38 protein-coding genes and 1 pseudogene are annotated in these 44252 nt (G+C 72.8%); 26 read left to right on the forward strand and 13 right to left on the reverse strand.

What is annotated here, in order from left to right; translation table 11 throughout:
* Nucleotides 1–261: 261 nt before the first annotated feature.
* Nucleotides 262–1299: an NlpC/P60 family protein gene (locus ACNAW0_RS21925; protein ID WP_416289827.1), complete on the reverse strand. Its 1038-nt coding sequence runs from the start codon at nucleotides 1297–1299 to the stop codon at nucleotides 262–264.
* 398 nt (nucleotides 1300–1697) lie between these two features.
* Nucleotides 1698–4079 (reverse strand): M28 family peptidase, encoded by a 2382-nt coding sequence (locus tag ACNAW0_RS21930; RefSeq protein ID WP_416289828.1) that lies wholly within the window; start codon nucleotides 4077–4079, stop codon nucleotides 1698–1700.
* Nucleotides 4080–4298: 219 nt separating this feature from the next.
* Here ACNAW0_RS21930 and ACNAW0_RS21935 point away from each other — a divergent pair, with 219 nt between their 5' ends.
* The 7 genes from ACNAW0_RS21935 to ACNAW0_RS21965 all read left to right on the forward strand — a co-directional run bounded on the left by ACNAW0_RS21935 (nucleotide 4299) and on the right by ACNAW0_RS21965 (nucleotide 13012).
* Nucleotides 4299–5489, forward strand: coding sequence for a PP2C family protein-serine/threonine phosphatase (locus ACNAW0_RS21935; protein WP_416289861.1), 1191 nt, complete (start codon nucleotides 4299–4301; stop codon nucleotides 5487–5489).
* Between the two features lie 26 nt (nucleotides 5490–5515).
* Nucleotides 5516–7255, forward strand: a complete 1740-nt coding sequence (locus tag ACNAW0_RS21940) for a sensor histidine kinase (RefSeq protein ID WP_416289829.1) — start codon at nucleotides 5516–5518, stop codon at nucleotides 7253–7255.
* Nucleotides 7252–7704, forward strand: a complete 453-nt coding sequence (locus ACNAW0_RS21945; RefSeq protein ID WP_416289830.1) for a response regulator — start codon at nucleotides 7252–7254, stop codon at nucleotides 7702–7704. Before ACNAW0_RS21940 ends, ACNAW0_RS21945 begins: the two co-directional genes overlap by 4 nt.
* Nucleotides 7697–8503, forward strand: coding sequence for an inositol monophosphatase family protein (locus ACNAW0_RS21950; protein WP_416289831.1), 807 nt, complete (start codon nucleotides 7697–7699; stop codon nucleotides 8501–8503). The genes ACNAW0_RS21945 and ACNAW0_RS21950 overlap by 8 nt, the downstream gene beginning before the upstream one ends.
* Before the next feature lie 204 nt (nucleotides 8504–8707).
* Nucleotides 8708–9733: a coiled-coil domain-containing protein gene (locus tag ACNAW0_RS21955; RefSeq protein ID WP_416289832.1), complete on the forward strand. Its 1026-nt coding sequence runs from the start codon at nucleotides 8708–8710 to the stop codon at nucleotides 9731–9733.
* A gap of 35 nt (nucleotides 9734–9768) precedes the next feature.
* Entirely contained in the window at nucleotides 9769–11319 is a 1551-nt protein-coding gene (locus ACNAW0_RS21960) for a fused MFS/spermidine synthase (RefSeq protein WP_416289833.1), read from the forward strand.
* A gap of 70 nt (nucleotides 11320–11389) precedes the next feature.
* Nucleotides 11390–13012, forward strand: coding sequence for a serine/threonine-protein kinase (locus ACNAW0_RS21965; RefSeq protein WP_416289834.1), 1623 nt, complete (start codon nucleotides 11390–11392; stop codon nucleotides 13010–13012).
* Between the two features lie 3 nt (nucleotides 13013–13015).
* Here ACNAW0_RS21965 and ACNAW0_RS21970 read toward each other — a convergent pair whose 3' ends face one another.
* The 3 genes from ACNAW0_RS21970 to ACNAW0_RS21980 all read right to left on the reverse strand — a co-directional run bounded on the left by ACNAW0_RS21970 (nucleotide 13016) and on the right by ACNAW0_RS21980 (nucleotide 16519).
* Nucleotides 13016–13699, reverse strand: a complete 684-nt coding sequence (locus ACNAW0_RS21970; RefSeq protein WP_416289835.1) for a potassium channel family protein — start codon at nucleotides 13697–13699, stop codon at nucleotides 13016–13018.
* Complete coding sequence (locus ACNAW0_RS21975) at nucleotides 13696–15045, reverse strand: RNA-guided endonuclease InsQ/TnpB family protein (protein WP_416289836.1); 1350 nt, start codon at nucleotides 15043–15045, stop codon at nucleotides 13696–13698. The genes ACNAW0_RS21970 and ACNAW0_RS21975 overlap by 4 nt, the downstream gene beginning before the upstream one ends.
* A gap of 139 nt (nucleotides 15046–15184) precedes the next feature.
* Nucleotides 15185–16519, reverse strand: a complete 1335-nt coding sequence (locus ACNAW0_RS21980) for a TrkH family potassium uptake protein (RefSeq protein ID WP_416289837.1) — start codon at nucleotides 16517–16519, stop codon at nucleotides 15185–15187.
* Between the two features lie 218 nt (nucleotides 16520–16737).
* Here ACNAW0_RS21980 and ACNAW0_RS21985 point away from each other — a divergent pair, with 218 nt between their 5' ends.
* On the forward strand, nucleotides 16738–17727 hold the full coding sequence (locus ACNAW0_RS21985; protein ID WP_416289838.1) for a DUF6528 family protein: 990 nt from the start codon (nucleotides 16738–16740) through the stop codon (nucleotides 17725–17727).
* A gap of 149 nt (nucleotides 17728–17876) precedes the next feature.
* Here the strand turns inward: ACNAW0_RS21985 and ACNAW0_RS21990 are convergent, their stop codons facing one another.
* On the reverse strand, nucleotides 17877–18143 hold the full coding sequence (locus ACNAW0_RS21990) for a GntR family transcriptional regulator (RefSeq protein ID WP_416289839.1): 267 nt from the start codon (nucleotides 18141–18143) through the stop codon (nucleotides 17877–17879).
* Between the two features lie 254 nt (nucleotides 18144–18397).
* Here ACNAW0_RS21990 and ACNAW0_RS21995 point away from each other — a divergent pair, with 254 nt between their 5' ends.
* The 7 genes from ACNAW0_RS21995 (at nucleotide 18398) to ACNAW0_RS22025 (ending at nucleotide 23722) form a co-directional block, all read left to right on the forward strand.
* A complete protein-coding gene (locus ACNAW0_RS21995) occupies nucleotides 18398–18556 on the forward strand; it encodes a hypothetical protein (protein ID WP_416289840.1) in 159 nt (52 codons plus the stop codon).
* Nucleotides 18553–18801: a hypothetical protein gene (locus tag ACNAW0_RS22000; protein ID WP_416289841.1), complete on the forward strand. Its 249-nt coding sequence runs from the start codon at nucleotides 18553–18555 to the stop codon at nucleotides 18799–18801. Before ACNAW0_RS21995 ends, ACNAW0_RS22000 begins: the two co-directional genes overlap by 4 nt.
* Nucleotides 18802–19015: 214 nt before the next feature.
* Nucleotides 19016–20212 (forward strand): substrate-binding domain-containing protein, encoded by a 1197-nt coding sequence (locus tag ACNAW0_RS22005; protein ID WP_416289842.1) that lies wholly within the window; start codon nucleotides 19016–19018, stop codon nucleotides 20210–20212.
* A gap of 3 nt (nucleotides 20213–20215) precedes the next feature.
* Nucleotides 20216–20959 carry an ABC transporter ATP-binding protein gene (locus tag ACNAW0_RS22010; protein ID WP_416289843.1) on the forward strand — a complete coding sequence of 248 codons (744 nt, stop codon included), beginning with the start codon at nucleotides 20216–20218 and terminating at the stop codon, nucleotides 20957–20959.
* Nucleotides 20959–21687, forward strand: a complete 729-nt coding sequence (locus ACNAW0_RS22015; protein ID WP_416289844.1) for an ABC transporter ATP-binding protein — start codon at nucleotides 20959–20961, stop codon at nucleotides 21685–21687. Before ACNAW0_RS22010 ends, ACNAW0_RS22015 begins: the two co-directional genes overlap by 1 nt.
* Nucleotides 21684–22592 (forward strand): branched-chain amino acid ABC transporter permease, encoded by a 909-nt coding sequence (locus ACNAW0_RS22020; RefSeq protein WP_416289845.1) that lies wholly within the window; start codon nucleotides 21684–21686, stop codon nucleotides 22590–22592. The genes ACNAW0_RS22015 and ACNAW0_RS22020 overlap by 4 nt, the downstream gene beginning before the upstream one ends.
* Nucleotides 22589–23722 (forward strand): branched-chain amino acid ABC transporter permease, encoded by a 1134-nt coding sequence (locus tag ACNAW0_RS22025; RefSeq protein ID WP_416289846.1) that lies wholly within the window; start codon nucleotides 22589–22591, stop codon nucleotides 23720–23722. The genes ACNAW0_RS22020 and ACNAW0_RS22025 overlap by 4 nt, the downstream gene beginning before the upstream one ends.
* A gap of 92 nt (nucleotides 23723–23814) precedes the next feature.
* Here the strand turns inward: ACNAW0_RS22025 and ACNAW0_RS22030 are convergent, their stop codons facing one another.
* Nucleotides 23815–24651 carry a hypothetical protein gene (locus ACNAW0_RS22030; RefSeq protein WP_416289847.1) on the reverse strand — a complete coding sequence of 279 codons (837 nt, stop codon included), beginning with the start codon at nucleotides 24649–24651 and terminating at the stop codon, nucleotides 23815–23817.
* Between the two features lie 139 nt (nucleotides 24652–24790).
* On the opposite strand from ACNAW0_RS22030, the gene ACNAW0_RS22035 reads away from it, so the two are divergent.
* The 5 genes from ACNAW0_RS22035 to ACNAW0_RS22055 all read left to right on the forward strand — a co-directional run bounded on the left by ACNAW0_RS22035 (nucleotide 24791) and on the right by ACNAW0_RS22055 (nucleotide 29311).
* A complete protein-coding gene (locus ACNAW0_RS22035; RefSeq protein ID WP_416289848.1) occupies nucleotides 24791–25060 on the forward strand; it encodes an AfsR/SARP family transcriptional regulator in 270 nt (89 codons plus the stop codon).
* A gap of 135 nt (nucleotides 25061–25195) precedes the next feature.
* Complete coding sequence (locus ACNAW0_RS22040; protein WP_416289849.1) at nucleotides 25196–25936, forward strand: ComEA family DNA-binding protein; 741 nt, start codon at nucleotides 25196–25198, stop codon at nucleotides 25934–25936.
* Nucleotides 25872–27992, forward strand: coding sequence for a RecQ family ATP-dependent DNA helicase (locus tag ACNAW0_RS22045; protein WP_416289850.1), 2121 nt, complete (start codon nucleotides 25872–25874; stop codon nucleotides 27990–27992). Before ACNAW0_RS22040 ends, ACNAW0_RS22045 begins: the two co-directional genes overlap by 65 nt.
* Before the next feature lie 109 nt (nucleotides 27993–28101).
* Nucleotides 28102–28332: a heavy-metal-associated domain-containing protein gene (locus ACNAW0_RS22050; RefSeq protein WP_416289851.1), complete on the forward strand. Its 231-nt coding sequence runs from the start codon at nucleotides 28102–28104 to the stop codon at nucleotides 28330–28332.
* Nucleotides 28325–29311 carry a hypothetical protein gene (locus ACNAW0_RS22055; protein ID WP_416289852.1) on the forward strand — a complete coding sequence of 329 codons (987 nt, stop codon included), beginning with the start codon at nucleotides 28325–28327 and terminating at the stop codon, nucleotides 29309–29311. Before ACNAW0_RS22050 ends, ACNAW0_RS22055 begins: the two co-directional genes overlap by 8 nt.
* Nucleotides 29312–29316: 5 nt before the next feature.
* Here the strand turns inward: ACNAW0_RS22055 and ACNAW0_RS22060 are convergent, their stop codons facing one another.
* The 5 genes from ACNAW0_RS22060 to ACNAW0_RS22080 all read right to left on the reverse strand — a co-directional run bounded on the left by ACNAW0_RS22060 (nucleotide 29317) and on the right by ACNAW0_RS22080 (nucleotide 34488).
* Complete coding sequence (locus ACNAW0_RS22060) at nucleotides 29317–29706, reverse strand: helix-turn-helix domain-containing protein (protein WP_416289853.1); 390 nt, start codon at nucleotides 29704–29706, stop codon at nucleotides 29317–29319.
* A 128-nt stretch (nucleotides 29707–29834) separates the two neighbouring features.
* Nucleotides 29835–30989 (reverse strand): class I SAM-dependent methyltransferase, encoded by a 1155-nt coding sequence (locus tag ACNAW0_RS22065; RefSeq protein WP_416289854.1) that lies wholly within the window; start codon nucleotides 30987–30989, stop codon nucleotides 29835–29837.
* A 172-nt stretch (nucleotides 30990–31161) separates the two neighbouring features.
* Entirely contained in the window at nucleotides 31162–32820 is a 1659-nt protein-coding gene (locus ACNAW0_RS22070; RefSeq protein ID WP_416289855.1) for a DEAD/DEAH box helicase, read from the reverse strand.
* Between the two features lie 736 nt (nucleotides 32821–33556).
* Nucleotides 33557–33784 (reverse strand): DUF3107 domain-containing protein, encoded by a 228-nt coding sequence (locus ACNAW0_RS22075; protein WP_089005166.1) that lies wholly within the window; start codon nucleotides 33782–33784, stop codon nucleotides 33557–33559.
* A gap of 65 nt (nucleotides 33785–33849) precedes the next feature.
* The gene (locus ACNAW0_RS22080) at nucleotides 33850–34488 is read right to left on the reverse strand and encodes a TetR/AcrR family transcriptional regulator (RefSeq protein WP_416289856.1); all 639 of its coding nucleotides are present in this window, start codon (nucleotides 34486–34488) and stop codon (nucleotides 33850–33852) included.
* An 853-nt stretch (nucleotides 34489–35341) separates the two neighbouring features.
* Here ACNAW0_RS22080 and ACNAW0_RS22085 point away from each other — a divergent pair.
* From ACNAW0_RS22085 to ACNAW0_RS22110, 6 genes and pseudogenes are all read left to right on the forward strand, one after another.
* Nucleotides 35342–37417 carry a hypothetical protein gene (locus ACNAW0_RS22085; RefSeq protein ID WP_416289862.1) on the forward strand — a complete coding sequence of 692 codons (2076 nt, stop codon included), beginning with the start codon at nucleotides 35342–35344 and terminating at the stop codon, nucleotides 37415–37417.
* Nucleotides 37418–37467: 50 nt separating this feature from the next.
* Nucleotides 37468–38490, forward strand: coding sequence for an alpha/beta fold hydrolase (locus ACNAW0_RS22090; RefSeq protein ID WP_416289857.1), 1023 nt, complete (start codon nucleotides 37468–37470; stop codon nucleotides 38488–38490).
* A gap of 5 nt (nucleotides 38491–38495) precedes the next feature.
* Nucleotides 38496–39437, forward strand: a complete 942-nt coding sequence (locus ACNAW0_RS22095; RefSeq protein ID WP_416289858.1) for a DUF3152 domain-containing protein — start codon at nucleotides 38496–38498, stop codon at nucleotides 39435–39437.
* A 242-nt stretch (nucleotides 39438–39679) separates the two neighbouring features.
* Nucleotides 39680–40429 (forward strand): DUF3152 domain-containing protein, encoded by a 750-nt coding sequence (locus ACNAW0_RS22100; RefSeq protein WP_416289863.1) that lies wholly within the window; start codon nucleotides 39680–39682, stop codon nucleotides 40427–40429.
* 82 nt (nucleotides 40430–40511) lie between these two features.
* Nucleotides 40512–41729, forward strand: coding sequence for an adenylyltransferase/sulfurtransferase MoeZ (gene moeZ / locus ACNAW0_RS22105; RefSeq protein ID WP_416289859.1), 1218 nt, complete (start codon nucleotides 40512–40514; stop codon nucleotides 41727–41729).
* Between the two features lie 69 nt (nucleotides 41730–41798).
* Nucleotides 41799–42668, forward strand: a pseudogene (locus ACNAW0_RS22110) (hypothetical protein); the annotation flags it as partial.
* A gap of 289 nt (nucleotides 42669–42957) precedes the next feature.
* On the opposite strand, the gene ACNAW0_RS22115 reads toward ACNAW0_RS22110, so the two are convergent.
* A complete protein-coding gene (locus tag ACNAW0_RS22115) occupies nucleotides 42958–44199 on the reverse strand; it encodes a glutamate-5-semialdehyde dehydrogenase (protein WP_416289860.1) in 1242 nt (413 codons plus the stop codon).
* Nucleotides 44200–44252 lie beyond the last annotated feature (53 nt).

Here is a 44252-nt window from a genome sequence, read left to right on the forward strand (position 1 = left end):
GACGGTCAGGCGGGCAAGCGTCCGGAGGGACACGCGCCAACGGACCGGAAGCTGCCCCGCGCAGCACACCGGCACCAGAACGTGACCACGATCAGCACACCCACCACCGGCCACCAGCCACGAGGAGCAGCACTGGGCGCAGGATTCCATCTCCACGCCCACGCCTCCCCACCACGGTGGGAAACGATCCCGGAAACTGATTCCGACCCAGGATCGCTAAGCTAATCAGAGACGCTTTCCCGGCAAGGCTCCCACCCCGCCTCAGCCGGGGCGGCGAGCGCCGGCGTAGGCCATGTTCGACAGCCTCTCCATCCGAACCACGTCACCGGTGTGCGGGGCGTGGACGACCAGTCCGTTGCCTACGTACATGCCCATGTGATGCAGGTCGGAGTAGAAGAAGACGAGGTCGCCCGTACGGAGGTTGGCCTTGCTCACCGGCGCGCCCTCGTTCCACTGGGCGCCCGTGTAGTGGGTCAGGCTCACTCCCCCTGCCTTCCAGGCGTACTGGGTCAGCCCGGAGCAGTCGAAGGAGCCCGGGCCGTTGGCAGCCCACACGTACGGCTTGCCGATCTGAAGGCAGGCGACCTTCGCCGCGATGCCGGCACGGCCGCTGATCGCGACGGCCGGGCACTGGCCTCCGATGAACAGCGAGCTGGTCGACTTGATCGGCGCCGTGCTGGACGCGGTGGCGGCGGCGCGGGCGTCGGCCGCGGCCTTGGCAGCGGCGGCCTTGGCGGCCGCTGCCTTGGCGGCGGCGTCCGCCTCGGCTGCGGCGAGCTGCTGCTGCATCGCCTGTAGCCGCTTGATTTCCGCGTCGATCGTCTTCTTCTTGGCGGCGAGGTCGGCCTGCTGGCGCTCCTGTCGCGCGATCAGCGTGTCGATCGCCTGCTTCTCGGCGTTGTACGTCGCCTGCTGGCTGGACAGGGAGGTGATCTGTCGCTGTTCCGAGTTTGCCAGGCGGTCCAACATCGTCAGGTTGTCCGCCAACGCCGTCGGCGAGCCTTGTGACAGCAGTGCGTTGGCCGTGGAGACCGAGCCACCCTTGTAGTAGCGGATGGCGATCTCCTGGACGCGGCCCCTGGTGAGGTCCACCGTCTTACCAAGCGGCTCGATCTTCCCGGTCAGTTCGGCGGATTTCTTCTTGTTCACCGCCAGTTCGGCGCGGACCTTGTTGAACTGCTCGATCACCGGTTCGAGCTTCTCCCAGGCCGTGTCGATCTGCTTCTGCACCTCGGCGGCCGACGGGGGGGTGGCGTGCGCGTTGGCCGCCGGCAGGATGGCGATGACGGCCGCGGTCACGGCGGCGAGGATCCGGGTGAGCACACGTGATCGGGCCGACCGTGCAGGCAGGGGTACCACCGGGTTGGGCTCCTTCCACTCGGGCCGAGGCGGCCTTGGTGTAGCCACCTTGGCCGCTTGCCGGGTTCGCTGGCGGTTGGGCGTGGCAGGCGCCCTACCGCTGTTGCACCCAAATGGAGCAGTGGTGCCCGGCTCGCCTGGCGGACGCTTGATTACGCCCGGCGATTCGGCGGTTACCGTCCCGGGCCTCAAGGGTGGGACCGGGACGGACGCTGACCGACCCTAGGGAAGGCGACCTGAACAAATCAAGGCAGCGCTAGCGCCCAATTCGCCTTGCTGTCAGCCGGGCACAGTCTGTATCGGCGTGGCGCTGACCTCGTATTTCCTACAAAGGGGGGTCACAGCGGGTATGTCTGGGCCACCGCGAGCATCTCGGAGCTGTGCGAGCCGACGATGCCCACGTCGGGCGGGCGGGGGCGGAAGCCGGGGATGCCGGCCAGGCCGTCGCTGGCGTCCATCGCCCGCAGCCGCAGCTCGTTGCCGCTGGCGTCGAAGGTCAGGTCGAACTCGACCCCCTCTGACGGCGGCGCATGGAAGATGAACCCCGATGCCCGCACGCCGTCGAGGTCGACCGGTTGCCCGGCGACGGTCGCCGCAAGCAGCCCCGCACTGCCCAGCGCGTCGCCGTTGAGGTGCAGCGAGAGCAGGCGGACCGGCCGTTGCGGCACCACCCGTACCCGGATCCGCCGGTTCCCGTTGGCCGTCTCGGTGTCGGAGAGCACCTCGACCTTCGGGGCAGGCAGGTTCGCCCGCGGGGCGGGGCCGGCACGCAGCTCACCGTCGCCAAGGCCGGGGAACTTGTTCGACACGTCGACCGTGCCGCTCACGTAGCCGTCGGTCCAGGGCTGCGGGTCGTCCTCGCGGCTGAGCCACTGCGCCTTCCCGGTGTCCGCGTCCAAGGCGTACATCAGGTGGGTGGGCACGGGGTGGGCGGCGTCGAAGCGGTCCACGGCCAGGCCGACCCCGGCGAGCACCACGGCGGCGAGCCCGGCTGCGGCGGTCGGCAGCGTGCCCAGCCGGCGGGCCCGCAGCGCCGCCAGGCCGCGCTGGCCGCCGGCCTGCGGGTGCAGCAGGTCGACCACCGGCAGCGCGGCCAGCCCGAGCAGCACCGCGAATAGCGCGGCCACCCCGCCCATCGCCATGCCGAGCGCCGGGAAGAGCAGCACCACGGTGGGCAGCAGGACCACCACGGCCACCGCGCCGGCCAGGGCCACCGCGACCACCGGCCACGGGCCGTCCAGCCGGGTGGCCAGCGCCGCCAGCCCGGCGAGCGCGCCGGCCAGGGCGGGCAGGCTGGTCAGGTATGCCCCACCGGGCATGTCAGCGACGAGCAGCACCCCGAACAGGGCCAGCCAGGCCAGCCCGCCGAAGGCGAGGGCGGCCGGGCCGACCCGGCGGCGGGTCAGCGCGTACCAGGTGAAGAGGACCGCGGCGGCGAGCGCCACCACGGCGAGCCGGTACCAGACCGGCCGGTACGGGTCGAGCAGCTCGGCGTACCCGGGGCGGACCGCGGTGATCGCGGTCCAGAGCAGCCACGCGCCCAGCGGGGCAACCACGATCGGCACCAGGGCCAGCCCGACGCCGGCGGTGAGCCGGCCGGCGGTGGCCCGGCCGCGCCGGACCAGCAGCCAGCCGAGCAGGCCGACCGTGACCAGGGCGGCCAGCGCCAGCGGCAGGGTGAGCCAGCCGGGGTAGCGGACCAGGCCGCCCGGCACCGGGAAGTAGGTGGCGTCGTGGCTGGAACCGAGCTTCGTCAGGTCGGTCCGGCCGAACTCGCGGGCCAGGCCGAGCGCGTTGTCGCCGTGCATCTGCAGGCTGCCCCGGTCCATCGCCGCCGGGACGTCCAGTGGCGTGTGGTAGACCGCGCCCCCGTCGATGTACGCCGAGTTCAGGCCGACGAAGTCGTGGCCCAGGAAGGCGGTGAAGTCGGTGTCGTTCGGCAGGGCCCGGTAGATCTCCACGGCGAACGACGTGCCGACCGGGTGCGGGGCGGCCCGGCCGAAGACGTCCACCAGCTTCGCGTTGTTCCGGGACGTCTCGAACATGATCACCGGGCCGGTGCTGCCCCGCGCCTCCAGGTTGAGCACCACCCCGCCGTCCCGGGCCAGCGGGTGGCTCGCGGCGAACCCGGAGGCGCCGCACAGGCACGCCTCCTCGGCGTCGGTGAGCACGAAGACGACGTCGTTGCGCGGGCGCGGACCGGCGGTGAGCGCCCGGGCCACCTCCAGAATGCTGGCGGTACCGGCGGCGTCGTCGTTGCCGCCCGGCCCGGACTGCACCGAGTCGTAGTGGGCCACCAGGAAGACCCGCCCGGCCGAATCGGTGCCGGGCAGCCGGGCCACCACGTTGCGTACGCGGGCCAGGGTCGCCCCGCCGGCGGCCCCGCTGAGCTGCCCGGCCTCCGGGGCGACGGTGTCCTGCACCTCGGTCTCCAGGCCGAGCCCGCGCAGCACACCCACGACGTGCTCCCGGACCTGGTCGTTGGACACACTGCCGGCCACGTGCGGCCGGGCCGCGATGACCTTGACATTTTGGTACGCCCGCTCGGCGCTGAACTGCTCCCTCGGTGCGTCGGCGGGGCGCGGCGCCGGGGTGGCCAGGTCGACCAGGACGCCCGCGCCGACCGCGAGCAGCGCGGCGAGCGCGCCGACGGCGGCGGGCAGCCGGCGGCGCGGCCGGGCCAGCGCGCGGTCGGCGGGGCGGGCCGGGGGTACGCCCACTCGGAGCTCCTCGGGGTGGTCGGGGTGGCACCATCCTGCACCTGAACAGGCCCGTGCGCCGCCCCTGAGCATGTTGTGTGCGACTGTTGTCTGATACAGGATCGGCAGGACGCTCGAAAGGAATCCGACATCACCAGCGAACTCCCGCGTCTCGCGGCGGTGGCCCGGCCGCACCGGGGGCCCGACGTGGCCGGTCGGCCCGTTGTGCCCCGGGCCGCCGTGCCGGGTGGCATCGCGCACGCCACCAACCTGCCGCCCGGCGAGCGGCTGCGGGTGCTGCTGGTTGAGGACGACGAGGGCGACGCCTTCCTGGTCGGCGAGCTGCTCGCCGAGACCAATGCGATGATCGAGCTACTGGTCGCCACCAGTCTCAGCGAGGCCCGGCAGCGGGTGGCGGGGGTCGACTGCGTCCTGCTCGACCTGGGCTTGCCCGACGCACAGGGCCTGGACGGGCTGCGCCGGGCGCTGGAGATGGCCAGCGGGGCCGCGGTCTGCGTACTCACCGGCCGCACCGACGAGCACCTGGGCGTCGTCGCGGTCGCCGAGGGCGCCCAGGACTACCTGGTCAAGGGCCAGGTCGATGGGGTCCTGCTGGCCCGCGCCCTGCGCTATGCGGTGGAACGCAAGCGGGCCGACGAGAACACCCGCCGGCTGCGCGAGGTGGAGCTGCGCCAGGCCGAGTCCGCCCGCCTGGAGCGGGGCCTGCTGCCGCAGCCGCTGATGACCAGCGACCAGGTGTCGGTGCACACCTTCTACCGTCCCGGCCGGCACGCCGCCCTGATCGGCGGCGACTTCTACGACGTGGTGCAGACCCGGCCGGACCGGATCGACCTGATCGTCGGTGACGTCTGCGGCCACGGCGTGGACGAGGCCGCCCTCGGCGTCGAACTGCGAGTCGCCTGGCGGGCGCTGATCCTGGCCGGGGTGCCGGACGACGAGGTGCTGCCCGCCCTGGAACAGGTGCTGATGAGCGAGCGCCGGCTTCAGGAGATCTTCGCCACGGTGGCGACCATCCGCCTCGACCTGGCGGCCGGCCGGGCCACCGTGCGACTCGCCGGTCATCCGCCGCCGCTGCTGCTCAGTGGCGGTCAGGTCGCCCCGGTGCCCGCCAAGGGTGGCCGGCTGCTCGGCGTACGACCGCGCCGGCCGGCGGCCTTCGAACTGGAGTTCGACACCGACGACTGGTCCCTGCTGATGTACACCGACGGCCTGATCGAGGGCCGGGTGGGCACCGGTGACGACCGGCTCGACGTGCCCGGGCTCACCGGCCTGCTCGCCGACCCGGCCAGCCAGGCGGTGCCGCTGGCCGAACTGCCGGCCTGGCTGGTTGGCCGGGCCGAGCAGATGAACGGTGGCCCGCTCGCCGACGACGTGGCGACGCTGCTGATCAGCCGGGGTGGTGGCCGGTGAAAGCGGATCGGCCAGGGCGGTGGCCGGTGAACGCGGGTTGGCCGGGCTGGACCCTGCGGCACCGGGTGGCCGCGCTGCTCACCGTGGTCCTGGTGCTGCTGCTCGGGCTGGCGACGGCCGAGGCGCTGGTTGCCGAGAAGAACCGACAGAACGTCGAGGCGGTCCTGGTCAAGAGCGGTCCGCTGCGCGTGCAGGGCCAGGAGTTGCTGAGCGCCCTGCTCGACCAGGAGACCAGCGTCCGCGGGTACGCGGTGAACGGCGACCGCAAGGACCTCGCCCCGTACAAGACGGGCCTGGAGCGGGAGCGGGACACCGTCGCCTCGATGCGCGACCTGGCCGGCGACTACCCGGACATGCTGCGCGCGCTGATGGTCGTCGAGGAGCGTGCGGCGCAGTGGCGGGCGAAGGTCGCCCTGCCGGTGATCAGCACGACCGAACGCAGCGGCCCGGAGGCCGGGCAGGCGCTGATCACCGACCAGACCCGGCAGCAGTTCGACGACGTCCGGGACTCGATCGACACGCTTCAGAACGAGATCCTCATCGTCGGGCAGCAGGCCGCCGGTCGGGTCAAAGAGACCAGCAACGTGTTGGTGGTGCTGCTGATCGCCGCCGCCACGGTCGTGGCGGTGGCCGGCGCGGTCATGCTGCTCTCCCTGGACCGGATGCTGTTCCGGCCGGTGGCCGCCCTCGTCGGCCAGGTGCGCGAGGTCGCCGCCGGCGACTACCTGCATCACATCGAGGGCTCCGGGCCGCCCGAGCTTCGCCGGCTCGCCGACGACATCGACGGCATGCGGCAGAAGATCGCCGAGGACCTGGAGGAGGTACGCCAGGCCCGGGAGCGTATCGAGTGGGTCAACAACCAGCTGCAGAAGCAGGCCGAGGAGCTGACCCGCTCCAACCGTGACCTGGAGCAGTTCGCCTACGTCGCCTCCCACGACCTGCAGGAGCCGCTGCGCAAGGTGGCCAGCTTCTGCCAGCTCCTCCAGCGGCGGTACGCGGGCCAGCTCGACCAGCGTGCCGACCAGTACATCGCGTTCGCCGTCGACGGCGCGCAGCGGATGCAGCGGTTGATCAACGACCTGCTGGCGTTCTCCCGGATCGGCCGCCTCACCACCGGCTTCACCGAGTTCGGCCTGGACAAGGTGATGGGTGACGTGGCCGCGCAGACCGAGGCCGCCCGCCAGTACGCCGACGCCGAGCTGACCTGGGACCAGCTGCCGGTGATCCGCGGTGAGGAGGCGCTGCTGACCAACCTGCTGGCCAACCTGGTCAACAACTCGATCAAGTTCCGCCGGCCGGACGTGCCGTCCAGGGTGCACGTGTCGGCCCGGCTGGTCGACGACGAGTGGGAGATCACCTGCCGGGACAACGGCATCGGGATCGAGCCGGAGTTCGCCGACAAGATCTTCGTCATCTTCCAGCGGCTGCACTCCAGGGACGCGTACCCGGGCACGGGCATCGGGCTGGCCATCGTCAAGAAGATCGTGGAGTATCACGGCGGCCGGGTCTGGGTGGACACCGGCACCGAGGAGGGCACCGCGATCCGGTTCACCCTGCCCGCGCTGTCGGAGGACGTCGCGGCGTCGCGGGCCGTGGACGATGGCGAGCCGGCGGCCGGTGAGGAGTCGACCGGGGACGCGGCGGCGACCGGGGACGGTGCGGCGGCGCCCGTCGGTCGGCAGCCGGACGGCGCGGTGCGGGAGGAGATGCCCGAGGGGACCACCCGAGGCGGTACAACGGGTGGCATGAAGGAGACTGTGGGATGACCGTGCCGGCGGACGGTAAGAGCCCGATCGAGGTCCTGCTGGTCGAGGACGACCCGGGCGACGTGCTGATGACCCAGGAGGCGTTCGAGGAGCACAAGCTCCGCAACCGCCTCACGGTGGTCTCGGACGGTGCCGAGGCGCTCGCCTACCTGCGCCGCGAGGGCCAGTACGCGGACGCGGTCACCCCCGACCTGATCCTGCTCGACCTCAACCTGCCCCGCCGGGACGGCCGGGAGGTGCTGGCGGAGATCAAGAAGGACGAGGAGCTCTGCCTGATCCCGGTCGTGGTGCTCACCACCTCGCAGGCCGACGAGGACATCCTGCGCAGCTACCAGTTGCACGCCAACGCGTACGTGACCAAGCCGGTGGACTTCGAACGCTTCATCTCCGTGGTCCGTCAGATCGACGAGTTCTTCGTCAGCGTGGTCAAGCTGCCGCCACGTGGCTGATCCGCTGCTGGATGACGTCGGCGCGCTGCTGCGGGAGGTTGCGGCGGACGTCGTGGTGCCGATGTTCCGCCGGCTCGACGACGCCGACATCTCCGAGAAGGCCCCGGGCGAGGTGGTCACCGTCGCCGACCGGCGGGCGGAGGAACTGATCTCCGCCGGGCTGCGCCGGCTGCGCCCCGGCTCCGTGGTGGTCGGCGAGGAGGCGGTCGCCGAGGATCCGGATCTGCTGCGGCATCTGCGCGGCACCGGCGATGTGTGGCTGGTCGACCCGGTCGACGGCACCGCCAACTTCGCCGCCGGCCGGCGGCCGTTCGCCCTGATGACGGCGCTGCTGACCGACGGTGAGCCGGTGGCCTCCTGGGTGTACGACCCACTGGACGCGACCATGGCGGCGTGCCGCGCCGGCGCCGGCACCCGGCTGGACGAAACCACGGTACGCACCACCGGGCCGGTGCCGGAGGTGGGCGCGCTGCGGGGCGTCGTGAACTCCCGGTTCCTGCCGCCGGAGATCCGGCGGACCGTGGAGGCGGGCGGCCGGCGGATCGGTGAGCTGCTGCCCGGCCAGCACTGCGCCGGCCGGGAGTACCTGGACATGCTGACCGGCGCGCAGCAGTTCGTTCTCTTCTGGCACACCCTGCCCTGGGACCACGCGCCCGGGACCCTGCTCGTACGGGAGGCGGGCGGGGTGGCCCGCCGCTTCGACGGGACCGACTACCATCCGGCCGACGACCGGGGCCTGCTGGTCGCGTCCAGCCCGGAGATCTGGGACGAGGTCCGGGCGGCGCTGCTGGAGGGTTGAGCCGGCCCTCCGGCTCGCGTTCCGCGACGGGCCTGGCACGCTGCGTCGAAGATCGGTGCCGGCCGAGTTCGGGGGCCTGGCGTGGCGCGCGTGGTCCGGTATCGTGACCGGCGGTCTTCGCCAGCAGGCCGCCGTCCGGGGCCGGCGGAGCCGCCGCCGCGTAGGGGTCAACCGGGGGCCGGCGGTCGACGGAAGGACGCTCTCGTGCCCAGGACCAGGCTCATCCGCCGGCCGCTGCTCGCCCTGCTCGCCGCGGCGGCCCTGCTGCTCGGCGCCGGCCTCGCCCCCTCCAGGCCCGCCCTCGCCGCACCCCCGAACGCTCCGAACGAGGGTGGCAGCAAGCAACTGCGGGAGGCCCTCGAAGCGGCGGCGAAGGGTCACATCGAGGCCAAGGCGCGGCTCGACAACTCGAAGCGCCGGCAGTCCGCCCTGACCGGGCAGCTCAAGCAGCTCGAGCTGCGCCTGGTCGAGCTGACCGCGCAGGTGGGCGAGGTGGCCGCGCAGTCGTACCGGCTGGGCCGGCTGACCCCGGTGTCGGCGCTGCTGGCCAGCTCCGACCCGAACTCGTTCCTCCAGCGTGCGGCCGAGCTGGACGTGATGGCCCAGCGGGACAACAAGCGGCTGCGCGACCTGAACGAGGCGAAGGCCGAGGCCGGCCGGGCCAAGGTGGCCATCGACACGGAAGTCCGCGAGCAGCGGAAGCAACTCGCGATCCTGGCGAAGAAGAAGCGGGACGCCGAGATCGCGTTGGCCAAGGTCAGCTCGGGCAGCGGCGCCGGCTTCAGCGGCGGCTCCGGGTCGGCCAAGCCCGCCCCGCGCAACTCCGATGGCTCGTGGCCGTCGGAGTCCTGCTCGGTGAACGACCCGACGCCGGCCGACGGTTGCATCACTCCACGCACGTTGCACATGCTCCAGCAGGCCAAGGCGGCCGGCTACAAGCGGTACGTCTCCTGCCACCGCAGTGGTGGCGGCGGCGAGCACCCGAAGGGGCGGGCGTGCGACTTCGCCGCAGCCACCGGCGGCTTCGAGGACCGCTCGGCCACCGGCGGCGACAAGGCGTACGGGGACAGCCTCGCCAGCTACCTCAAGAACAACGCGAGCAAGCTCGGTGTCATGTACGTGATCTGGTATCGGCAGATCTGGATGCCGAACACTGGCTGGCGTTCGTACAGCGGCGGCGGCAGCCCGGCCGCCGACCACACAAACCATGTTCATGTCTCCATGTATTGATCCGCCTACCGTGCTGGTTGCGTAGCATCGCGACGGTGAGCAGCACATCGTCCGACGTCGTGGTGGAACCGGCACCGAGCGCGTGGGCCCCGCGGGCCCTGCCGAACGGGCTGGCCGCGTTCCTGGTCTTCCTCTCCAGCGGGGCCGTGCTGGTGCTGGAGACCGTCTCGCTCCGGCTGGTCGGCCCGTACGTCGGGGTGACCCTCCAGGTCACCAGCTCGGTCATCGGCATGGCGCTGGGCGCGATCGCGTACGGGGCGTGGATGGGCGGGTGGCTGGCCGACCGGCGGGACCCGCAGGGTCTGCTCGCCCCGGCCCTGGTGCTGGCCGGCATCGCCACCGCGGTCACCCTCCCCGTCGTCCGGTACGCCGGCGAGGCGCTGCGCGGCGGCGCGACGAGCGCGGTGCTGCTGCTGACCGCGTTGGCGGTGCTGGTGCCGGCGGGGCTGCTCGCCGCGATCACCCCGCTGGTGGTCAAGCTCCAGCTCGCCGACCTGCGCCGGACCGGGCAGGTGGTCGGGCGGCTCTCCGGCATCGGCACCCTGGGCGGCATCACGGCCACCCTCGTCACCGGCTTCGTGCTGGTGGCGGCGCTGCCCAGCACGGTGATCGTGCTGGGGCTGGCGGCGGTGCTGGGCGTGACCGGGCTGGCGCTCGGGGCGTACCTGCGGCGGCGGGCGGGGACCGGGCTGCCCGGTCCGGCCCGGGGCAAGGCCGCCCTGGCGGTGGTCGGCCTGGCCGCGGCGGGACTCTCCGCGGTCGCCCCGAACCCGTGCGACGTGGAGACGGCGTACCACTGCGCGAAGGTGGAGACGGACCCGCAGTGGACCGAGGGCCGCTACCTCTACCTCAACTCGGCGCAGCACTCGTACGTCAACCTCGCCGACCCGACGCACCTGAAATACGCGTACACCCAGTGGATCGGCCTGGTGGCGGACGTCGCCGCGCCGCCGCGGCAGCGGCTGGACGCCCTGCACCTGGGCGGCGGCGGTTTCACCATGCCGCGCTACCTCACCGCCACCCGCCCCGACACCGACAACCTGGTCTTCGAGATCGACGGCGGGCTGGTCGACCTGGACCGGCGGGAGCTGGGCGTGCGCACCGGGCCGCGGCTGCGCGCCAAGGTCGGTGACGCCCGGGTGCTGCTCGGCGCCGAGCCCACCGACAGCCGTGACTTCATCGTCGGCGACGCCTTCGGCCACCTGGTCGTGCCCTGGCACCTGGCCACCCGGGAGATGGCCGCGGAGATCCGCCGGGTGCTCCGGCCGGGCGGGATCTACGTGCAGAACGTCATCGACATGCCGCCGGACCGTTTCATCCGGGCCGAGTTGGCCACCGTCAAGGCCGAGTTCCGGCACGTCGCGCTGATCGCCCCGCCGGGCGCGATCGCCGGGCAGCACAGTGCGAACTTCCTGATCGTCGCCTCGGACGCGCCGCTTCCGCTGGCCGGGGTCCAGGACCGGCTGGGCCTGCTGCCCGAGTCGGCCGTCCTGCTGCATGACGCGGAACTGACCGAGTTCGTCGGGGACGCGCTGGTGCTCACCGACGACTACGCCCCGGTGGACCAACTGCTGGCGGCCACCTGAAAGGGTGACTTTCTGGCCGACTCCCGCCCAGGAGGTGTACGGCGGCCGGCGGCGGGCAAAAGCACCGACCATGGGTGCATCGGCCAGGAGCGGCGCACAGCTGCTGGGTGAGCGGTACCGGCTGATCGAGCAGCTCGGTGCGGGCGGCATGTCGGTGGTCTGGCGCGGCTACGACGAGGTGCTCGGCCGCCAGGTGGCGGTCAAGGTGCTCGCCTCGCGGCTCGCCAGCGACAAGGCGTTCCGGCACCGGATCCGGGTCGAGGCGCAGGCCGCCGCCCGGCTCTGCCACCCCAACATCACCAATGTGTACGACTACGGCGAATCCGAGCAGGCCGGGCTGACCGTGCCGTACGTGGTGATGGAGCTGGTCGACGGCGGCCCGCTGAGCAGCCGGCTCGGCCGTGGCGGGCGGCTGCCCTGGCGGGAGGCGGTGGCCATCGGCGCGGAGGTGGCGTCGGCGCTGGCCACCGCGCACGCCCGGGGAGTGGTCCACCGGGATGTCACCCCGGGCAATGTCATGCTCACCCCGACAGGGGTGAAGGTGGTCGACTTCGGCATCTCGGCGCTGGTGGGGGAGAGCGACAAGGGCCCGGACGGCGCCCTGCTCGGCACCCCCGCCTACCTGGCGCCGGAGCGGCTGGACGACGGCCAGGTTTCCCCGGCCACCGATGTGTACGCGGTCGGCCTGCTGCTGTACCGGATGCTCACCGGGCGGCTGCCCTGGCAGGCCGGCACCACCACCGAGATGCTCCGGGCGCACATGTACCGCGACCCGGACCCGATGCCCCCGGTGGCCGGGCTTCCCGACGAGGTCGAGGCGCTGGTCCAGTGCTGCCTCGCGAAGCGCCCCGGGGACCGCCCCGCGACCGCCGAGGCGGCCCGTACGCTCGCCGACGCGGCCGGGATCGCGGCGATCATGCCGGTCTCCCCGGCACTCGGCCGGTTCGACCCGGCGCTGGTGGAGAACGCCGGGACCACCATCCTGCCCTGGTCGACGGAGACCGACGCGTTGCCCTTCTCCGCCCTGCGTACCCGTACCCGCCGGGCCGCTGTCCGGCGGCGCCGGGTGGAGGCCGGGGTGGCCGCCGCCGGACTGGTCGCGGTGACCGCCGTGATGTGGGGGGTGACCTCGAGGAGCCCGGCCAGTGGCGGCGTCGGGCCGACCGAGGCCCGGATGGGGCTGCCGCAGCCGGCGCCCTGTGCGGTGGACTACGCGCTGCGCCGCGACTCCGGCAAGGACTTCACCGCTGACCTGACCCTCACCAACACCGGTGGCCTGGAGCTGCGTGACTGGACGATGAGCTTCACGTTCCCCGGCCGGCAGACGGTCACCGAGGCCCAGCCCGCGGTACGCCAGCAGGGGCGGACCGTGGTGCTTGAGGCGCCGGCCACGGACGCCGCGCTGGCTCCCGGAGCGTCGAAGAAGGTCTCGTTGACCGGCTACTACACCGGCGGCAACCCACTGCCGGTCGAGTTCAAGGTCGGTGAAAGCACCTGCGGCGTGCAGGTGTCCGGGGTGGCCGGTTCGGCGCCGACCACCGCCCCGACGCCCAGGGCAGCGGTGACCAAGGCACCGGCGAAGAGCACCACGGCGAAGAGCGGTGGCGGCCGGGTCAAGCCAGAGAAGCCAGAGAAGCCGAAGAAGCCGAAGCCGCCGGAGAAGCCCGGCAAGGGTAAGGGCAAGCAGAAGTGACGCTCAGCCCGGCGTGGCGAAGCGCTGCAGCTGGTCGATGCTGCCCTCCACAATGAGCACGCTCTCGGGTTGCAGCACCGTGTCCGGGCCGGCGTAGCGGAACCGCTCGCCGGGGGGCTTCGCGCCGACCACCATCACCCCGTAGCGGTCCGCCGGGCTCAGGTCGCGCAGCCGCCGCCCCACGAGCGTTTTCGGTATCCGTACCTTGGCGATCGCGAAGTCGTCGCCGAACTCGACGAAGTCGAGCATCTTGCTGACGATCAGGTGCGCGACCCGCTCGCCGGTCTCCGCCTCCGGGAAGATCACGTGGTGCGCGCCCACCGAGTCGAGGATCTTCGCGTGCTGCTCCGAGGTGGCCCGGGCCCAGATCTGCGGGATATCGAGTTCGGTGAGGGCCAGCACGGTGAGTATGCTCGCCTCCACCGAGGCGCCGATGGCCACCACCACCCGCCGGAAGTCCGCCACGCCGAGCTGGCGCAGCGCGGACTCGTCGGTGGAGTCCGCCTGTACCACCCGGTCCAGCTGCGTCGACCAGTGCTGGACGCGCTCCAGATTGCGCTCGATGGCCAGTACGTCCTGATTCAGGTGGGCCAGCGAGCCGGCCAGACGCGAGCCGAACCGGCCCAGACCGATCACCGCGATGCCGCCGTCGTCCGTCTTCCTAGTGCGGTGTCCACCAACGTTCATCGGGTCTCCGATCCAATGTTGTGGATCCTCGCCGTGTGGGCGAGCGACTCCCCACCGTGTGGTGGGGTGGGCCTCCGCGGGCCAACTGATCCTCTCGCCACCGCGGGTGGGCGGCGGGGGTCACGCCGGGACCGGCCGGCACCGGGCAGGTGCCGGCCGACTCGACGGTGCGTGACCACCTCCGGCAGCACAACAGTTGCTGTGGGGGTGGTGGGTCCGCCGCCCGGGGTGCGGGTGGCGATGATGGCAGCCGCGATCAGGTCGCGGTGCCCAGAAAAGCCGCAGTGCGGGCAAAACAGCGTTCGCCCACGGGGTTTCGGTACCCGCCGCAGGCAGGCGGGGCAGGTCGACGAGGTGCCGCGCTCGTTGACGGGGTCGACGACGATGCCCGCCAGGGTGGCCTTGTCTTTCAGGACTTGTAGTAGGCGGCCGATCTGCCACTGCCGCAACCGCAGGTTGTGCCGCCGCCCCGCGTCGATATCGAGCACCCCGCGCGGGTCCCCGACCTTGAGCACACCGACCCGCTGCTCTACCGCCCATGACACGACCATGCCGGCGGCTTCATGCTGGGCTTGGCGGACCCTGCGCCGATGCCGGCCTTCCACCAGCCGGGCGCGGCGGCGGTACTTTCGCCACCGTCGTGATCCCCGCTGGCCGGGTTTCGGGGCGCGGCGTGAGACGGCTCGGCGGCGGGTTTTGGTGTCGGCCAGGTGCATGCGGTGCTCGGCGCGGACCGCCCGCCCCGACACCAGCAGCCCTTCACGGTCCGGGCCGGCCACGGCATAGGGGTGGATGATCCCGAGATCCACGCCGGCCACCCGGCCTGGATCGGGCCCCTCACCGGGTGGATATACCGCCACCGGGACTTCGGCGGTGATGTCGAGGAACAGCCGGCCGCCCTCACACAGCAGGGTGACCGACCGGGTCTGCTCGACTGGATACGGCACCTCTCGCGCCAACCTCACCGACAATGGTGGGGCGCCCTGCGCCGTGGGGATGCGTACTCGACGCCCGTCGATGGTGAAGGTGTCGTGGTACCAGCGCACCGGCATCAGCGCACGGCGTCGGCGCGGGAACCGCGCTGACGAGTCGCCATCCTTACGGCGTTTCGCCGCCGCGAACCACGCGTCCGAGAACCGGCGCAACACTGACCGGGCACCCGCCGAGTCCAGTTCACCGAACGTGCCCGGGCCCGATCCGGACAGCTCCCGGCACAGCGCCTGGTATCCCGTCAGCGGAGTGTCGTGGCGGCGTCGCCGCCATGCGTTGATTTCGAGTACGCACGCCCACACGTCACCGGCCGAGCGCAGCAGTCCGAAACACCGCCGCCGCTGCCCCGCCGTCACCCGGACAGCGACCCGCGCCGTGCGATGAACGACCCGAGGTGCGGCAGGATCCCGACGGCGAGGCACGAACCAAACCCAACACCACCGGTACGACAAATCTCGGCGGCGGCCAACCGGGCGAAAGTTAGTGGGCACGGACCTAGCCGACAATGGGTTGCTCCTCCGGGTAGCGGTACAGGCGCCGTCGGGTGTTCAACGCGATCGCGGACCCGAGGGTGAGCGGGCCGACCCGGCCGATGTACATGAGCGCGGTCAGCAGGTACTGGCCGGGTGGCTTCAGCTCGGCGGCGAGTCCGGTGGTCAGGCCGGTGGTGCTGAACGCGGACGTGACGTCGAAGAGCGCGGCGTAGTAGCGGACGTGCTCGGTCAGCACGATCACCACGACCGTGCCGGCGACGACCACCGCCACGCTGAGTAACGCCACGGTCAACGCCTGCCGCTGGCTTGCGGTGGCGACCCGCCGGCCGCCCACCGTCACGTCCGCCTCGCCGCGCAGCTCGGCCCAGATGACAAAGGCGAGCAGGAAGAACGTGGAGACCTTGATCCCGCCGGCGGTGCTGGCGCTGCCGCCGCCGATGAACATCAGCACGATCAGCAGCGGGAAGCTCTCCTCGCCGAGCCGGGCGACGTGGATCACGTCGAAGCCGCCGGTGCGGCTCAGCGCGATCTGGGTGAACGAGGCCAGCACCTTCCCCGGTACGCCGAAGGTGCCGACCGTGGCGGGGTTGCGCCACTCGTTTAACAGCAGGGCGGCGGAGCCGAACAGGATCAGCGCGACGCTGCCCCAGATGGTCAGCTTGGTCGCGACCGCCCAGTGGCCAGGCCGCCGCCAATCCCGCACCGCCTCGAAGAGTGCCGGGAAGCCCAGCCCGCCGATGATCGCACCCAGGCCCAGCGGCAGCGCCACGAAGGGGTCGCGGGAGAAGCCGACCAGTCCGTCGGAGTAGAGGGCGAACCCGGCGTTGTTGAACGCCTGGATCGAATGGAACGCGGCGTACCACAGGGCCCGCCCCAGGGAATAGTCGTAGGACAGCCACAACCGGCTGGCGATCACCGCCATCATCACCGCCTCGGTCGCGAAGACCGTCGCCGCGATCCGGGCCAGCAGCCAGCGGACGTCGCCGACGCCGTACTCGGCGGTCTCGGCCTGGACCAGCAGCCGGTTGCGTAGACCGAGCCGGCGGGAGACCACCAGGATCACCAGCGCCGCGCCGGTCAGGATGCCGATGCCGCCGACCTGGGTGAGCACGGTGATCATCGCCAGCCCGAAGTCGTTCCAGTAGTTCGGGGTGTCGTTGATCGCCATGCCGGTGACCGAGACGGCCGAGGTGGCGGTGAAGAGCGCGGTGACGAACGGGGTGAAGCGGTGGTGGCTGGTGGCCCAGGGCAACATCAGCAGGCCGGTGCCGAGCAGGATCACCGCCAGGAACCCGAACGGCACCAGCCGTACGGGACGACGGAGCAGACGGCGCACCACGTCATCTTCCGTCCCGAGATTCACCGGCAGGGCAGGAACCGACCAACTGATCGTGCCCCGGGACGTGAATGGATCGCCCGAGCGGATGTTGTCTTACAGCCGGGGCATCGGGCTAACGGGCAGTTGTCGGCGTTGGCTAGTCTCGATCAAGCGCCCGTTGATCACCGGGCCTCTGTCTGTAGTAGACATTGCCAAGCCATCCGTGGGGGAGATGCATGCGCAAAGCTATCCTGGCAGCACTGACCAGCGTCGCGATCGGGGCCACCGCCATCGTCGCGACCTCTTCGCCGGCTAACGCCGCCAGCGACTACTACTTGGCCATGACCGAGCAGTCCAGCAACCGGGTCATGGTGTGGAACCGGAACACCAGCTGGACCGACGCGAACCTGCGCTGGCAGTTCACGCCGGGCACCACAACCGGGGCGTGGGCCAACCTGTCCGATGTGAAGTTCCGGGACACGGCCTCGCACGGCATGATCGCGTTGGTCGCCGCCTCCGGCGGCAAGGCCGCGATCGTCCAGGTGAAGAGTGGCTCGAAGAAGGCCACCACCGCCAACATTCTCTGGCAGGCCACGCCGGGCGGGAACCCGCACGCGATCGAACGCATCCCGGGCAACGGGTCGGTCGTGGTCGCCAGCTCCAACGGGTACCTGACCCTGTACTCGCCGAGCAACGCGAACAAGCCGAGCACCCTCGCGAAGGTGCAGACCATTTCCTTCAAGGGTGCGCACGGGGCGCTCTACGACCCGACGCACAAGTTCCTGTGGGCGATCGGCGAGGGCAGGCTCACGCCGTTCAAAATCTCCGGCTCGGGCCGCAGCACCCGGCTGTCGGCCAAGAACGGCTACATCAGCCTCGGCACGTACAAGAACTCGGCCGGGAAGACCGTGCCGAACCTCGGCCACGACCTGCAGCCGTCGTACACGAACAAGGACACGCTCTTCATCACCCACACCAGCGGCGTCTACTCGGTCAACACCTGGTCCTTCCGGATGTTGAAGGAATCCGGTACCACCCGGGTGAAGGCGTACGTCAACCAGCGCGGCGGTGAGCGGGCCTGGATCCGCGGCGACAACAAGGGCTCGCGCCCCTGGGCGAGCCCCACGGTGCAGTTCTTCAACTCCGCCGGCAAGGCCACCACGACGAAGAGCCGCTCCGGGGCCCGGTTCTACAAGGTCCGGATCTGGACCACCGCGTTCGAGTAACGCACCCGCGACGAGACAGACCGAACAGAACGAAACAGACGAGGAGGTCGTGGCCTGGCCACGGCCTCCTCGTTTCTTGTCCCGGTGTCGGCTACGGCACCTGCTCGCGTGAATCGTTTACGCCATCAGGTCTGTAGGGAGTGCGGAACTTACTGCCCGGGCCGCTCGGCAACGTAGGTGCCGCGCCCCTGCTGACCGATGATCAGGTTACGGTCGTGCAGGATGACGAGCGCCCGGTAGGCGGTGTTGTTGCTGACGCCATAGGTGGCAGCCAGTTGACTCGTGGACGGCAGCTTGTCGCCCGGCTTCAGTTCGCCTGAGCTGATCTTTCCCGCTATGTCATCGACGATGCGCCGGAAAGAGGGCTGTGCTGTGGGCATGGTGAGGACTCCGGTTGGTTCGGCGTCTCCGATCATGCCCGACCTACTCCAGCATCTGCAATAAGTAGGCGCGCCGGCACAGAGGGCTAGACTCACGCCACTTAGTGGCGTAAGTTGCTCGGTGTCCGGCTCCGGTTGGTTCGGCAAGCCCTGGAGTTCGGACCCAGAGGTGGGCTCCGGGGTCGTACCGCCGACGAGGGCTGCGGTCGCGGGGCCGGCGGGTCGGCCCCGTCCCCTATCCGCGGGCCGGCCCGCCTTCCAGGGATCCGGCCTCGCGAGGGAGGGTGGCCATGCGCAACATGCTCAAGTTCCTACGACCGGCCGGGCGGGCGGCGGAGAGCCGACCGCCGAACGGCGGGTGGTACCGCTCGGCGTCCTGCGCGCCGCTGACCGCCGGGCAGATACGCGAGCGGCAGTTCCGCAACGTGCGGCGCGGAGTGCGCCGGTGAGCCGCGAACGTTTTGTCGTACACCTGCCGGTGCTCGCCACCGACCTGGAGGGTGCGCGCCGCTTCGCCCGCAGCATCTGTCGGGCGCTCGGTTTCCTGGCCGATGTGGACCGGAACGGGACCACCGTGTCGACCGAGGACGCCCAGTGCGTACGCCACTGGGTCTACTGCGACCGGCTGCTCGACGGCGGCCGGCGCTGCCCGCGCCCGACCGACCACGACGGCGCGTGCGACCAGGGCGGATAGCGGCGGCGATGGCGGGCCGCGACACACCGCCCGGCCTGTCGATGGTGGCCCGGGCCACCAGAATTCGACCGGGTTACGCGGCGGCGCCGAGAGTTGTAAGACAAGGCCATCCCACCGCGCATACTTGTGTGCTTCGGCCACATAGCTCGTGGGTGATGTCACTTCTAGCGTGAGCCGACAACTGCGTTCCCCCCTGTCCTCACCTGGAGTCGCAATGACGATCCGGCACACGCGACGGGTGTTCCTCTCCGCCGCCACGATGATGGCGGCCGCGTTGGCCGCCACCGCCTGTGGCAGCCCGCAGGACACCGCGTCCGGCGGCGGCGACGCCGCACCGGTAAAGGTCGGTCTGGTGTATTCCCAGTCCGGGCCGCTGGCCAGCTACGGCAAGCAGTACCTCGAGGGTTTCAAGGCCGGCCTCGACTATGCAACCAAGGGCACCGGAAAGGTCGGTGACCGGAAGATCGAGCTCACTGAGGTCGACGACGCGGGGGACCCGGCGAAGGCGGTCTCCGCGGCCAAGGACCAGATCGGCAAGGGCGCGAAGATCATCGCGGGCTCCACCGCCTCCGGCGTGGCCCTGCAGGTCGCCCCGATCGCCGCGCAGAATAAGGCGCTGTTCATCTCCGGGCCGGCCGCCACCGACGCGGTGACCGGGGCGAACAAGTACACGTTCCGCTCGGGTCGGCAGTCCTACCAGGACGTGGTGACGGCCAAGTCCTTCATCGGCGACGCCGCCGGCAAGAAGGTCGTCGTGTTCGCCCAGGACGGCGCGTTCGGTGACGCGAACGAGGCCGCCGTCAAGGCCGTGATCGGCGGGGCCGGCGCGACCGTGAGCAGCGTCCGGGCCCCGGCCAGCGCCACCGAGTTCACCCCGTTCGCCAGCCAGATCAAGGCCGCCAAGCCGGACCTGCTCTTCGTCGCCTGGGCCGGCACCACCGCCCCGGCCATGTGGCAGACCCTCGACCAGCAGGGCGTGCTCGCCTCCACCACGGTCGTCACCGGCCTCGACATCCGCGCCTCGTGGCCCACCTTCGGCGCGGCCGGCAGCAAGATCTCCTTCCTGTCGCACTACTTCGACGGGGCCAGCGACACCGAGGCGGCCAAGGCGCTGAAGGCCAAGGTCGGCACCATCGACCTGTTCCACCCGGACGGTTTCACCGCCGCCCAGATGGTCGTCCGCGCCGTGCAGGAGGGCGGCGACGACGTCGACAAGATGGTCAAGGCGCTCGAGGGCTGGCAGTTCGACAGCGTCAAGGGCCAGATGAGCATCCGCGCCGAGGACCACGCGCTGCTCCAGCCGATGTACCAGGCCAAGCTCACCGGCAGCGGCACCGAATACACGGCGACCGCACAGAAGACCCTGACCGGCGACGAGACCACGCCACCGGTTACCCAGATGAAGGGCTGACCGGTGCTCGTCACCCACGGTCTGACCTGGCGGATCGGTGAGGTCGCCATTGTCGACAGCGTCCACCTCGACCTCGAGCCCGGCGAGTTCCTCGGCGTGATCGGGCCGAACGGCGCCGGCAAGACCTCCCTGTTCAACCTGATCACCGGCCTGCGCCGACCCACCGAGGGGCGAGTCCTGCTGGACGGGAAGGACATCACCGCCCTTCCGCCGCACCGGCGGGCCCGCCTCGGGCTGGGACGTACCTTCCAGGCGTCCTCGGTGTTCGGCTCGCTGACGGTGCGGGAGAACGTCCGGCTCGCCGTACAGGCACACCGGGGTGGCTCGATGAAGCTGTGGCGGCGGGCGGCGGCCGACCGGGAGGTGGCCGCCGCCGCCGACGCGGCGCTCGACCGGGTCGGCCTCGCCCACCGGGGTACGGCGCTCGCCGGCACCCTGGCGCACGGCGAGAAGCGCAAACTGGAGATCGCCCTGCTGCTCGCCGGGGAACCCCGGGTGATGCTGCTGGACGAGCCGATGGCCGGGGTCAGCGCCGAGGACGTGCCCGAACTGGTCGCCGTCATCAAGTCGTTGACCGGCGACAGCAGCCGGTCGGTGCTCATGGTGGAGCACCACATGGACGTGATCCTGGAACTGGCCGACCGGATCGCCGTGATGCACCACGGGGCGCTGCTGGCCTGCGACACCCCGGACACGGTGATGGCCAACGCCACGGTGCAGGAGGCGTACCTGGGGGAGGCCCTCTGATGATGGAACCCGTCCTCAGCGTGGAGAACCTGTCCGTGCGGATCGCCGGGCTGCACATCCTCCAGGGAGTGTCGTTCGAGGTCGCGCCGACCGGGGTGACCGTGCTGCTCGGCCGCAACGGCGTCGGCAAGACCACCACGTTGCGGGCCGTCGTCGGCCTGACACCCCGCAACGGCGAGGCGCGCGGCACCGTCCGGATGGGCGCGCGCAGCCTGCTCGCCCGCCCCACCCACCGGCTGGTCCGCGACGGCCTCGGCTACGTGCCGGAGGACCGCTGCGTCTTCGCCGGCCTCACCGTCGCGGAGAACCTGCGCCTCGCCGAACGGCGGGGCACGACCCCGGCGTACGACAAGGTCTATTCGCTCTTTCCGGAGCTGGACCGGCGCGGACGGCAACGGGCCGGCTCGCTCTCCGGCGGGCAGCAGCAGATGCTCGCGATCGGCCGGGTGCTGCTCAACGACAACCGGCTGCTGCTGGTCGACGAGCCGACCAAGGGGTTGGCGCCGAAGGTGGTGACCGAAGTGGCCGAGGTGCTGGAACGGGTCGCGGAATCCGTGCCGGTGCTGCTGGTCGAGCAGAACCTCGCCGTGGTACGGCGGCTGGCGCGTGACGCCGTGGTGCTCTCCGCGGGCAAGGTGGCGTGGACGGGGAACGCGCAGGAACTGCTGCTGGAGACCGCGCTGACCAAGTCGCTGCTGGGTGTCGGTTCGGGCGAGGTGCACGCGTGAGCACAGTGGTCCTGTTGGCGCTGACCGGGCTCGGCCTGGCGGCGCTCTACTTCCTGGTCGCCTCCGGCCTCTCCCTGGTCTTCGGCCTGGCCGACGTGCTCAACTTCGCGCACGGCCTGTTCCTCGGCGTCGGGGCGTACGCGACCTGGTGGGCGGCCGACAACCTGCCCGGGGCCGGCTCCGCCGGGTTCGGGTTCGTGGTGGCGGTCGCCTTCGGCGTGCTCGCCGGGGCCCTCGTCGCGGTGCTGGTCGAGTTGGTGCTGATCCGGCCGCTCTACTCCCGCACCATCGAGCAGGTGCTGGTCACCGTCGGCCTGTCGCTGGCCGGAGTGGCACTGCTCCAGGCCACCTGGGGTGCCGACCCGCGCCCGTTCCCGCGTCCCGCGTGGACCCGCGAGGTGACCTCCGTGCTCGGCGCGAACGTGCCGAACGCCGGGCTGCTGCTGATCATCGCCGCCGTGCTGGTGCTCGGCGGGCTGCTCGCGTTCCTCCGCTTCACGAGGTACGGCCTGATCATCCGGGCCGGCGTGGAGAACCGGGAGATGGTCACCGCGCTCGGCATCGACGTGCGCAAGGCGTTCACCCTGGTCTTCGCGATCGGCGGGGCGGCCGCCGCGCTGGCCGGCGCGCTCGGCGGGGTCTACTTCGGCAACGTCTCGCCCGGACAGGGCGGCTCGCTGCTGATCTTCGCGTTCATCGTGGTGGTGATCGGCGGGATGGGCTCGGTGGTCGGGTCCGCGTACGCGGCGGTCGCAGTGGCGCTGCTGCAACAGTTCGTCAACTACTACGCCGTGCAGTATTCCGAGAACCTCTCGGGCGCCGGTGACATCTGTGTGGTGGCGCTGCTGGCCGTGGTGCTGCTGCTGCGTCCGCAGGGCCTGGCCGGAAAGGTGGCAACGGCATGACCGAGGTCAAGAGTCCCGAGGTGCCGGCACCGCCCGCGGCGGTGCCCGACGAGCTCACGCCGGGGCACGCCCGCTGGCACGGGCTGCGCCCGTACACGCCGCTGGCCGCCCTGGCCGTGGCGGCGATCGTGCCGTACTCGACGCTGAACCTGCCGGGCATCTTCGAGGGGCCGCTGAACTCGCCGGGCACCCTGCAACTGCTCGCCGTCTGCCTGGTCTTCGGCGGTCTGGCGGCCGGCTACGACCTGCTCTTCGGGCGGACCGGGATGCTCTCCTTCGGGCACGCCCTCTACTTCGCCGCCGGTGTCTACGGCACCGACGTGCTGATCACCAAGGCCGGGCTGCCACTGTGGCAGGCGGGGCTGCTCACGATCGTCGGCGGGACCATCCTGGCGGCGCTGCTCGGCGCGGTCGCGTTGCGTACCGTCGGGATCGCGTTCGCCATGGTGACCCTCGCCTTTGCCCAGGTCGGGGCGATCCTGGTGGCCAGGAACTTCGGCGGGCTCACCGGCGGCGAGGAGGGGCTGCCGCTGGACGTGTCCGGGCTGCCGGCGTCGCTGATCGGGGTGGCCAACACGGCCAACCTGTACTGGCTCGCGCTGGCGTACCTGGCCCTGGTGGTCTTCGTGATGCACCGGGTGAGCGGCTCGCCGACCGGGCGGGTACTGGCCGGGCTGCGCGACGACGAGCGGCGGGTCGGGGTGCTCGGGCTCGACCCGTACCGGTTCAAGCTGGTCGCGTTCACCCTGGCCGGTGGCCTGGCGACCACCGGCGGGGTGGTCTACTGCCTGATCGTCGGCGGCGCGTCTCCGCACATCACCTCGTCCGAGCTGACCCTGTCGCTGCTGGTCATGGTGGTGCTCGGTGGTCCGGGGACGCGCTGGGGTCCGGTGCTCGGCGGCATCCTCTACATGTACCTGGACCACCGGCTGACCGCCTTCGGCACCGGCGACGCGGTGAACAGCCTCCCGGCGTTCCTCAGCCAGCCGCTGTCCCAGCCCCTCTTCGTCCTCGGCACGGTCTTCATCCTGGCCGTCTACTTCTTCCCCGGCGGCCTGGCCAGCCTCAGATCCCGCCTGCACCCCCTCCTGTCCGCCCTCCCCCGCCGCCGCCCCCTCTCGCCCCGTTGATCAAGGACATTGCGTCAGAATTCCGCGCCGCCGGCTACGACACCTGGGGCGGCGACCCCCCCCGTGTGGTCGCCGCCCCTACGTGTCGTCGGTCAGCCGTTCAGCAGTTCGTACGCCGATGCGGGCGCCTTCTGCACCTGGTCCCCGGTCGGCGCGCTCAGCTTCGGCGCCTTGCCGAAGTCGTAGTACCGGACGACGAGCTTGGTGGCCTTCTGCTTCCCGCCGGCGGGAATGTCCAGCGTCAGCGAGGTGAGGTTGCCGTCCGCTCCGACCACCGCGGTGAACGGCACCTTCTTGGCGGCCTCGCCGAGCGCCGCGATGTCCACCCCGTCCACCGCATTGGCCACGTCCTGACCTCTGGTCAGGTCGGCGGACCCGGCGTAGGTGCCGTCGCCCTTGTCCTCGACCGTGTCCGCGGTACGGATGATCGCGGCGGTGTTGCCCGGGTCGGTGCCCTCGTACACCGGAGCATCCGTCGGATCGTCGAGCTTGGCCCGGTCCAGCGCCATCCAGCGCTTCGGCAGCTTCATCATCTCGTGCAGCCCGGCGATGCCCTCGAGCTTGACCCGCAGCCAGCTCTGGTCGTCGATCATCCGGAACGTCATGTTCATGGTGAACTTGGGATCTTCGTTCTTCTGCGTCAGGCCGAGCTCCATCGCGTGTGCGGCCGGGTCCACCACGCCGACGAGCTTGTCCGTGCCGTCAACGGTGGAGAAGCGGAAGCCCGGGTCGTCCTCGTTCGGCACGGCGGCCAGCAGGACGGCCTTCGGGTCGACGGACGGGGACGCCGCAGGGGTGGATCCGGTGCCGTTGGCGGAGGTGCCGTTGATGATCCCGCACCCCGCCGACAGGGCGGTGGCGGCCAGCACGGCCGTCGCGATACCCGCGACCCGCCGGATCGTCGCGGCGGTGCCGATACGCTGCGTCATTTCGTTGACTCACTTTCCCAGGGGCTGTTGCCGTGAGGATCCTGGCAGCTCCTACTGCCGTTCCGCTGCCGATATGCTGCCGTCCGACTGCCGCCGGCCGCCGCCGGCGGACTGGCGGTGGGTAGGAGCGGAAACTCGCATGTCAGAGGCGTTGCGCTTCGAGATCCTCGGTCCGCAGCGGGCATGGTACGCCGACCGTCCACTCGGCCTCGGCGCCGGCAAGCAGCGGGCAGTGCTCGCCGTGCTGCTGCTCTCCGCCGGCCGTCCGGTGCCGATCGGGCAGATCATCGAGGCGGTCTGGCCGGGTGAGCCGCCCGCCAACGGCCCCAACGTCGTGCAGAAGTACGCCGCCGGCCTACGCCGGGTGCTGGAACCCGAGCGTTCCCGCGTACGCCGGGGCGGGTGCTGACCCTCACCGACGCCGGGTACCTGCTGCGGATCCCGCCGGAGGCGGTGGACGCGGTCCGCTTCGAACGCGGGCTGCACCAGCGCATCCTGCGCGCCGACCGGGTCCACCGGGTTGCCGCGCTGGGCGAGTCACCTGGTGACCGTGGCCGGTGTGGCGGTGGCGCTCTGCTCGCTCGGTGTGCTCACCTGGTTGGTGGTGCTCCTCTACGCCGTCCGTCGGGGCCGTGGCTGGCTCTTCGCGGCAGCCGGCGGCTACCTCACCGCGGTGCTCCTGTTCGTGGCGGGCATGGAGACCATGGATGCCGAAGGCAACGGGGTGTTGTCCGACATCGGGCTCCTCGCTCTCGGTGTGGCTTGGCTCGGCGGTGCCGGGCACCTGGTCATGCTCAACCCGACCGTCGCCGGAGCGTTCCGGAGCCGGGCGGACCGCCGGGCGCCGCTCGCCACCGACCAACGGGTACGCCGTGAGCAGGCCCGTTACCTGCTCCACCACTTCCCGGCGGCCCGAGAGCAACTGCACATCGGCCGACCCGACCTGCCTCGTACCTTCGACGACGGCGGCCTGGTCGACATCAACGCGGTGGGGGAGCAAGCGCTCGCCGCCCTGCCCGGAATGACCGGCGCGCAGGCCCGGCAGTTGGCGATGGACCGGTGGCTGCATGGCCCGTTCGGCTCGATGGAGGAGTTGGCCGCCCGGTGCATACTTCCGCCGGCCCTCACCGACTCCCTCCGCGACCTGCTCGTTTTCCTTCCACCCCTCCCGGAGCACCCGCCGACCGGCGGGACACCAGCGGCGCTGGTAGAAATGCCGGATGAGCCAGGATCGGGTGGCCGTACGGGAACGGGCCGAGGCGGTGCTGCGGCGGCTGGCGGGTGAGCACGCCCGGCTCCGCGAGGACCAGTGGCGGGCCATCGAGGCGCTGGTGGTGGACCGGCGGCGGGTGCTCTGCGTACAGCGCACCGGCTGGGGCAAGTCGGCCGTCTACTTCGTGGCCACCGCGCTGCTGCGGGAGGGCGGGGACCAGGGCCCGACCGTGATCGTCTCGCCGCTGCTGGCGTTGATGCGTAACCAGGTCGAGTCGGCCGCCCGCGCCGGCATCCGGGCCCGGACCATCAACTCGGCCAACCTCGACGAGTGGGACGAGATCACCGCCGAGATCCACGCCGGGGCGGTGGACGTGCTGCTGATCAGCCCGGAACGCCTCAACAACCCGGACTTCCGCGACGGCGTGCTGCCGAAGCTGGCCGCCACCACCGGGCTGCTGGTGGTGGACGAGGCGCACTGCGTCTCCGACTGGGGGCACGACTTCCGGCCGGACTACCGCCGGCTGCGTACCTTCCTCGCCGACCTGCCCGAGCGGACCCCGGTGCTCGCCACCACCGCCACCGCCAACGCCCGGGTCACCCAGGATGTCGCCGAGCAACTCGGCGACGCACTCGTGCTGCGGGGGACCCTCGACCGGGAGTCGCTGCGGTTGGGCGTACTCGATCTGTCGAGCCCGGCCCACCGGCTGGCCTGGCTCGCCGACCACCTGGACCGGCTGCCCGGCTCCGGGATCATCTACACGCTGACCGTCGCGGCGGCCGGCGAGACGGCGGAGTTCCTGCGGGCGCGGGGCTGGCAGGTGGCCGCGTACACCGGGCAGGCCGAGGACGCGGACCGCCGTGCCGCCGAGCAGGACCTGCTGGACAACAAGATCAAGGCGTTGGTGGCCACCAGCGCGCTCGGCATGGGCTTCGACAAGCCCGACCTCGGCTTCGTGGTGCACCTGGGCGCACCGTCCTCACCGATCGCCTACTACCAGCAGGTCGGCCGGGCCGGCCGGGCGGTCGAGCACGCCGAGGTGCTGCTGCTGCCCGGCGTCGAGGACGCCGCGATCTGGCGGTACTTCGCCTCGCTCGCCTTCCCGCCCGAGGAGCAGGTCCGGGCGGTGCTCGCCGCCCTGCACACCGACCGGCCGATCTCCACCCAGGCCCTCGAACCGGTCGTCGACCTGCGCCGGGCCCGGCTGGAACTGATGCTCAAGGTGCTCGACGTGGACGGCGCGGTCCGCCGGGTGCGCGGCGGCTGGCTCGCCACCGGCGAGCCCTGGGTCTATGACGAGGCCCGGTTGCGGCGCGTCGCCCAGGCGCGCACCGCCGAGCAGCAGGCCATGCGCGAGTACGCGAGCACACCCGGCTGCCGGATGCGCTACCTGCGCGAATGCCTGGACGACGCCGGGGCGGGCGACTGCGGCCGCTGCGACAACTGCGCTGGGCCGCTGTTCACCCCCGACGTCTCCGGCACGGCGCTCACCGCCGCGCAGACCTTCCTCGGCCGCCCCGGCCTGGAGATCGCGCCCAAGAAGCTCTGGCCGACCGGCCTGGAGGCGGTGGGCGTACCCCTCAAGGGGCGCATCTCCCCGGCGGAGCAGGCACTGTCGGGGCGGGCCGTGGGGCGGCTGTCCGACCTGGGCTGGGGTGGGCGGCTGCGCGGCCTGGTCGGCCCGGACGCGGCCGACGCCCCGGTCCCCGACGACGTCGCGGCGGCGGTGGTCGAGGTGCTGAAGGCGTGGGCGCACGGCGACGACCCGTGGCCCCGCCGCCCGGTCGGCGTGGTCGCCGTCGCCTCCCGCACCCGCCCGACGCTGGTCGGCACGCTCGCCGAGCGGATCGCCACCGTGGGCCGCCTGCCGCTGCTCGGCCGGGTCGTCCCGACCGGACCGTCCGGGACCGCCGGGCCGCGCGGCAACAGCGCCCAGCGGGTACGCGCGCTGCACGACGCCTTCGCCGTGCCGGACGACCTGGCCGAAGCCCTGGCCGGGCTGGCCGGGCCGGTGCTGCTCGTCGACGACCTGGTCGACTCCGGCTGGACCATGACGATGGTGGCCCGGCTACTGCGCCGGGCCGGCGCCCCGGAGGTGCTCCCGTTGAGCCTCGCCGTCGCCGGGTGAACCGTCGGGTTCAGCTGGGGGAAAGTTCCCGGGCCGGCCGGATTGCGAGCGCCGCCACCGTCACCGACGGTCAGCCGAGCGGCACCGCACCTGGCGGTACGGTGGGCCCATGACCGAGCAGCGACCCGTCACCCAGACGTACGCCGTCACCGGGATGACCTGCGAGCACTGCGTACGGGCGGTCACCGAGGAACTGTCCGCCCTGCCCGGCGTCGACGAGGTCCGGGTCGACCTGGCCGCCGGCACGGCCACGGTCACCAGCACCGAGCCGCTGCCGATCGAAGCCGTCCGCGCCGCCGTTGACGAGGCGGGTTACGAGCTGGCCACCGGCGTTGCCTGAGTCGCCAGCCGTCAGCGTGTCACCGGCCGACCTGCCGGCCACCGACCTGCGTACCCCGGGGGCGGAGCCGACCGGGGTGGACCGGGGCACGCTCCGGCTCGCCCTGGTGGTCGGCGGGCTGGTGCTCGCCGTGCTGTTCGGCTTCGGCCTCGGCCGGCTGAACCCGCCGCCGACCACCGCGTCCGGCGCCGTCCCGGCGACCGCCGCCCACACCCACCCGCCGGGCACAGGTGCCCACTCGCACGACGGGGCCACCGCCACGCAGGCCGGGGATGCGGACGCCGTCGGCCTCTCGATCAGCTCGGGCGGTTACACGCTCGCCCCGTCGGCCGTGGAGTTCCCGGTCGGCCGGGCCGGTGCGCTGCGATTCCAGATCCGGGACGAGCGGCGTCGGCCGGTAACCCGCTTCGCCGTCGTGCACGAGAAGCCGATGCACCTCATCGTGGTGCGCCGCGACCTCACCGGCTACCAGCACCTGCACCCGACGATGGCGGCCGACGGGACCTGGTCGGTGCCGCTCACCCTGCCCGAGGCGGGCGTCTGGCGGGCGTACGCCGACTTCACCGCCGTCGCCGACGACGGCCGGCAGACCGCAGTCACGCTCGGCGTGGACCTGGCCGCGCCCGGCGGGTACGCGCCCCGCCCGCTGCCCGGGGCGGCCACCTCGACCACCGTCGACGGGTTCACCGTCGGCTACGAGGGCACGCCGAAGGCGGGGGAGACGCTTCCGGTGCGCTTCTCGATCCGCTCCGGCGGCAGCCCCGCGGCGCTGGAGCCCTACCTCGGCGCGTACGGCCACCTGGTCGCGCTGCGCGAGGGGGACCTCGGCTACCTGCACGTGCACCCTGGGCCGCAGGCCGAACCGGGCACCGTGACGTTCTGGATGACCCCGCCGGGGCCCGGGCGCTACCGGATGTTCCTGGATTTCCAGGTGGCCGGCGTGGTGCGTACCGCCGAGTTCACCGTGGCGGTGGGCTGAGCGGGTCAGCCGGCTCGGCGGACCGGCCGGCGGGCCAGGTAGCGGAGCAGGTCGCGGATGTGGTGCTTCTCCTCGGCGGGGACGCTCGGATCAGCCAGCCGTTCCAGGATCACTCGGACATCCGCCTCCACCGGGGTCTCCTCCCCACGGCGACGGGGGATCGGGTCGGCGTCGGGCAGGCCGAGCGCGCGGAAGGCGGCTGTCACCGGCAGGTCGAGCGCGGCGCAGAAGCCGCGTACCTTGGCCAGCTCGGGGTAGTCCTGCCAGTCGCCGGCCAGCCAGCGGAACACTGTGGAGCGACCCACCCGGGTGTGCGCGGCCAGATCGGTCACCGTCCAGCCGCGCTCCTCACGGGCGTCGTCGATGGCCCGCCGCACAAAGCGCGCGAAGGCCATCTGCGGCGAAACCTCTGCCATGGCCTCGGGGCGTTTCCTCTCCGGACTGGCACACTGGACGGTGCGCCTACGAGGGTAGTACGGCCGTAGGCGGAAGTAACTGACTGATCTGTGGGGGCCCGTGGGCGTCAGGCCGGCGACGACCCGGACAGCAGCGCCGCCAACCGGGGGGTGACCTCCCACTGGCCGACCAGTTCCTGGTACTCCGCCCGCTGGTCGTCCGTCGGCTCGTGCCCCGTCCGCCGGGCCCGGATCAGCAGGTTGCGCGGGGTGTGCCGGGAGTCGACGAACTCCACCACCTCGGCGCGGTACCCGTGCAGCCGGAGCAGGCCGGCCCGCAGCGCGTCGGTCAGCACGTCGGCGAACCGTTCGCGCAGGATGCCCTGCCGGGTGAGCAGCCCGTACGGCTCCGGTGCCGGCCGGGACCGCAGCTGGGCCGCCACGTCGTGGTGGCAGCAGGGGGCGGCGAGGATCCAGCGGGCGCCCCACCGGACGGCCCGGGCCAGCGCCTCGTCGGTGGCGGTGTCGCAGGCGTGCAGCGCCAGCACCAGGTCGGGGGCCGGCTCGACCGCCGCGTCGGCGATGGTGCCGGCCACGAACCGGACCCGGTCGGCCCAGCCGAGCCGCTCGGCCAGTTCGGTGTTGCGCCGGCGCTGGTCCTCGCGGACGTCCACCCCGACCAGCTCCACGTCCAGCCCGCGCTGCGCCAGGTACCGGTACGCGGCGAAGGTCAGGTACGCGTTGCCGCAGCCCAGGTCGACCACGCGCAGCGGGCCGGTCAGGTCGTCCGGCAGGGTGGCTGCCAGCGCGCGCAGGAACGCGTCCACCTGGCGGCGCTTGGCGGCCGAGCCGCCGATCTCGGCGAAGATCGGATCGCCCGGGTCGAGCAGGTAGTCCTTGACCCGGTCGTGGCCGCTCGGCTCGGGCGCCGGGCGGCTCGCCGCCGCCCGGTGCACCTGCGCCTCACCCGACTTGGTCACCCGCAGCTGCAGCGTCGTGTCGGCCGTCTCCACGTGCCAGTTGCCGAACGGCTCGGCGAGCAGCGCGTCGACAGCCGCGCCGGCCTCCGTGCCCGGGGCCACGTTCCGGGTGTGGGGCCGGGCGCCATCGGAGGTGGCGATCTGCAGCCGGGGGCCGGTCTTGAGGGTGACCGGGCGCAGTTCGGCGCGGACCACCGAGGGGCGCTGGCCGCGACGCCGGCCGGCGGCGACCGCGCGGGTCAGGGCGGGGTCGAGCAGCAGCGCCCGCACCTCGGTGAGGGCAGCGTCCAGCGGTTCCGGCATGGCCCATCTTCCTTGTCGTCGACGGCCGTGATCATGAGGTTTTGGCCCTCCACCCCGGCGTGTCGCGGCAACAACTTCATGGCCGACGCGGCTGGCCGGATGGGGCGGGCAGGGACAGCGGGGACAGGCGGCGGCCCCTGGACCGGGGTCCCGGGGCCGCCATCCGTCGCTGTCAGTCGGCGGTCGCCTCGGCCGGCGTACCCGTGCCCGAACCACCGCCACCACGGCGGCGCCGGCGGCGGCGCGGCTTGGCCGGGGCCTCGCCCTCGGCCGCGGTTGCCGCAGCCGGCTCGGCCCCGCCCTCGGTGGAGATCACCGCGCTGAGCTCGCCGGCGACCACCTCGCCACCCCGGCGGCGCCGCCGGCGGCGCGGGGTGCGGGTGCCCTCCTCGGCGGCCTCGGCGCCCGTGCCGCCCTCGGCGGGCGTCGCGCCGGCGTCGCCCCCGCGACCCCGGCGGCGCTCGCGGCTGCGGCCCTCACCGCGGCGCGAGCCGCGGTCGCCGCGGTCGCCGCGCCGCGACCGGCCCCCGCCGAGGTCCTCCTCGGCCTCCGCCGACAGCCCGGCGCGGGTGCGCTCGGCCGTCGGCAGGGTGCCGGTGACGTCGCTGGAGATGTCCAGGTCGGTGTAGAGGTGCGCGGAGGTGTGGTACGTCTCCGGCGGCTCGGGCATGTCGAGCCCGAGGGTCTTGTCGATGATCCGCCAGCGCGGCACGTCGTCCCAGTCGACGAAGGTCACCGCGACCCCGGTCGCCCCGGCCCGGCCGGTACGACCGATCCGGTGGGTGTAGGTGTCCTGGTCCTCGGGGCAGTCGTAGTTGATGACGTGAGTGACGCCCGTGACGTCGATGCCCCGGGCGGCCACGTCGGTGGCGACCAGCGTGTCGATCTTGCCGGACCGGAACGCCCGCAGCGCCCGCTCCCGGGCACCCTGCCCCAGATCACCGTGAACGGCGGCCACCGCGAAGCCGCGGAAGTCGAGGTCCTCGGCGACCCGGTCGGCGGCCCGCTTGGTACGGGTGAAGATCATGGTCAGGCCCCGCCCCTCCGCCTGGAGGATCCGCGCCACGATCTCGATCTTGTTGAGCGAGTGGGTGCGGTAGGCCAGCTGCCGGGTCTGCGGGTTCGGGCCGGTCTCGGCCGTGTGCCCGGCGTGAATGGTGATCGGGTGGCGCAGGAAGCGCCGGGACAGCGCGACGATCGGGTCCGGCATGGTCGCCGAGAAGAGCATGGTCTGCCGGTCCTCCGGCAGCATCGCCAGGATCTTCTCGACGTCGTCCAGGAAGCCCAGGTCGAGCATCCGGTCGGCCTCGTCGAGCACCAGCGCGTGCACCCGGTCGAGCCGCAGGTGCTTCTGCTTGGCCAGGTCCAGCAGCCGGCCCGGGGTGCCGACCAGGATCTCGACGCCCTTGCGCAGCGCCTCGACCTGCGGCTCGTACGCCACTCCGCCGTAGATCGGCAGCACCCGGACGCCCCGGGTACGGCCGGCGGTGTCCAGGTCCTTGGCGACCTGTAGGCCAAGCTCACGGGTGGGTACGACGACCAGCGCCTGGGGCAGGCCGTCGCCACCCTCGGACGGGGCGAACACCCGCTCCAGCAGTGGGATGCCGAAGCCGAGGGTCTTGCCGGTGCCGGTGGGCGCCTGGCCGATCAGGTCGACGCCGCGCAGCGCGATCGGCAGCGCGTACTCCTGGATCGCGAACGCGTGGGTGATGCCGGCGACCGCGAGCGCCTCGACGGTCTCCTGACGCGCGCCGAGCGCGGCGAATGTGGGGGCCTCCGGACGGACCGGAGCGGTGGGGGCCAGCGACTGGCCTTGAGTCTGCTCACTCATATGGATTTGGGGGTGCCCTCTCGTGGTGCGCCCCTCATGTCCTCAGGGCGCGATCGGTATGGCGCGGGCCACACGGTCGGGGGCGGTACGCCGAGCCGGACCGGGCCGCACGCGCGCCGGGGGCCGGCGTTGATCAGCTCAGCTGAAGAATCGGTGCCCACGGCAACTGTGTCATCCTACCTGAACCGCCCCTGGGTCGTCCTGATTCCGCTGCTGGGCCCCCATCCGGGACGTCGCCGTGTGACCTGGGCCACATGTCGTCGGGGCGACCCGGGGTGGTGGCCGGGCGACGCTTACGACCACTCCGGCTCGGCGTCTCTGATGCCACGCTCGGCTATCCCGAAGCCTGCCAGGCTGCGCGCCGCGCAACCCGGAGCAGCCGTCGAGTTCGCCGCCGCCGAGATGCGTGCGGCCATCGAGGCCAACCCCTGGGTGGCCAAATCCGGCTCCGCAGGTGGGCCCAGCGGCTCGCCGGGGAGGCGGTCTCCCAGACCGGCCGGCTCCCAGAACCGGCCGGGTGGCCGCGGCGGACCCGGGGGCGCGCTCACCCGCGCTGATCGCGCGCCGGGGCGGCGCGGACGCGTCGGCGTTGTTCCGGCGGCTCGCCGACGCGCACGCCGCGCGGATGACGGCCGCGGGCTGAACGACTGAGGCCCGGCACCGCTGCGGCGGGCTGAACGACTGAGGTCCGGCGCCGCCGCGGCGGGTAGCTCCCGCCACGGCGACCCGGCGGGAATCAGCGGACGGTGAACCCGACCGCGCGGGGTGCGGCCTCCGCGATCTCGACGTAGGCGACCTTGGTGACCGGCACGACGACCCGCCGGCCCTTCTCGTCGGTCAGGGAGAGGGTCCCCTCGCCCTTGGCGATGGCGTCGGTCACGATCCGCTCGACCTCGGCCGGCGACTGCCCGCTCTCCAGGACCAGCTCCCGCGGCGCGTACTGCACGCCGATCTTGACCTCCACAGTGCCTCCTCAACTGGGGCGAAAGTGCCGCCGTGAGAAGGCTATCCGATCTGCCGGGCCGATGGTCAGGCTGACTCACCTTGCAGCGGGAAGCTGGCGATGCCCCGCCAGGAGAGGGCGGCGACCAGCGCCTCGGCCTCCGCCTTGGGCACCTGCCGGCCGCTGGCCAGCCAGAACTGGGCGGCCGCCTCGGCCGCACCGACCAGGCCGGAGGCGAGCAGCTCGGCGTGCGCCCGGCTCACGCCGGTGTCCGAGATGATGGTGTCGGTGATCGCCGCGACCGCGCCCTGCTCGACCCGCTCCACCCGTTGCCGTACGGCCGGGTCGTTGCGCAGGTCCGACTCGAAGACCAGCCGGAACGCCTCGCTCTCGTGGTCGACGAAATCGAAGTACGCGCGCACCGAGGCGCTGACCCGCTCCTTGTTGTCGTTGGTGCCGCGCATCGCGTCGTGCACCTTCGCCACGATCGCGTCGCAGTGCGTGTCCAGCAGCGCCAGGTAGAGCTCCATCTTGCCGGGGAAGTGCTGGTAGAGCACCGGCTTGGAGACTCCCGCCCGCTCGGCGATGTCGTCCATCGCGGCGGCGTGGTAGCCCTGCGCGACGAACACTTCCTGGGCGGCGGCGAGCAGTTGCTTGCGCCGCGCCGAGCGCGGCAGGCGGGTGGGCCGGCCGGCGGTCTGTGCACCGTTCCCCACGGCGGTCATGGGAGCCTCCGAGTTTGATCGTACGAGCCGGCACTTATCACCCGAACCGGTCGGGGTCGTGAACCCGTCGCGGAATTGGCCCGCCGCTGTAACTTATCGCCACTGTCCCCACACGGTAGCCTCAGCGGGGGCGACCAAGGAGCGCGCGGTGACTGATTCAGGGCAACCCGGAGCCGCCACCCCGGGAGAGCACGGCGACGGGACGGGTCAGCAGGATGACCTGGCCCACGCTGGCAACGGGTGGGCGCCCCCGACGACCGGCTGGGCCCGGAGCCCGGAGGCTCCCGGCGGCTGGTCCCGCCCCGATGCCACCACCGGCTGGGGCACCGCGTCGTCCCGACACGGCGACCTGCCGGCCCCGTTGCCCGGGCTGCCCGCCGAGGATCCGTCGGGCCGGGTCAACGGCCGCCACCTCAACGGCGTGCCGCACGCTGGGGAGGAGTCGCCCGTGACCCGCCAGTCGCCGGTGAGTGCCCCGCCGCTGGACGAGCCGCGCCGCGAGACCGACGGCGACCGGCTGGTCGTACCGGCCCAGCGGCCGACTCCGGCGATGGAGCAGCCGTCGGCCGAGGCGGAGCCCGGCCCGGCCCGGCCCCCGTCGGACGACCTGCCGGCGGGCCGCGCCTGGGCGGAGGGCAACGTCCCGTCGTCCGCACCGCCGGCCCTGCAGGTGCCGCCGGCCGGCGCCGCCGCCTCCGGTTTCGAGATGCCGCCCGGCCTGCACGCCCCGACCGCCGAGCCGCCGCCGTCGTTGTCCCAGGGGTGGGCCGATCGGGCGCCTGCGGAGTCGCCGTCGTTGTCTCAGGGCTGGGCCGATCGAACGCCTGCGGAGTCGCCGGCGGAGTCGCCGTCGTTGGCTCAGGGGTGGGCCGACCGATCCGCGTCGCCGGCGCCCACCGGGCCGGTCGCCGAGCGGGACGCGGGTCCGGTGGCGGAGCATCGCGGCAACCCCGAGGAGCCGCGCGCGGCGTCAGCCGACGACCGGCGCGCCGGGCCACCGGGCGAGCGCGGGCCGGCGCCGGCCGAGGAGCCGGACCGGTCCGGCGCGAGCTGGAGCCCGCCGAGCTGGGGCGGTGGCTGGGCCCCCCGCTGGGCCGGCGAGGACGAGCCGACCGGACGACGCGCCGACGAGGACGAGCCCACCGGACGACGCGCCGGCGAAGACGAATCCGCCGGACGACGGGCGGGCGAGGACGAGCCCGTCGGGCGACCCGCCGGCGAAGACCAGCCCGTCGGGCGACGGCCGCACGAGGACGAGCCGACGGGCCGCCGCGCGGAGCGCGCCGCCGAGTGGGCACCGGAGCAAGCGCGGTCGTACGAGGCGTCCCGGGCCGAGGCCGAGCCCAACCCGGCGTACGAGCCGCCGGCGCGGGAGATCCGCGAGCGGCCCGCCTGGGCCGGGCCGCCCGTGCCGGTGACCCCCTTCAGCGCGCCGCCGCACCCCGCCCCGACCAGTGCCCCGCCGGTCCCTCGCGAGGCACCAGCCGGCGGGCGCCCCACCGGGTACGGCCCGGCGGCCACCGGCTACGGCGCGGCGACGGACGCCCGGCGGGACGAGGACGACTTGCCGTTCCGGCCGAGGGCCGTGGCCGACGAGCCACCCGCCGAGGCGCCCGGGCTGCCGCCGACCCCCGCCGGTCCCGCCGCCACGGCGGCCCGCCTCGACCGCGCCCCCGCCACCCCGACGAGCGCACCTCCCTACGTGGCCCGCCGGGCGGCGCCCGAGTCGCTGTCACCGGCCGAGCCGGTTGCCCAAGCCCGGCCGGCGGAACCCGCGCCGGCGGTGCTGCCACAGCGCGTCCCCGCCGAGCCGGACGTGCCCGTCGTGCCGGAGCCGCCCGCCGTGGAACCGCCCGCCGAGACCCCGGAACTCGCCCGCATCGCCACCCACCTGCGCCGCGACGACGAGCCGGCGCCGCTGCGCGAGCGGCCCGAGGGCTTCGACGTCAACGCCATCCTCGACGCCGTCCGTGAGGTCGCCGGCGTTCGGGACGCGGCCCTGCGCCGTACCCCGGCCGGGGCGCACAGCCTCCGGCTCGACCTCGCCGACGGCGCCGATCCGGCCGAGGTGAGCCGGGTGGTGGCCCGGCTGCTCCAGGAACGGATGGGGCTGGCCGCCGCCCCGCAGAACCTGCCCGGCGCCCCGGCCATCCCGCCGCCCCCGGTCCGCCAACGGCCGGCGCAGCCGCGGGCCGAGCGCCCTGGCGAGCCGCACGCGGCACCGGACCGAGCAGGTGCCGCGCGGCCGGCCACGGGCCGGGCCACGGAAAATTGGGCCGGGGAGGGCCGCCTCGGTGCGCCCGAGGCGCGGACCGGCCGGCTCGCCGAGGCACCGGACGGGACGGAGCCGGCTGGCGAGCCGCCACGCCGGCGCCGGCAGGCCGCGGTCCACCGGGGCCGGGCGGCCGTGGAGGAGTCCTCGCTCGCCGCCGCCCCGGCCACGGTCGGCACGTCGTACTCCGGTGGGCAGCTGACCACGACGGAGAGCGCGCCCTCCCGGCCGCTGCACACCGGCGGCGTGCCGGGGCCCCGGGTGGTGCTTGAGCACGTCCAGGTGAGCACCTTCGGGCTCGACGCCACCGTGGAGGTACGCCTGATCGCCGGCGACCGGCCGGCGGAGGGCCACGCCACCGGGCCGGCGGTCGACGGGTACGTGCTGCGGCTCTGTGCGGTGGCCGCCGCGGCGGCGGTGGACGAGCTGCTCGGCTGGCTGGCCCCGAACGGGGAACGGGGGCGATGTTTCGTCGAGCACGCCGCCGTGGTGCCGTTCGGCAACTGCGAGGTGGCCACTGTGGTGGTGCTGCTGGTGTGCGACGGCTGGGTCGAGCAGCTGGCCGGCTCTGCCCTGGTCGCCGGCGATCCCCGGCAGGCGGTCGTCCGGGCGGCCCTGGCCGCGGTGAACCGCCGGTTGGAGGCGCTGCTCACCTGAGCAGAGCGCATGCCGGTGCCGGGTGGCCGTGACACGGGGAGACTGGAGCCATGAAGCGTGCCGCCCTCTGGCCGGAACACGTCCTGCCCGCGCACCAACTCCCACCGCCGTGGCCCGGCCGGGAGGTACGCCTCGACGGCACGGTGACGTACGTGCGGGACACCCCCGCCACCGCCCCCGACGCCGAGCCTGCGCTCTACGTGCACGGCCTCGGCGGCTCCTCGCAGAACTGGACGGACCTGGCCGGCCTGCTCGCCGACCGGTTGGCCGGCCAGGCGATCGACCTGCCCGGCTTCGGCCGCAGCGAGCCCGGCCGGCGGTACACCGTCCCGGCCTTCGCCGACCGGGTGATCCGCTTCATCGAGCACGGCGACCGGGGCCCGGTGCATCTGTTCGGCAACTCGCTGGGCGGGGCGATCTCGGTACGCGTGGCGGCGCTGCGGCCGGATCTGGTGCGGACGCTGACCCTGATCTCTCCGGCGCTGCCGTTCCTGGACTTCCGCCGCTCGTTGCAGGGGCGGATGCTGCCGCTGCTGGCGATCCCCCGCGGGGAGCGGCTGGCCGCCCGGCGGCTGGCGCAGCTCGCCCCCGAGGTGGCGGCCCAGCAGGTGATGGAGGCGTGCATCGCCGACCTGACCCGGATCAGCGAGCAGCGCCGGCGGGAGGCGATCGAGGAGATCCGGGTCCGCTACGAGGCCGCCCACTACGCCGCCGCGTACGTCCGGACCTTCCGCGGCCTGGTCTCCAGCTTTCTGCGGTCGTACCTGCCGGGCTCGGGTTCACTGTGGCGACTGGCAGCGGCGGTGCGCGCGCCCACGCTGGTGGTGGGGGGACGGCAGGACCGGCTGGTCGACGTCCGGGTGGCGCCGCAGGCCGCCCGGGTGATCCCGGACAGCCGCCTGCTGATGCTCGACGGGGTGGGTCACGTGGCCCAGTTGGAGGTGCCGCGCACCGTGGCGCGCGCGGTGCTGGCATTGCTCGCCGAGGCGCGGGACGGCGGGCTCTCGGACCTGCCGGAGAGCTCGCTGGCCGGATCGGAGGCGAGCGTGCCCGGTCGCCACATGGCAGGCTGAGCTGGATGCCCCGTTTCGTCCACCCGCCGCGCGCCGCTGCCCGGCCCGCTCCCGCCCGAAACGGTCGTCCGGCCGGTCGCCGCGGGCAACCGGTGATCGTGGTGTTCGCGTTCCTGGTCGTCGCCGGGGCCGCCATCCCGGTGGCGGTGCAGCGGCCGTCGGCCATCGCGGGGATGCTGACCGCCGACGACACGACGGTGCAACCGCCGGCACGGTCGAGCGCCCCGCCGACGCCGTCGTCCACCCCGCTGGCGCCGTCGTCCGCTCCGCCGGCCTCGTCCGCCCCGGCGAGCCCGTCGCCGGTGCCGAGCACCGGCACGCCCGCGCCGGTGCTGAGCCTGCCCGGCCCGGTGCCGGCCCACGGCCGGGGCAGCTTCGCGTACGACGCCCGGCCGGGCGGGGTGCTCGGCCGGGCAGGGGTGCTGCGCCGTTTCCGGGTGGCGGTGGAGGACGGCTCCGGTGAGGACGTCGAGGCCTTCGGCGATGCCGTGCAGCGGGCGCTGGCCGGGCCGGGGAGCTGGGTGGACGGCGGCCGGTTGCGGTTGCAGCGGGTCGCCCCGGGCAGCCGGTACGACTTCACGATCTATCTGGCCACCCGGGACACGGCCGGCCGGTTGTGTCTGGGCGGCGGGGTCGACATCCGTAAGGACGACGTGCCGTACACGTCCTGCCGGGTGCCCCGCGAGGTGGTCATCAACCTGGACCGCTGGCGGTCCTCGGCGCCGCACCTGGTCGCGGCGGAGTTGCCGCTGGACACGTACCGGAGCTACGTGATCAACCACGAGGTCGGCCACCAGTTGGGGCACCACCACGAGGGGTGCCCCGGGGCGGGGAAGCCGGCGCCGGTGATGCAGCAGCAGACCCTCTTCCTCGACGGCTGTCGGCCGAACCCGTGGCCGTACCTCGACGGCAGGCGGTATACCGGCCTTTCGAGGCGAAAGACCTGATCCTGGCGATGAGGAGTATTTCGCTGGAGAGGCGGTAAAAGAGACTAAATGCCCGAATTGCATGGCACGCTGGTGTCATGACGCCGTCGTCCCCTTCCGACCCGCCTGTCGAGCCCGCCCGTCCGTCGACCGGGGAAGGTCGCCCGGTCCGGCTCGACTTCGACCGCCCGCCGACCCACCCCGGCACCGCCCCGCCGACCCACCCCGACAGCGCCCCGCCGGTCCGCGACGGGCTGCGCCGGATGCGCCGCCGCCGTCGCCGTACCGTCCTGCTCCTGGTCGCGCTGCTGGCGGCGGTGGGCGGCGTGACCGGCCTGACCGACCTGGTCCACGTGCCCACCGGCCCGTCGTCGGTGGCGGCGGGCGACCCGCTGGCGCACGGCGTCGGCGCCGGTCCGCGGGTACGGCCCAGCGGGTACCCGACCGAGGGCTCCGGGCACTTCTCCACCGCCGACAGCCGCTCGCCGGTACGCGGGCACAACGGCCCGCTGCGCCGTTACCGGATCGAGGTCGAACGGGACACCGGGCAGGACGCGGACGAGTTCGCCGCCACGGTCGACGCGGTGCTCGCCGACCCGCGGAGCTGGATCGCCTCCGGCGAGCTGCGGGTGCAGCGGGTGACCGAGGCGGCTGCCGCCGACTTCACCATCTACCTGGCCACCCCGGTCACCTCGGAGCGGATGTGCGCCGAGGGAGGCCTGACCACCGAGCGGTTCACCTCCTGCCGGCTGCCCGGCAAGGTGATCATCAACCTGGCGCGCTGGATGGACGCGGTGCCGGACTACGGCGCCCCGCTGGACGTCTACCGGACGTACGTGATCAACCACGAGGTCGGGCACGAGTTCGGCGAGCTGCACCAGGCCTGCCCGGGGCCGGGCGAGCCGGCGCCGGTGATGCAGCAGCAGACGTACGGGCTGGACGGCTGCGTCGCGAACGCCTGGCCCTACCGCGACGGAGTTCGCTACGAGGGGGAGTTGACCGACGGCCTCTGAGTCGGCGCGGCCCTTATTCCCGCTCCCGAATATCGGACGACGTGTCGCTCATCATGGCCGATCCCTACGCCGCGAGTGACAATTGCGCGGTCCCACCGCCGATCCCGGGGAGTCCACCGTGTCGTTGCCCCCGCTCGTCGAGCCCGCCGCCGAGCTGACCGTAGACGAGGTCCGTCGCTACTCGCGCCACCTGATCATCCCCGACGTCGGGGTAACGGGGCAGAAGCGGCTGAAGAACGCCCGGGTGCTCTGCGTGGGTGCCGGCGGTCTCGGCTCGCCGGCCCTGCTCTACCTCGCCGCCGCCGGCGTCGGCACCCTGGGCATCATCGACTTCGACACCGTCGACGAGTCCAACCTCCAGCGCCAGGTCATCCACGGCGTCTCCGACGTGGGCCGGCCCAAGGCCGAGTCGGCCGCCGCGTCGATCCGCGAGATCAACCCACTGGTCCAGGTCCAGATCCACAACACCGCGCTGGACCGGGACAACATCCGGGAGATCTTCTCCCAGTACGACCTGATCGTCGACGGCACCGACAACTTCGCCACCCGCTACCTGGTCAACGACGCGGCGGTGCTGCTCGGCAAGCCGTACGTCTGGGGCTCGATCTACCGGTTCGACGGCCAGGCGTCGGTGTTCTGGGCCGAGCACGGCCCCTGCTACCGCTGCCTCTACCCGGAGCCGCCGCCGCCCGGCATGGTGCCGTCGTGCGCCGAGGGCGGCGTGCTGGGCGTGCTCTGCGCGTCCATCGGCTCGATCCAGGTCAACGAGGCGATCAAGCTGCTCACCGGCATCGGCGAGCCGCTGGTCGGCCGGCTGATGGTCTACGACGCCCTGGAGATGAGCTATCGCAAGATCAAGGTCCGTAAGGACCCGAACTGCGCGCTCTGCGGCGAGAACCCCACGCTCACCGACCTGCTGGAGGACTACGAGGACTTCTGCGGCGCGGTCTCCGTGGAGGCACAGGAGGCGGTGGTCGACGCGACCATCACCGCGCTGGAGCTCAAGGAGTGGCAGGACGCCGGCAAGGACATCTTCCTGGTCGACGTCCGTGAGCCCGCCGAGTACGAGATCGTCCGGATCCCCGGCGCGACGCTCATCCCCAAGGGCGAGATCATCTCCGGCGAGGCGCTCGCGAAGCTGCCGCAGGACCGGCAGATCGTGCTGCACTGCAAGTCCGGCGTCCGGTCCGCCGAGGCGCTCGCCGCGCTGAAGGCGGCCGGCTTCTCCGACGCCGTGCACGTCCAGGGTGGCGTGCTCTCCTGGATCAAGCAGATCGACCCGTCGCTGCCCGCGTACTGAGTCGTCGCCGAAGGGCCCTCCTGCTGTGGCGGGAGGGCCTTCGCGTACCGCCGGTGAGCCGGGCCATTCCTGACCGAGCTACCGAGGCGGGCGCACCTTCCCGCAGGTAGCTTCTCCGTCGTGGTCGATCTGGACGCCGCTATCGGCTTCGTCGTGGCACACGGGGACGCGGTGGACCGCGCCCGTCTCTCCCGGCTGCGTATTGGTGCCCCGGCACCGGCCGACCTGCTCGACGCGGCGGAGGTCGGGCAGGTGCCCGGCGGCGGCTGGCCCGCCATGCTCGACGGTGACGTGGCCTCGATCGACGCCACCTGCTTCCGCCTGGCCGAGCTGGACGACCTCGGGGCGCTGAGTCGTCCGGCCGCCCGGCGCGCTCTGGACTGGCTGGCCACCTCGCAACTGTCCGACGGCGGCTGGGACGAAGACCCGTCGCTGGCCGGGTTCGCCCCCGAGTGGGCCACCCCGGGCGACCCGGAGGCCCGGCTCTACCTGACCGCCAATGCCGGATTCTGGCTGACCGTGGCCGGGCTGGACGCCCGCGCCGGCGGGCCGCTCGACCACCGAGTCGGCGGGGCGTACGCCGGGGTGGTGCAGGCGGCGGCGCAGGCGCTCGCCGCGCAGCTCGCCCTGGACGGGAGCTGGCCGTCCTTCCTGCCCGCCGGCTGGCTGGCCGCAGCCGTGCTGCACCGCCAGCAGATGTACTACGAGTCAGCCCAGATCCAGGCGGTGCTGGCCGACCGGATCCCGGGGCTGTCCCCGGCCGACGTCGCCTGGCTCGCCGCCACGCTGTGCCGGGTCGAGGTGGGCGAGGAACAGTGGCTGCTGGCCTCGGCGCGCAAGCGGCTCGCCGAGACCCAGCGCAGCGACGGCGGCTGGGACAGCGACGACGGCCACCAGTTCGACGTGCACACCACCCTGCGCGCCATCCGGGCCTGCCGTCCGGTCGCGCCCGAGGCCTCGGTGTCCGGCACGTTCGTGCCGCCGGCCGCCCCGCCGAACCCGCCGGCCCCGCCGCAGCGCACGGCCCCGCCGCTGGCCGTCTCGCCGCCGGCCGTCTCGCCGCCGGCCGTCTCGGCGCCGGCCGTCTCGCCGCCCGCGGCTTGATCGACCCGGGTTGCGGTGAATCGGGGCATCCCGGCGGCGGGACACCACCACCTGCCGCAATCCGTGAGCCCAACCCCCGGCGAGGCGGCCCGGCCCGCGAGGCGACCGCCGGCGGGGGCGGCGGTCAGCGCAGGTGGCCGTCGCCGGTGACGACGTACTTGGTGCTGGTCAGCTCGGGCAGCCCCATCGGGCCGCGGGCGTGCAGCTTCTGCGTGGAGATGCCGATCTCGGCGCCGAAGCCGAACTCGCCGCCGTCGGTGAATCGGGTCGAGGCGTTCACCATCACCGCCGCGGCGTCCACCCGGGCCACGAACTCCCGGGCCGCCGACTGGGAGTCCGTGACGATGGCCTCGGTGTGTCCCGTGCCGTACTGCCGGATGTGCGCCACCGCCGCGTCGAGCGACTCGACGACGGCGACCGAGATGTCGGCGGAGAGGTACTCGGTGGCGAAGTCCTCCTCGGTGGCGGCGACGACCGCCGGCGAGTGCCCGGCCACCCGGGCGTCGCCGTGCACGGTCACCCCGGCGTCGGCGAAGGCGGCCAGCACCGCCGGCAGGAAGGCGTCCGCGACGTCCGCGTGGACCAGCAGCGACTCGGTCGTGTTGCAGGTCGAGAGGCGCTGAGTCTTGGCGTTCAGCGCGATCGCCACGGCCTTGGCGACGTCGGCGGCGGCGTCCACGTAGACGTGGCAGTTGCCCACCCCGGTCTCGATCACCGGCACGGTCGACTCCTCGACCACGGTCCGGATCAGCGACGCGCCGCCGCGCGGGATCAGCACGTCGACCAGCCCCCGGGCCCGCATCAGCTCCTTCACCGAGTCCCGCGAGGTGGCGTCGAGGAGCTGCACCGCGTCCGCCGGCAGGCCGGCCCCGGCCATCGCGTCCCGCAGCACGGCGACCAGGGCTGCGTTGGACTGCGCCGCCGAGGAGGAGCCGCGCAGCAGCGCCGCGTTGCCGGACTTCAGGCAGATCCCGGCCGCGTCCACGGTCACGTTCGGCCGGGCCTCGTAGATGATTCCGACCACCCCGAACGGCACCCGCACCTGCCGCAACTCCAGCCCGTTCGGCAGGGTCGAGCCGCGGACCACCTCGCCGACCGGGTCGGGCAGCGCGGCCATCTGGCGCAGCGCCTCGGCGATGCCGCCCACCCGGCCCGCGTCGAGCGCCAGCCGGTCCAGCACCGCCGAGGTCAGCCCGGCCGCGCGCCCGGCCGCCAGGTCCGTCGCGTTCGCGACCAGGATCTCCGGGGTACGCGCCACCAGCGCGTCGGCCATCGCGTGCAGCGCGGCGTCCTTGGCCGTACGCGGGGCGACCGCGAGAGTCTCCGCCGCGTCCCGTGCCCGCCGGGCCTGCTCGACGACGCTCATCCTGTACTCCTCAGGTGTTAGGAGGGGCCCCTTGTTAACGCGAGGCGTTAACA

The organism is Micromonospora sp. SL1-18 (assembly GCF_047921505.1).
Classification (GTDB): Bacteria; Actinomycetota; Actinomycetes; order Mycobacteriales; family Micromonosporaceae; genus Micromonospora.

Coding starts and splice junctions, on each gene's coding strand:
- ACNAW0_RS21945 (WP_416289830.1), top strand. CDS start 7,252: ATGACCGTGCCGGCGGACGGTAAGAGCCCGATCGAGGTCCTGCTGGTC.
- ACNAW0_RS21965 (WP_416289834.1), top strand. CDS start 11,390: ATGGGTGCATCGGCCAGGAGCGGCGCACAGCTGCTGGGTGAGCGGTAC.
- ACNAW0_RS21970 (WP_416289835.1), bottom strand. CDS start 13,699: ATGAACGTTGGTGGACACCGCACTAGGAAGACGGACGACGGCGGCATC.
- ACNAW0_RS21985 (WP_416289838.1), top strand. CDS start 16,738: ATGCGCAAAGCTATCCTGGCAGCACTGACCAGCGTCGCGATCGGGGCC.
- ACNAW0_RS21990 (WP_416289839.1), bottom strand. CDS start 18,143: ATGATCGGAGACGCCGAACCAACCGGAGTCCTCACCATGCCCACAGCA.
- ACNAW0_RS21995 (WP_416289840.1), top strand. CDS start 18,398: ATGCGCAACATGCTCAAGTTCCTACGACCGGCCGGGCGGGCGGCGGAG.
- ACNAW0_RS22005 (WP_416289842.1), top strand. CDS start 19,016: ATGACGATCCGGCACACGCGACGGGTGTTCCTCTCCGCCGCCACGATG.
- ACNAW0_RS22015 (WP_416289844.1), top strand. CDS start 20,959: ATGATGGAACCCGTCCTCAGCGTGGAGAACCTGTCCGTGCGGATCGCC.
- ACNAW0_RS22025 (WP_416289846.1), top strand. CDS start 22,589: ATGACCGAGGTCAAGAGTCCCGAGGTGCCGGCACCGCCCGCGGCGGTG.
- ACNAW0_RS22030 (WP_416289847.1), bottom strand. CDS start 24,651: ATGACGCAGCGTATCGGCACCGCCGCGACGATCCGGCGGGTCGCGGGT.
- ACNAW0_RS22035 (WP_416289848.1), top strand. CDS start 24,791: ATGTCAGAGGCGTTGCGCTTCGAGATCCTCGGTCCGCAGCGGGCATGG.
- ACNAW0_RS22045 (WP_416289850.1), top strand. CDS start 25,872: ATGAGCCAGGATCGGGTGGCCGTACGGGAACGGGCCGAGGCGGTGCTG.
- ACNAW0_RS22050 (WP_416289851.1), top strand. CDS start 28,102: ATGACCGAGCAGCGACCCGTCACCCAGACGTACGCCGTCACCGGGATG.
- ACNAW0_RS22060 (WP_416289853.1), bottom strand. CDS start 29,706: ATGGCCTTCGCGCGCTTTGTGCGGCGGGCCATCGACGACGCCCGTGAG.
- ACNAW0_RS22065 (WP_416289854.1), bottom strand. CDS start 30,989: ATGCCGGAACCGCTGGACGCTGCCCTCACCGAGGTGCGGGCGCTGCTG.
- ACNAW0_RS22070 (WP_416289855.1), bottom strand. CDS start 32,820: ATGAGTGAGCAGACTCAAGGCCAGTCGCTGGCCCCCACCGCTCCGGTC.
- ACNAW0_RS22080 (WP_416289856.1), bottom strand. CDS start 34,488: ATGACCGCCGTGGGGAACGGTGCACAGACCGCCGGCCGGCCCACCCGC.
- ACNAW0_RS22090 (WP_416289857.1), top strand. CDS start 37,468: ATGAAGCGTGCCGCCCTCTGGCCGGAACACGTCCTGCCCGCGCACCAA.
- ACNAW0_RS22095 (WP_416289858.1), top strand. CDS start 38,496: ATGCCCCGTTTCGTCCACCCGCCGCGCGCCGCTGCCCGGCCCGCTCCC.
- ACNAW0_RS22100 (WP_416289863.1), top strand. CDS start 39,680: ATGCGCCGCCGCCGTCGCCGTACCGTCCTGCTCCTGGTCGCGCTGCTG.
- ACNAW0_RS22115 (WP_416289860.1), bottom strand. CDS start 44,199: ATGAGCGTCGTCGAGCAGGCCCGGCGGGCACGGGACGCGGCGGAGACT.